The sequence below is a fragment of the Anaerococcus sp. NML200574 genome (assembly GCF_026131665.1).
GTDB classification, from domain to species: domain Bacteria; phylum Bacillota; class Clostridia; order Tissierellales; family Peptoniphilaceae; genus Anaerococcus; species Anaerococcus kampingae.
On record NZ_JAMXSM010000013.1, the window covers coordinates 1 to 43,527 of the forward strand.

The window sequence follows — 43,527 nt, forward strand, 5'->3', positions numbered from 1 at the left end:
AGGTAGATGACAGTTTTTATGACGGATATTTTAACCCTAAAACCACCTCGTCATACTACTTCTTCATTATACAAAAATAGTGCAAGATAGAAATCACTTTCTTTCTTACACTATTTATGGTACTAAAAACCTTCCAATTTAATGGAAGGTTTTTTGAAGTGAGTACCCGGGTATTTTATTTTTGAGATACGGTCTAAGAGTGCACTCTTTATTGACCGCCTCTTAAGATTCTAATTGGTGATTAGTCTCTTTTGCTTGCTGCGTAAGCAACTGATGCTGCTGCAAGGATTCCAGCTACGCCAGCTACTCCAGCGATACCTGTTTTAGCGTTTGAGCCAGCTTTTTTAGATGGCATGTTAGATTTTTTGTCTTCTTTTTTGTCTTCTTTTTTGTCTTCTTTAACTTCTGGTTGAGCTTTTTCGTTTTCTTTGATTGTGTTTTCGATGTCTTCAGCGTTCTTGTTTAGTTCTTTTGTAAGAGCTTCAAGATCAGCGTCAGAAGCTTCATCAGCGTAAGCTGTAGCTATGAAAGCTGATTTAACACCAAGTGCTTTGTTAGCTTTTTCGATTGTAGCTTTAGCGTCTTTGATTTGTTTTTCAAGAACGTCTTTAACCTTAGCAACTGATTTTGGAGCTTGTTTTAGTAGGAATTCTGCAGATGAGATAGCTACTTCTGCTCTTGTTTTAGCTGCTTCAAGAGCTTTAACTAATTCAGCTCTATCTTTTTTAGCATCTTCTTTAACAGATGGTTTAACAACTATTTTGTCGTTTTCAACTACTACGATATCTTTAGCAGCATTAGCAGCACCCTTTAGCTTATCGAATTTCTTTTCATAGTTATCATTAGCTACTTTTTCATTATTTAGTGCAACACCATAAGCTGCGTAAGAGTTTGTTAGTTCTTCGTTAGCTTTGATTAGGTTAACAAGAGCTTGAGCTTTTGCAGAAAGTTTTGTTGTATCTTTCTTATCAAGTTTTCCTTCAGCTGCTTTCTTTACAGCTACACCAAGGTCTGCATTTGCTTTTTCTAATTCAGCATTTTTGTCTAAGAATGCTTTTAGAGCTGCTTCATAAGCATTATTTTTTTCAACTTTTTTAGCTTCTCCAGCTTTTAAATTTTTGTTTGCTTTATCTTCTTCATCTTTTGCTTTTTTAGCTTCTACAAGTGTTGCTGCTAGTTTATCAGCATCTTTCTTTAATCCTTCAGCTTTTGTTCTTAGAGATTCTACGTCGCCAGCTTCAGCTTCATTTTCTTCTTCTGGAGCATTTTTGTAAGCTTCTTCAGCTTTTTTAGCTGCTACTTTAGCTGCTTCATATCTAGCTTCTGCTGCTTTTGAAGCTGCTTGAGCTTCTTTTCTTAATAGGTAGAATTTGTTAGCATCTGCTAATTTTTCGTTGTAATCTTCAGCTATAAGTTGTGTACCTGATTTAGCTGTGTCAGCTACTGCTGGTGCTACTGCACCAAGACCTAGAGCTAGTGCAAGAGCACCTGCTGCTAATTTATTTAATTTCATAATTAATTTCTCCTTAAATTTCGTTTAAACTTTTGTACAATTTTTTAGTACTCACTTTACAATTATTATCTTACAACACATTCTCCATATTGTCAACACATTTGATTAATTTATCAATATATCTAAAATTTTTCTAAATATAACGACAAATTATCTTCACAATTGGTGGTGATTTCTACAATAGGAATTTCATATATTGGCTTTATTACTCGCTTTTGCAAGCTTAATGCTAAATTATGGAATTTTGTAGGACCACACAATTGATGTTGAATTTCTACAATAGGATTTTGGGGAATTTCTACAATAGGAATTCCTTATATTTTGTTGTTTGATAATATCTATTAATATACTAATTTTATTTGGAATTGCAAGATGGTTTCCTTAATTTACAATAATTTAAGATGATTTTTTTATTTAAAACATAATGAAATATTTTTATTTACTTTTGCTCTTCGTAACTAAATAATTTGGTATTTTTCTTTCTTATTTTTTCTTAGTGATACAATATCATTTGCTATTTTTCTTCGTAACTTAATCATTTAGTAATTAATTTCTATTTACTATTGAATCTTCGTAATAAGGGGGAGGTCCAAGGACCCTTTCGCATGGGTCCTCATCGCCCTCCCCCTTACACCCCCTCTACGTTACACCCCACAAGCGACTCTTGCAGAGGGCAAACTGAAGATTGCCTATGGCAATCTTCTTTATTAGACCTGACTGCTATTCATCCTGGTCCAAAATCTATTATTTCAAATCTCGTCAGCTAAAAATTTAGATTCGCTACGCTCAACAAAATTTTCTTAACGCTTCCTTGATTTAAAATAATTAACGATTTTATTTATATAGGTCTTAAGACTATCTTACCAAGACCTACTTATCGCAATGTTTGCGAGAGCAAACGAGCCTAAGACCTACTTTGACGTCAATATTCTCTCAGAATACAGAATAATTCTCCAAAGGTCGGGAGATTTTGTAAATGGAGATGCCGTTAAGAAAATCTCCTGACGCACGAGTACAAATTAAATTTCTGTAACTACTGAGATGTAGAGTACATATAAAAGAAATATTTGGGCTAGATTGAGATTTTTAGGCATCGGAATGTCAAAATCAGTTAGGATAGGTATAGCTTTTACGAAGGGCTCCGTCTACAAAGAGTGGCTTGCCGAAGGCAAGCTTCTGTTCATGCTCCCCGCTTTAGGGGCCGCCTGGGGGTGTAACGGAGAGGGGTTTAAGGGGAGGCCGATAAGGGACCATGCGGAAGGTCCCTTGGGCCTCCCCTTATTACGAAGATTCAATAGTAAATAATAATAATTTAATAAAAGATAAAATTACGAAGAATTAAAGTAAATAAAAATATCACACTTATATAATAGTAATAAAAAAGGGGAATTTTAGGGGGTGATACCCCCTAAAACTCATTTATGGTAGGGTTCCCCACTTATTATCCTATGGGCCCTATATATCTGTTCCATTAATATCACCCTCATTAGTTGGTGTGGGTAGGTCATTTTGCCGAAGGAGATTCTGTTGTTGGATCTTTTTAGGATGTTTTCTCCTAGGCCGTTTGATCCTCCTATTACTAGGACTAGGTCTCTGCCGGCTCCTTGGATTTTTTCTTTTTGTATTAGTTTGGCGAAGGCTATGCTGTCTAGGGCTTTGCCTTGTATTTCTAGGGTGATGACGTAGGAGTCTTCTTTGATTTTGGCTAGAATTTTTTCGCCTTCTTTGTTTTTGATTTGGTTTATTTCCTTTTCTGATAGGTTGTCTGGGGCTTTTTCGTCTGGGACTTCTACTATTTCTACTTTGTTGTAGGCTTTCATTCTTTTGAGGTATTCGGCTAGGGCGTCCTGGTAGAATTTCTCTTTTATTTTGCCTACTGCTATGATTTTGATGAGCATTAGTTTTGGTTTTGGGTGTAGGTGTCGAAGGAGTCTCTGATTTTGCTGAAGCCTTCTTCTGCTAGGACTTGTAGGACTATGTCTTTGATGTCGCTTGTCCTGTGGACTCTTTGGTTGTCTAGGTGTTCATTGCCTGCTAGGAGCTTTTTGCCTATGTCTTTTAGGATCATTGCTAGGTCTGATGTGTTTAGTTGCATGCCTGACTGGTCTGCGGCGTTTTTGATGGATCTGGCGATTTTGTCTGGGTTGTATTTTTCTAGATTGCCTGATCTTTTGACTACGTATTCGTCCTTACCATTTATCATGTCCATGATTTGGTCTAGGGGTAGGTTTTTTGCGATTTGACCTAGATCTAGGTCTATTATGTTGTTGTCTTTTAAAAAGTCGCCTAGGAGGCTTAATATTTTTTCTGTCATGATTACCTTCCTTTATATATTTATTGTTAGTTTATTTATACCCAATATTTCTTTTGACTATGTTTTTGTATTGTTTTGAGCAAATTTTATAGTATTCCTATGGTTTTTGCAATAATTTATGAATTATTCCTATAGTTTTTGCAGAGACCTTTTAAAAAAGAGACCCTTGGGTCTCTTAGTTTTATAATTGGCTTGGGTCAAGGTTGAAGGTGTCCCATTCTGATAGGTCGCCTGCTTGGAAGCCTTTTTGGTACCATCTTACTCTTTGCTCGCTTGTGCCGTGGGTGTAGGATTCTGGGACTACGTAGCCCTGGCCTTTTTTCTGGATGGCGTCATCTCCTATGACCCAGGCTGTGGATATGGCCTCGTCTATGTCGCCTTCATCTAGGTAGCCTTTGTCGTGTTGGTATCTGGCTACTACTCCTGCCAGGTAGTCTGCCTGGAGCTCTAGGCGTACTGTGAGGGCGTTTCTTTCTTTTTCTGGTAACTTTTGCATGAGCTTTTGGTATTGGTCCATGATGCCTGTGACATTTTGGACATGGTGGCCGATTTCATGGCTTATGACGTAGGAAACTATGAAATCTCCGTTTTTGGCTCCAAAATCATTGACCAGATTATTGAAGAAGGACAAGTCCATGTAGACTTTATTGTCTACTGAGCAATAAAAGGGGCCGGTGCCTGCTTGGGCAAAGCCACAACCGGTGTTGATGGCATCTTTGAATATATCCATCTTGGCTGGTGTGTAGTTGATTCCTTCCTTACCGAGGATTTCGCTCCAGGCATCTTCTGTATCGGCTAGGACTACGGCTGAGTATTCGTAGAGGTCTTTTTCCGCCTGGGTCATGACGTATTCTTCTTGCTGGGTCTGTGGGGCTGTCTTTGTTGTGGATTCTAGGGCTGTGAATGGGTCGCCTGTGATTAAAAATATGACAAGGGCAAGGATTATTCCTCCCCCACCTAGGGCCAGGCCACCACGCCCACCGCCTCGGCCGGCATTATTTATATTTCCACTTTGTCGTCTACCTTTCCATTTCATAAATTTCTCCTTTTTGTGTATATAATATAGATACCCAAATTTGGGGTGAATTATTGGAGGAGTTGATATGAATAGGTTGCGATTTGGATTTAATCAGACTTCGGATATAGGGAATTGTCGTACTTGGGTTGTTTTCCTAGCCTTCGAATATAGCGGCATATCGTGATTGGGTTATCCTTAATTTATTAATTTAGTGCCTAGATGGACCGGTGTAGTTACTAATCCCTATATAGAAAGAACCATGAGAGTCCTCAATGAGCCACGTAAATATGCCTTGATTTGGCATATTTACGCCGAATGATAGCGTGATAGCGCGGAGAGCTTCGAAGAAGCGGCATTCGTACGGGCTGGCTTGTCGCAAGCTCTGTCGGGGTGGGTATATTGTGAGTCCGTAGTTTTTCGTTAGTTACTTATAATTATTTAAAGGAAATACAATAATAAAGAGTGTTAATAAAACCAGAAACCGACTCCCCTTCCATTTCGAGCCAGAGCGAGAAATCTCATGGTTCTCTTTATTGAGGGTTCTGTGTGTACATCGGTGATTGGTTTCTGCTTAATTCAGTACTTACATGGCCCGATGTAGTTACTAATCCCTATATAGAAAGAACCATGAGGCCTCTCGTCGCTTACGCTCTGTCGAGGTGGGAATGTTTTTTCCTACAGTATGTATAAATTCATAAATGATTTCTTATATAGATATAAATCACATATCCTCGAATAAAAAGTAAATGACAAGCACCCCTCCCATTTCGAACTTTGTGAGAAATCTCATGATTCTTTATGTCGAGGGTTTTGTGGGTACATCGATGATCGGTTTGTATAGCCTTTGAATATAGAGGCATATCGTTCTTAGAATATTGCTTTTTTGGCTAATTCATCTGCTAGGTCGTTGTATTTGTCGTTTGAGTGGCCTTTTACTTTTACAAAGCCTATTTGTATTTTTTCTCTGGCTTCTCTTATGAATGCTTGGTAGGACTGGGTTAGGGTGTTGTTTGCTTTCCATTCTCCTTCTGCCCAGCTGGCTATGCCTTGGTAGTCGTGGTGGATTATGATTTTTTTGTAGGATTTTTCTAGGGCTTTTTCTATGGCTAGTTCTGCCGCTTTTACTTCTCCTGCTACGTTTCTGTGGATGTAGTAATTGTCTTGGTAGGCTTTGTTGAAAGTTTCTTCTTTATCGTCTTTGATTAGGACTACTCCTGCTCCGTAGGTTTTTTCTTTGAGGTTGAATGACCCGTCTACGTAGGCTATGACTGTGTCTTGGTCTATTTTTATTTCTTTTTTCTCATTTGCTAAATAGTCTAGGGCTTCTTCTTTTGTTTTAAAGGATTTGTAGGAGGCGTTTGGGTAGCCTTTTACTTCTTTTAAACAAGAATCCCAGGATGTGTAGATCCCAGGATTTCTGCCTTTTTTTACTGCGTAATATTTCATATTGTGTCTTTGTTGACCCAGTAGGTTACTGTTCCTGGCCCAACTGTAAATACTCCGTTTCCGTTTTCATCTATGGTTATGTCTTCGTTTTTGCCTGATAGGTCGGTGTAGGTGGCGCCAGCTTCCTCTTCACCTACGAACATTTGCTTTTCTGCCATGTCTTTGATTGAGACTAGGACTGCTAGTGGCTTATGGCTTTCATCTCCTCTTCTTACCCATCCAATTACTGATGGATGGTCGAAGTAGTCGTCTTGTTCGCCGTAGTTGTAGTTTTTCCTTACTTGCATCATATTATCGAGCATGTCTTTTAATGGTTCTGTTTTATGCTCTCCTATTAGGCCGTAGTAGTCTCCTGCAAAGAGGCATGGGTAGCCGTCTTTTCTGAATAGGATTAGGGCGTAGGCTATTTCTTTGAACCACTCTTCTACCCATGAGTCTAGGGATTGGCCTGGTTGGCTGTCGTGGTTGTCGACGAAGGTTACTGCCTGGGCTGGGAAGTCTTTGACTATTGTGTTGTCGAAGATTTTTCTCATGTCGTAGTTGCCCATGGATTTGCTGGCTTCGTTCATATGGAAGTGAAGGGGTACGTCAAAGAGGTCGATCCTGTAGTCTGAATTGTCTAGGTAGGATTCGATGGCTCCTGTGTCATATTGCCAAAATTCTCCAAATAGGTAGAACTTGTCTGCGCCCTTTTTTTGCATTACATATTTGGATAGATCGTAGATGAAGTCACCTGAGATGTGTTTGAGGGCATCGTATCTGAAGCCATCAACCTTGGTTTCTTCTGTGAACCAGTCTACCCATTTAAATATTTCTTCTCTTACTTCTGGGTGGGTGTGGTCTATGTCGCAGTTCATGAGGTAGTCGAAGTTGCCTTTTTCTTTGGATACATCTTCGTCCCAATATTTGCCATCGCCTAGGATTCTGTAGATGGCTGATGTTTCGGTTTTGGCATCGTAGTCGACTCCTGTGAAGTGGTAGTAGTGCCAGACCATGTCTGAGTATTTGCCCTTTCTGCCTTTGAAGTCAAAGCCTGTCCAGCCTTCGATTTCCATTTCTCCTGATACGTCTTCTTCTCTATTGTTTTGATCTACCATGACCGCCTTGAAGTTTTCCTTGAAGTCTGCATTGCCTTTGTGGTTTAGGACTACGTCTGCGTAGGATTTGATGCCTGCTGCGTGAAGGTCTTCGATGGCCTTGATTAGTTCGTCTTTGGTGCCATATTTGGTTCTGATGCTGCCTTTTTGGTCAAATTCACCTAGGTCCCAGAGGTCGTAGATTCCGTAGCCTACGTCCATGTCTCCCCCACCCTTGCACATTGGTGGGAGCCAAAGGGCGTCTATGCCTGCCTTTTTGAGGTCTTTGGCTGATTTGCTTAAGTTTTTATAAAAGGAACCGTCTCCATTTGTATCCCATTCAAAGGATTGCATCATTATTTCGTTAGCCATTTTTACTCCTTGCAGATGTCTATGGACTTGCTGGCGCCTATCCTGTCTGCTCCTGCTTCGATTAGGGCTAGAGCTTCTTCTCTGGTGTGGATGCCGCCGCTTGCCTTTACTTTGATCTTGCCTTCTACTGCTTCTCTCATTAGCTTGATTTCAGCTACAGTCGCTCCTCCTGTTGAAAATCCTGTGGAGGTTTTGACGAAGTCTGCTCCTGCATTTAGGGCTAGCTTGCAAGCTTTGATTTTTTCATCTTCTGTTAGTAGACAGGTTTCTATGATTACCTTGAGAATATTTTCTCCTATAGCTTCTTTGATGGCTCTGATTTCATCTTCTACATAGAAATAATCTTCTGATTTTAGCCTGCCAATATTGATTACCATGTCTATCTCACTTGCCCCATCTCTGATGGCTTCTTTTGCCTCAAAGACTTTTGCATCTTTGGTCATGGCTCCTAGTGGAAAGCCTACTACTGCTGCAATTTTGATGTCTTTGTTATAATCTCTTATAAATTTGACATAGGATGAGTTGACGCAAACTGAGTAGAAGTCATTCTCTACTGCTTCGTCTACTAGTTTTTTAATTTGGTCAAAGGTCGCATCTGCCTTTAGGTTGGTGTGGTCTATATATTGGTTAATTTTCATCATTTCCTCCATATTCTATGAGGGCAAGGGTTAGGTCATCTGCCATTTGCTGCCAATTGAAGTCTCTTATATTTTGATAGAGGGCTTGTATGTCGCCCTTTTTGGAAAATTCTTCTCTGAGCCTTTCTAGGCCATATTCCTTGCCATTTTCATTTTTCGCTTCTATTGTTCCATCTGTGAAGAATAATATCTTGTCATTTTCTTCTAGTTTTAGGGTTTTTTCTTTGTATTTATCAGCCTCTATTATATTTGATATCATCCTGCCACTTACAAGGAGATAATCAGCTATTTTCTCGCTTTGCCTATAGATAAGGGGTGGACAATTGTGGCCAGCATTGGCAAAGACTAGGCTATTGTCCCTAAAATCAAAGATGCCAAGCCAGGCTGTGAAATATTGGCTGGAGTCTATCTCTAATTTGGTAAATTTCTTCCTGAGGTTGAGAAAGACTTGGCTAGGGCTATAGTCTGGGTGCTTGTCAAAGATGGCGGACATAGACACTTTTAAAAACATTGTCATTATCGATGCCTTGACCCCATGGCCCATGACATCTGCTATATAAAATGCTGACCTATTTTCGTCAATCTTGATTAAGTCGTATATATCGCCTGAGACCTTTTCAGAAGGATTGTAGATGCCTGATATTTTAAGCTTGCCATAGGTTTTATTTTTAGGGAGAATAGATGCTTGGATTCTTCTTACAAATCTCAAGTCATCTATCATGTCCTTGTTGGCATTGTAGAGGTCTATTTTAAGGATGGATTCACTTGTGATATCCCTGTAGACTTCGATTGTGCCAGCAAAGTCCCCATCATAGAAGATTGGGGATGTCTTTATGGAATAATACTTGCCATCGATTAACTTTTCTTCAATCATGGTTGTGGTTTTGACCACTTCGTTGCTATTGCTAAGTAATAGGTCGATATTATCATCTAGGTAGGTCTTTAAGGTCTCGCTCTTATCTAGAGCATCAATAAGGGCGTCATTAACAAAGGCTACCTCGCCCCTGTCATCTATTATCCTGACCCAATCATCCATTGCGTTTAGGATAAAAAAGTTGAAATTTTCTCTTAAGTAATGTGTTTTTTCTAAAGACCCTGTCATAATTTGCCCCTTTAACTTTCTTAGTATGACTATATCATTTTTAGCATAGTAATTCAATCTAGTTTTATAGGTGGAAATGTATTTAAAATATTATTTGGCCCACAAGAAAAAGCCAGCTAGGCTGACTTTTCTTTATAAAGGAGTTTAGGCTTTCGCTTGCTTATAAAGCTCTGCCCTTAGGGTTTGGATATATTTTTCTACCTTTTTGTTGATTTCTTTTTGTTTGGCTATTAATTTTATGAGTTTATCTCTTTTAAATGAGTCAGTAAGCCATCTATTGCATAGATACGGGCTTAGATTTATAGATTTGCTTCTAATTTTATGATTACTTTTTCAATTTTGGCGAGTATTACTTTTTGTCTGGAGATTAATTTGGTGAGCTTATCTTTTCTGGCTTTTGGCATGTAATTATGGGCCATGTAGTTTTCTGCGTAGGCTACTATTCTTTTGTTATTTTCAAAAGCTTGTCTTAGGGCTCTGACGGAGTTGGCGTATTTTGTATTTTTCCTTTTATTATAGGCTTCTAAGTCTGTTTCTAGCTCTTTTACACGAGCATCTACATAGTCTTGATCATAATTATCATTGTTTCTAATTTCTTTTAAGTGATTTATCTGACCGAATATGCTATTGGCTAAAAAATCGCTTGATTCTTCTGCTTTTCTTTTGAAGGTCTTAGCTTTTTCTAGGAGCCTATCTAGGTTTTCGTAGTTTACTGGGTCACTTGCTTTTATAAAGTTGACTGTGTATTCTATCGGGTAGGCTAAGCCTGCATCACTTATGCCACTTACGCTTATCCTATAGGATGCGTTAGTTTGTTTTTTAAGCTCGTGACCAAAGATTAGGGCACTACCATAGCCGTAGTTTTGTTTTGATATATAAAGGCCATTAGCTGGTGTGTAGGTTTTGACCTCTCCAGTTTTTAGATTTTCTACTTTCACACTTGTGTTTAGCTCGTCTATATCTAGTAGCTTTCCTATTTGGATTGAAAATGGTGAGCTTGGCTTTACTAGTTCAACTAGGGTATTTGCTGCAGGGTAGGCTATTACGTCTTTATTTCTAAATCTAGTATTAGCTTCATCTATCACAGTTGTTGCGTTGAATTTGCCTAGGTGACCTATGCCCATTTGTACTGCATAAGGATTTAAGAGCCATCTTCTATGGCCTACACTTTTATAATTATTTGGACTTCCATCATCCATATATGCCATGATGGCACTATATGGGGAGTTATAACCTGTTCCTAAGTTTGAGGTCTTGGCCCCTTCCTTGCCTGCTAAAATGATATCTTCATTTCCGCTATAGCCTGCTGGTGTTGGTGGGTAGTGGTTCATAGCTGAGTTGAGGTTGAAAACTAGGGTTGCTGATTGGGCAAGGGTAGACATTTGCTTATTTTCAAATACCTCCGGAAGACCTACCATGAATCTGTAGGTATTTATAAAGTGTAGGGTGTCTTCTATCACCTCATCTGTCAAGCTTCCCAATTGGTTTGCTCTTGGATTTGGTATCTGGCTATAAATTTGCCTAGCATTTAGGTCATAGCTAGGCTGGGTTAGGTTTATGCCTGCAAATTTTACCTTTGAAGTAGATCTTGTCTCATAGTTTCTCCAATAGGCCTTTACTTTTTCTGCGCTTGGCATGTTGGTCGTAATGCCAAGACTTTGGCCAGCGGATAGGCTTGTACTTGTTGTGTCTATTTCATTTGCTGAGATTAGGTCTGGGCTTGTTTGCTTCGCTTCGTCACTTAGTGCTGGATCTAAGGTGCCTATTTCGCTTGCCTTACTTATAGCAAGTGGTGAGATTAGGCTTGCTGCTAGGGCAAGTCCCAATATTTTCTTAGTCTGCATTATTGCTCCTTTGTAGAATTATGGTAACTTAAAGTTTAACTTAGGATTTAATTTTGGATTTTCGCTTCTAATTTTACTAGGATTACTTCTATCCTTTCGAGGATATTTTTCTGTTTTCCTACTAGCTTTGTAACTTTTTCTTTTGTTTCTTTTGGCATGTAGTTATTTGCCATATAATTTTCTGCATAGGCTACTATTTTTTTATTGTTTTCTACTGCTTTTCTGAGGTTTATTACTGAATTTTTGTATTTTTCATCAGTTACGCCAAGGTCTTTTTTCATTCTTTGGTAGTAGTTATCAAATAGGTTCCTATATTCATTTATTGTATAATACTTTCCTACTACTCCTGAGCTTAGAACTAGGGAGTGAGCATAATAATGATTTTCTCCCTTTCTTACTCCATATCCTGCAGTTTTATCTTGATTTACGCTATCTACCATGTTGGTGTAATGACCTACCGTACTTGGTGTGTAGCCTCCTACACTTCTAAATTTCTTGCTTAGGGCATCAATGTTTTCTTTTTTGGATAAGTAGGCGGACATTTCACTTTCTGTTTGGTAACCTTGGCTCCTTAGATAATCATATACTTGCTTTTCCTCATCCCACCATTGTTCTATGGATCTTGCTGCTTGCTTTTGATTATTCCACGCTAGGTTTTCGCTTGTATTAAAGACTGTGGCATGGTCTGGTGTGCCTGCAGAGTAGTTGGCATTGCCTTGGCCTACTGCCATCATAAAGCTTGTGATTCCTAGGGTGTCTAGGTGAGCTCCATCGATTCCACGGTCATTTTGTCTTTTTGCTTCTACCATGGCTATATTTTCTATGGCTTGTTTCATATTATCCATGCTTGCTGCATCATCTGAACTATTTCTTTGTCTAGCGCTTAGATAGGTACCTTCTTTATCATCTGCTCTTGTTAGGGCGTAAACTGCTTCTTTATCATCGTTTTCTAGATAAAATCCTAGGACTCCATTTTTCCACTTGTCCTTGTTTGAGAGGGCTTCGTATTTGGATTTTTCTTCTTCAAATACTTGATTTAGCTCTTCTTGGCTTATCTGTTTACGGTCACTAAATATATAAGACCAGTTTACGGATGTCATTATATTTGTATTTGGGGCAGCAAAGCAAGTTTCATCCATAAATAGTCCTGTACTTGTTGCTAGGGCAAGGCCTAATAAGATTTTCTTTATTTTCATTTTTACTCCTTTAACAAAATATTCTATTATAATAATTATAACATATTTTTTATATTTTCAAAATTGCTAAAAGAAAAACCACCCTCTTTTGAGGATGGTCTTTATTTAAATTATAATCTAAATAAATTATCTGATGCCCACAGCCGCGAGTTTTGGGCATTTATTTATTAAACTAATTCAAGGATAGCAAGTTCAGCTCCGTCGCCTCTTCTTGGTCCTAGTTTTAGTACTCTTGTGTATCCACCATTTCTGTTTTCATATTCTGGTGCTATTTCTGAAAATAGTTTTTGAACTACTTCTGGCTTATATAGGTAGCTTGCTGCTTGTCTTCTTGTGTGAAGTGTATTTTTCTTACCTAGTGTGATCATTTTTTCAGCCATTTTTTGTGTTTCTTTGGCTCTTGTTACTGTAGTTTCGATTCTACCGTTTTCAAGTAATGATCCTACAAGGTTTCTTAGCATAGCATTTCTGTGGTCGGTTCTTCTACCTAGCTTTCTTTTTCCTGCCATGTTTTCCTCCTATTCATCTTTTAGAACAAATCCAAGTTCGTGGATTTTGTCTATTACTTCTGTTAGTGATTTTTTACCGAAGTTTTTGATTGTTTTTAGTTCTGATTCTGGAACTGCTATTATGTCTGCCACTGTATCAAAGCCTGCTCTTTTTAGGCAATTGAATGATCTTAGAGATAGGTCTAATTCTTCGATTGTCTTATCTAGGCCTTCGTCTAAGCTTTCTTCTTCTGGTTCATCTATGATTTCTTCTTCTTCTGGTGGGAACTGTTTGTCTGGAAGTTCATTGAAGAAGGAGAAGTTTTCCATTAGGATTGATGAGCCTTCTGCTAAGGCTTCTTGTGGGCTTACTGTTCCATTTGTCCATACTTCTATGATTAGTTTATCATAGTCTGTTGATTCCCCTACTCTAGTATTTTCTACTGTGTAGTTTACTTTTTCTACTGGAGTGAAGGATGAATCGATAGCGATTGTTCCTATAGGATCTGCTTCGTCTTTATTGTCTTCACTTATCCTATAGCCCTTTCCATTTGTGACATCCATTGCTATTAATAGCTTAGATTTGTCATTTACTGTTGCTATATAATGGTCAGGATTAGCTATTTCAACTAAGGCATCTTCTTTTATATCTTTGGCTGTGACTATTTTTGGTCCTTCTATGTCTAAAAATAGGGTCACATCTTCTTCTGAGTGCTTTTTGACTCTAAGACCTTTGATATTTAATATTATTTCAGGAACGTCTTCAACTACTCCATCTATTACTGAAAATTCGTGGAGTACACCATCTATTAGTATTTTTGAGACGCTAGAACCAGGTAAGGATGATAGAAGCACCCTTCTCATGCTGTTTCCAATGGTTGTACCATATCCTCTTTCTAATGGATATAGGGCGAATTTGCCATAATGGTTTTCTTCGTTTATATCCAGTATTTCTATATCTGTGTTTAATTTTTCGATCATGGTAGCTCCTTAGTTCTAACTTAATTAATCCTACTTAGAGTAAAACTCTACTATCATACGTTCTTCAACTGGAATATCTATCTCTTCTCTTGTTGGGAATTTTTCTACTTTTACTTTTAGGTTTTCTATATCAGAATCTAACCATTCTACTACGCCAAATGATGCATTTACTTCTTTGATGTTTTTGAATAGTTCTTTGCTTCTTGATTTTTCTCTAACTTCGATTACATCGCCTTCTTCTACTAGGTATGATGGGATGTCTACTTGTTTGCCATTTACTAATAAGTGGCCGTGTGTTACTATTTGTCTAGCTTCTCTTCTAGTTCTAGCAAGACCTGATCTGAAGGCTATGTTATCTAGTCTTCTTTCGCAAAGGATTATAAGTTGCTCACCTGTTTGTCCCTTCATTCTGCTTGCTTTGTCGTAGTAACCTCTAAATTGTTTTTCACTTACTCCGTAGATGAATTTAGCTTTTTGTTTTTCTCTTTGTTGCATACCATATTCAGATAGTTTGCTTCTTCTTTGTGGAAGAGCTCTGTTTGAACTACCTGTATATCCTAGGTAGGCTGGAGAAATGCCTAAAGCTCTCGCTCTTTTGTATACTGGATCTTTGCTTACTGCCATAATATCTCCTTATTAAACTCTTCTTCTCTTTGGTGGTCTACATCCGTTGTGTGGGATTGGTGTTACATCTTTGATCATTGTAACTTCTAGTCCTGCTGCTTGTAAGCTTCTGATTGCAGATTCTCTTCCTGAACCTGGGCCTTTTACGTAAACTTCTACAGTCTTTAGACCATGTTCGATAGCTTTCTTTGCTGCTACATCTGCTGCTTCACCTGCTGCAAATGGAGTAGATTTTCTGCTGCCTCTAAAGCCTAATTGTCCTGCGCTTGCCCAAGAGAGTGCATTACCTTGCATATCAGTAAGTGTTACCATTGTATTATTGAATGTTGATGAAATGTGTGCTTGGCCACGTTCAACATTCTTTTTAACTCTTCTTCTACCTTTAGTAGATCTTTTTCCTTTTGGAGCCATTTATTAACCCTTTCTGCTTTTTCTTGTTCTTGCGTTGTTTTTAGTATTTTGACCTCTTACTGGAAGTCCCATTTTGTGTCTTAGTCCTCTGTATGAACCATTTTCTCTTAGGGCCTTGATGTTGAGATTTCTTTCTCTTCTTAGATCACCTTCGATTGTGTATTTGTTTAGTTCATCACGGATTTGACCAAGTTCTTCTTCTGTAAGGTCTTTCATCTTTGTATCAGGATTGATTCCTGTGTTTTTTAGTATTTCGTTTGCAGTTGAACGACCTATACCATATATATATGTTAGTCCGATTTCTGCTCTTTTTTCTCTAGGTAAATCTATACCAGCTATTCTTGGCATTGTACCCTCCTAACCTTGTCTTTGTTTGTGTTTTGGATTGTCGCAGATTACCATTACTTTACCATTTCTTTTGATAACCTTGCATTTATCACACATTTTTTTAACTGATGCTCTAACTTTCATTTTTGCTCCTAACTTAAGTTTATATCTTGCCTTGGGACTACCCGATATATCGCCGGGCTACTTCTTTCTCCAGGTTATTCTACCTTGGCTAAGATCGTAAGGAGATAATTCTACTGTTACCTTATCTCCTTCTAATATTCTAATGCTGTTCATACGAAGCTTTCCTGATATATGAGCTTGTATTTCATGTCCGTTATCTAGTCTTACTACAAATATTGCATTTGGTTTGGCTTCGATAACTTCCCCTGTTACTTCTATAGCATCTTTTTTTGACATTGATAGAACCTCCTTTTTATTATCTCTAAAATGTCTATTGAACGCTTTATTTCTTATCAACGACTTTGTTCTAGAAATCTATGAAAGATTCTATCACATCTATTTTTCCTAACATAAATTAAGTTTATTCCCCTAATTTATTATTAAACTCGTTAAAAACTTCTTCTGGAGTTTTAGCGCCATCTATTGTTATTAGCTTACCAGCTTCTTTGTAGTAGTCTATAAGTGGACTGGTTTGCTCGTTGTAGATATTGATACGGTTTTTGACTGTATCATAATTGTCATCATTTCTTTGGATTAATTTTCCACCACATCTATCACAGATACCTTCTTTTTCTGGCTTGTGATTTTTAATGTGGTAGGTTTCTCCGCAGTCTGGGCATACTCTTCTGCCTGTGATCCTATCTATTAGGATTTGACTATCTACGTTGAAGTATACTACCTTGCTTATTTCGGTGTTTCTTTCTTCCATTCCGTAATCTAAGGCCTTGGCCTGTTTCATGTTTCTTGGAAATCCATCAAATAAGACTATGGTATTTTCTTCTTTGTCTAGTTTATCAAAGGTATCCCATACCAGGTCTATTGTTAGCTCATCTGGTACTAGGTCTCCTTTGTCCATAAAAGATTTTGCTTTCATTCCCAGTTCAGTTTTATTTGAGATATTATATCTGAATATATCACCTGTTGCTATCTGAACTGCATTTTTTTCATTTATTATTTTACTTGATAGCGTACCCTTTCCAGCTCCTGGTGGGCCTAACAAAATTATATTCATGTCTTACCTGTTTAAAAATCCTTTATATTGCTTCATTGTCATCATAGCTTCGATTTGTTTAACAGTTTCTATTATTACTCCAACTACGATTATGACACTTGAACCACCGAATGATATGTCTAGTCCTAATACTCTACTTGCTACAGCTGGTACTATAGTTAGTAGGGCTAGGGCTACTGATCCTACAAATGTTATTTTTGTTGATACATTGGCTAGGAAGTCACTGGTTGGTTTTCCAGGTCTGATGCCTGGGATGAATCCACCGTTTTGTTGAAGTTGCTTTGCATACTCAACAGTATTAAATTGAATTTGATTGTAGAAGTAAGCAAATATTAATATTAGCACACTTTGTACTAGTAAATATACTCCAAATCCAAATGTAGAATTATTGAAAAATGCTGTTAATCCACTTTGTCTTCCGTTTCCAAAAAATAGGGAAACTGTTGATGGGATTGCAAGAACTGCTGATGCAAAGATTATTGGCATTACATTACCCATGTTTACCTTTACTGGTATGTGGGTTGATTGACCGCCATACATTTTACGTCCGACAACTCTTTTTGCATACTGGATTGGAATTTTTCTTTCACCTTCTGAGATCATTACTACTGCCATTACTATTAGTACTATGATTACGCACATTATGGCGATTGCTAGTACGCTTGTGGTGTTGTAGTGTAGACCTTCTTGCCATCTAGCTAAGGTTCTTGGGAAGGAGGCGATGATTCCCATGAAGATTAGTAAGCTTGTACCATTGCCAAGTCCCTTTTCTGTCATGGTTTCGCCCATCCATGTTACAAACATTGTGCCACCGATTAATACTACGTTCATTACGATTTTTTGGAAGCCTGTCGCATTTGATAGGGCTGCTCCATATAGACCGTTTGTTATAGCTATCGCTTGGAATATTGCGAGTGCTATGGTTACGTATCTGGTGTATTTCTGGATGGTTTTTCTTCCTTGCTCACCTTCTCTAGTTAGCTCTTCTAGCCTTGGTATTACAACTGTTAAAAGCTGCATTACTATTGATGCTGTGATGTATGGTTGTACACCTAGGGCAAATATTGATAGGGTTGATAGGCCACCACCTGTTAACATGTTTAGGTAGTCTACTAAGGTTCCCTCAACATTGCTGTAAGCATTGGCTAGGGCTTGTGAATCTATAAATGGTATTGGAATGTTATTTCCTAATCTATAGATTACAAGCATCATTAGAGTAAAGTAAAATTTTTGTCTAATTTCCTTTTCTCCAGCTGCCTTTCTTATTATATCTAGCATGAATCACTCTTTTCTATTAAGCTTTTTTAGATGGTTTTACCCATTTTTTAACTTCGATAGTTTCTACTGATCCACCTGCTGCTTTGATTTTTTCTTCAGCAGATTTAGTAAATTTATGAGCTTTTATTGTTAGTTTCTTTTCTAGATTTCCGTCTCCTAAGATTTTAACGCCGTCTTTTGCTTTGTTTTTTCTTAGGATTTTGTTTTCAAATAATAATTCTGGTGTTACTTCTGTTCCGTCTTCGAAGATGTTTAAGCTTTCAACATTGATTGTTTCATAAATCTTTCTGTTGATGTTTTTGAATCCTCTTTTTGGAAGACGTCTGTATAGAGGCATTTGGCCACCTTCAAAGCCTGGTCTTGTACCGCCACCGCTTCTTGAGTTTTGACCGTCTTGTCCACGTCCAGATCTTTTACCAAGTCCTGAACCTGGGCCTCTACCTTTTCTTTTCTTATCTTTTAATCTTTCATTTGGGGCTAAATCATGTAATTTCATTTCCCACCTCAGTTTATTTCTTTGACACATACCATGTGGTCGATTTTGTGAATCATACCTTTGATTGCGTCGTTATTTTCTTTTACCACTGTTTGACCAATTTTTCTTAGGCCTAGGGCTTTTGCTGTTCTTATTTGATCATCTTTTTTACCGATAAAAGATCTTTTAAGTGTGATTTCAATTTTTGCCATTGTTTTCTCCTTAATAGTCAAATTCTTCTACCGATTTACCACGAAGTCTTGCGATTTCTTCGACTGTTTTCATGTTTGAGAATGCTTCTACACATGCGTTGATGATGTTTCTTGGGTTTGATGTACCTAGGTTTTTAGCCTTGATATCTTTGTAACCTGCAAGTTCGCATATAGCACGTACTGGACCACCTGCGATGATTCCGGTACCTTCTGCAGCTGGCATTAGTAGTACTCTTCCTGCTGCAGAGTGTCCCTCAATTCTGTGTGGTATTGTTGTACCTACTAATGGTACTTCGATCATGTGTTTTTTAGCATTTTCAGTTGCTTTTCTTATAGCTTCTGGTACTTCTGTAGCTTTTCCTGTTCCTACACCAACTACTCCATTTGAGTTTCCAACTACTACTAGTGCTGAAAATCTCATGTTACGTCCACCTTTTACGGTTTTAGCAACTCTGTTGATTGCAACTACTCTATCTTCGAGGTTTAGTTTTTCCACTTCACTTTTTAATAAATATTTCACTTTCAAAACCTCCTAAAACTTAAGACCAGCTTCTCTTGCTGCATCTGCGACTGCTTTAACTTTTCCGTGATATAAATATCCGTTTCTGTCAAATACTACTTCTTCTATGCCTGCTTCGAGTGCTCTTTTTGCTATTGCGCTTCCTACTTTTTTAGCAGCTTCGATGTTTGCTGATGAAGCATTGATTACTTCTTTTTGTAGGGTGTTGGCACTTGCAAGTGTTACTCCGTTTACATCGTCGATTAGTTGTGCATAGATGTTTGTATTTGATTTATATACTGAAAGTCTTGGTCTTTGAGGAGTGCCTGAAATTTTAGCTCTAACTCTTTTTTTACGAGTTATTAGTCTATCGTTTTTGTGTTTTCTTGCCATTATTTTCTCCTACTTACCTGTTTTACCGACTTTACGTCTTACATGCTCATCAGTATATCTGATTCCCTTGCCCTTGTATGGTTCTGGTTTTCTTTTTGCTCTGATGTTTGCAGCATGTTGACCTACTAATTGTTTGTTATATCCTTTTACAATTATGGTTCTATCGTTTGGTACTTCTACTTCGATTCCTTCAGGATCTTCCATTGTTACTTGGTGTGAGTAGCCTAGGTTCATTACTAGGTTTTTACCTTGTTTATTAGCTCTATATCCTGTACCTTCGATTTGAAGTGTTTTTGAATAACCTTCTGATACACCTACAACTATGTTGTTTAGTAGTGATCTATATAGACCGTGATCGATATTTTCTTCTTTTGTGTAGTTTTCTGGAATTTGTACTAGTATTTCATCGCCTTCTTGGACTAGACTTACTCTTTCAGATACTGTTAGAGCATCTTCGCCTTTAGGGCCTTTTACTTTTACATTTCTTCCGTTTATTTCTACTGTTACTCCAGAAGGTATGTGTATTGGTTGTTTACCTATTCTTGACATATATTACTCCTTACCATACGTAACAAATAACTTCGCCGCCTACGTTTTCGCTTCTTGCAGCGCGGTCTGTTAAAAGTCCTTTTGATGTCGAAATAATTGCTGTTCCTAGTCCGTCAAGTACTTTTGGAACTTCATTTGCTTTTACGTAAACTCTTAGGCCTGGTTTAGAAATTCTTCTTAAGCCTGAGATTACTCTTTCGCCATTTTCTGTATATTTTAAATCTATTGTAAGAATACCTTGTTTGCCGTCTTCTTCTACGTTAAACCCTGTTATAAAGCCTTCATCAAGAAGTATTTGGGCAATAGCTTTTTTCTCATTAGAAGATGGTAGTGAAACCTGTTTATGGTTTGCTTTATTACCATTTCTGATTCTTGTTAGCATATCCGCTATTGGATCTGTCATCATAATTATCTTTCCCCCTTAATTACCAGCTTGCTTTTCTTACTCCTGGAATTTGTCCATTATTTGCAAGTTCTCTAAAGCAAATACGGCAGATTCCATATTTTCTTAAGTAGCCGTGTGGTCTTCCACAAAGTTTACATCTTGTGTATTCTCTTGTTGAGAATTTTTGTTTTCTTTGTTGTTTAGCTCTTAGTGACTTCTTAGCCATTTTTGCTCCTTCTATTTCTTAAAAGGCATTCCCATTAATTCTAAGAATGCTTTTGCTTCTTCATCAGTCTTAGCTGTTGTTACGATTGAGATGTCCATTCCGTGTAGGAAGTCTACATCATCGTATTTGATTTCTGGGAAGATTAGTTGCTCTTTGATACCTAGTGAATAGTTTCCTCTTCCGTCAAATGAGTTTGGATTTATTCCTCTAAAGTCTCTTACCCTTGGTAGTGAAATTGAGATTAACTTGTCTAGGAAGTCATACATTTTTTCTCTTCTTAGGGTTACTTTTGTACCAATTGCTTGACCTTCTCTTAGTTTGAAGTTTGCTACTGATTTTTTAGCTTTTAATTCTATTGGTTGTTGACCAGTTATTAGGCTTAGCTCACGTTTTGCTGAGTTTAATAAGTTTTGGTTATCTTTTGCTTCTCCAAGTCCGCAGTTTATAACTATTTTTGTTAACTTTGGAACTTCCATTACGTTTTGGTAACCAAATTTTTCTATTAACTTACCAACAACTTCATTTTGATATTTTTCTTTAAGTCTGCTTGTCATAATTTCTCCTATCAACTAGTCGAATTTTTCGTCAGTTTTCTTTGATTTACGAACTTTTTTACCATCTTCGTAAACTATTTCTGTACGAACACCTTTTTTTAGTTCTTCTGAATATAGAAGTACATTTGATGCATCAATAGGACCATTTTTTTCAAGTCTTCCGCTTTCGCCACCCATTTGGGTTGGTTTTTGGTGTTTTACTTGTACGTTTACACCTTCAACTATTACTCTATTTTCTTTTGGGAAAGCTTGTAATACTTCTCCAACATGTCCTTTATATTCACCTGATATTATTTGGACTTTATCGCCTTTTTTTATATGCATTTTATCCCCCTATAATACTTCCGGTGCTAGTGAGATAATTCTCATAAAGCCTTCAGATCTTAGCTCTCTGGTTACTGGTCCAAAGATTCTTGTTCCTACTGGTGTTAGGTCATCTTTTATGATTACTGCAGCATTATCATCGAAGTTGATTGTTGAACCATCGACTCTTTTTAGTCCTATTTTTGTTCTAACTATTACTGCTTTTACTACTTGACCTTTTTTTACCGCTCCGCCGGGTGTTGCACTTTTAACTGAACAAGTTACTACATCACCAATATTAGCATATCTTCTTCTGGTTCCTCCAAGAACTTTGATTACTAAAAGTTCTCTTGCGCCGGAGTTATCTGCAACTCTCATACGAGTTTCTTGTTGTATCATAATAATCTCCTTATCAATTAAACAATTTCTGCCGCTTGGCTAATGCGTACTAGTCTCCATCTTTTTGTTTTAGATAGGGCTCTTGTTTCCATTATTACTACTTTATCGCCAACTTTAGCTTCGTTATTTTCATCATGAGCTTTGTATTTTTTGCTTCTGTTTATTCTCTTCTTGTATACTGGGTGTGGTATTTTTTCTTCTACAAGGACTGTTATTGTTTTGTCCATTGCATCTGAAACTACCACGCCTTGGCGTACGTTTCTTCTATTTCTTTCCATTTAAGATTAAGCCTCCTTGCCCTGTTGTAGCTTTCTTTCTGTTTGGATAGTCTTTACTCTAGCTATATCTTTCTTAACAGTTCCAATAGCTGCTGGGTTTTCTAATTGACCTGTGGCAAGCCTAAAACGAAGATTGAAAAGCTCATTTTGTAAATCAAATAGTTGTTTATCTAAATCTCTATCTGATAAATTTCTGATTTCTTTTACTTTCATCCTTATTCCTCCGTACCTGTTACTTCAAGTCTTTGGATGAATTTTGTCTTTACTGGAAGTTTTTGTGCAGCAAGTCTCATAGCTTCTCTTGCAACTTCTTCACTAACACCACTCATCTCAAATAGTACTTTTCCTGGTTTGATAACGGCTACCCAATACTCTGGTGCACCTTTACCAGAACCCATTCTTACCTCTGCAGGCTTTTTAGATACTGGTTTGTCTGGAAATACTTTAATCCAAATATTTCCGCCTCTTTTTATATATCTTGTCATCGCACGACGAGCAGCCTCGATTTGGTTTGCTGTCATCCAGCAAGCTTCTAGAGCTTGTAAACCATACTCACCGTAAGCTAGTTGGTTACCTCTATTAGCGTTACCTTTCATTCTGCCTCTATGTTGTCTACGATATTTAACTCTTTTAGGCATTAACATAAAAATTTCTCCTAATCTTTAAGACTAATTTTGTCCCTTTGCGTTAGCTTTGTTTGGACGTCTATTATTTCTTTTTCTTCTTCTGTTGTTTTGTGGTGCAGCTAGTTTTGGTTCTCTTTCAGCTTTTTCTCCTGGAAGTACTTCGCCTTTATAGATCCAAACCTTGCAACCAATCTTACCATATTCTGTATCTGCTTCAGCAAATCCGTAGTCTATGTTTGCTCTTAAGGTTTGAAGTGGAATTGTACCTTCTGAGTATCCTTCACTTCTTGCCATATCAGCACCGCCAACTCTTCCTGAAACCATTGTCTTGATTCCTTTAGCGCCGGCTCTCATTGTTCTACCGATTACTTGTTTCATTGCACGTCTAAATGCAACTCTGTTTTCTAGTTGGCTTGCTATATTTTCAGCAACTAATTGAGCAGATAGGTCTTGGTATTTGATTTCTTCAACATTGATGATGATTCTTTTACCAGGAGCTATTTTTTCTAATTTTGTTTTTAACTCTTCTACTCCAGCTCCACCTCTACCGATTACCATTCCTGGTTTTCCTGTAAAGATTGTAACCTTAAGATTGTTTACTGCTCTTTCGATTTCGATATCTGCGATTCCTGCATCGTATGCTGTCTTTTTGATGAATTCTCTTATTTTGTAGTCTTCTACTAGAAGGTCTGAGAAATCTTTTTTGTCAGCAAACCATTTTGAATCCCAATCTTTGATTACGCCTACTCTATATCCTTTAGGGTTTACTTTTTGTCCCATATTAATCCTACCTTTCCTCTATATCCGCTAACTCTACGCCGATATGACTTGATCTTTTTAATATAGGGTATGCAGCACCCTTAGCTTTAGGTCTGTATCTTTTCATAGTTGGTGCATCATTTGCGTATGCTTTTTCAACTATTAGATTTTCCCTGTCAAGTCCGTTGTTGTTTTCAGCGTTGGCAATTGCACTTTTTAGTACATCTTCAAGTAGTCTAGCACCTTTTTTGTTTGTAAATCTAAGGATATTTAGTGCTTCATCAACTTGTTTGCCTCTGATTTCTCTTGCTATATAGTTAACTTTAAGAGGAGATATCCTTTGATATTTAGCTATTGCTCTTACTTTCATTAGTTTCTCCTACCTCATTTTGCTTTTCATTTCAGTTGCCTTTTTAGCGTGGCCTCTGAATGTTCTTGTTGGTACAAATTCGCCTAGTTTATGACCTACCATATCTTCTGTGATATAGATTGGAACGTGTTTTCTTCCGTCATGTACTGCGATTGTATGTTCTACAAATTCAGGGAATATTGTAGAACGTCTTGACCATGTTCTTACAACTTTCTTTTCATTTTTTTCATTTAAAGCTTCGATTTTTTTCATTAAATGATCATCGACAAATGGTCCTTTTTTAAGTGATCTAGCCATTATATCCCCCTATTTTTCGTTTCTTCTTCTTACGATGTATGCAGAAGATTGTTTTTTAGCATTTCTTGTTTTAACACCGATTGCTTTTTTGCCCCATGGTGTCATTGGTGCTGGTCTACCGATTGGTGTTCTACCTTCACCACCACCGTGTGGATGGTCAACTGGGTTCATTGCTGATCCTCTTACGTGAGGTCTTCTGCCTAGGTATCTGCTCTTACCAGCCTTACCTACTCTGATTAGCTCGTGTTCTGTATTTCCTACAGTTCCTACTGTTGCTTTACAGTTTAGGTGTACCATTCTTACTTCGCCTGAAGGTAATCTTAGTGTTGCAAAGTTTCCTTCTTTTGCCATAAGTTGAGCGCCAGTTCCTGCACTTCTTACAAGTGTTGCACCTGTACCTGCTCTAAGTTCTACAGCGTGTACTGTTGTACCTACTGGGATGTCTTTTAGCTCTAGTGCGTTACCTGGTTTGATATCAGCTTCAGATCCTGATTCGATTACATCGCCTACTTTTAGTCCCTTTGGAGCTAGGATATATCTTTTTTCACCATCAGCATAAGCTACTAGTGCGATATATGCGCTTCTGTTTGGATCGTATTCGATGGTTTGTACTTTTGCTGGGATATTGTCCTTATCTCTTTTGAAGTCGATAATTCTATATCTTCTCTTAACTCCGCCACCACGGAATCTTAATGTTGTTCTACCTGTATTGTTTCTTCCGCCCTTGCTCTTAAGGTCGGTTGTAAGTTTCTTGTATGGTTTTGATGTAGTAACTTCTTCAAAGGTACTTACTGACATATTTCTATGTCCGTTTGAAGTTGGTTTTAATTTTCTAATAGCCATTTAACCCCTCCTTATAGTCCGTCGAAGTATTCAATTGCTTGGCTATCTTCTGTTAGTTCAACGATAGCTTTTTTCCAGTCACTTCTTTTACCATAACCATATCTTGTTCTTACTTTTTTGCCTGTATAGTTCATGGTTCTAACTGATTTTACTTTTACGCCTTCAAAGATTGCTTCTACTGCTTCTTTGATTTGTGGCTTATTTGCATTTTTGTCTACTTCAAATGTGTATTTGTTTTCATCAAGCATTTCCATGCTTTTTTCTGTAATAATTGGTCTTTTGATTATTTGGTAAGGTGCTTTCATTAGATAAATACCTCCTCAAGTTTAGCAATTGCATCTTTTGTAATTACTAACTTGTTGTGTCTTACTAAATCATAAACATTTACTAGTCTTGCCTCAGCTACGTCTACGCCAGCAAGGTTTCTAAATGATCTATATACTAGGTCATCTCTTTCTGCTGTTACTACGTATGCTTTCTTTTCAGCGTTTAGGGCACTTAGTGCAGCCTTTGCTTCTTTTGTCTTAGAATTTTCTAGGGCAAGGCTATCAACTACTACTAGTTCATTGTTTTCAAGTTTAGATGTAAGTACTGAGTAAAGTGCTTTTCTTCTTAATTTCTTTGCTAATTTGTAGCTGTAGTCTCTTGGCTTTGGTGCAAATACTACACCACCGCCTGTGAAGTGTGGTGCTCTTATAGAACCTTGACGAGCACGTCCAGTTCCCTTTTGTCTGAATGGTTTTCTACCACCACCACGTACTTCAGCACGTGTCTTTGCTGATTGAGTACCTTGTCTTTTATTTGCAAGTTGGTTTTTAACTACTTCATATACAGCGTGTTCGCTTATTTCTGTAGCAAATAGAGTTTCGTTTAGCTCTAGAGAACCAACATTTTCTCCTTTTATATTTAAAATATCTACTTTAGGCATTTTCTCCTCCTTAGTCTAGGCTTTTTATAGCGCTTTTTACTTCTACAAGGCCGCCTTTAGGTCCTGGAACGCCACCTTTTACTAAGATGTAGCTATCTTCTGCGTTTACTTTTACAAGTTTAACATTTTGGATAGTAACACGGTCATGTCCCATTTTTCCTGAACCTTTTCTACCTTTGAATACTCTAGCTGGGTCAGAACCTGCTGCTCTAGCACCTGCTACTCTGTGAGATTTTGAACCGTGGCTTGCAGGTCCTCTTCCGTAGTTCCATCTTTTGATAGCACCTTGAGTTCCCTTACCTTTTGATATAGCAACTATATCAACTAGTTCGCCTTCTTCAAAGATATCAACTGTGATCTTATCACCAGCTTTTAGTTCTGTAGCTTCATCGCCTAGTCTAATTTCTTTAAGGTATCTTTTGTAAGATACACCAGCTTTGTCATAGTGACCTCTGATAGGTTTTTTGACATTTTTTTCTTTTTTGTCAACTGTTCCTACTTGGATAGCATTGTAACCGTCATTTTCGATTGTCTTAACTTGGACAACGGCATTTTCCTCTGCTTTTAGAACAGTAACAGGAGTGATAACTCCGTCAGCATCGATTACTTGAGTCATGCCTACTTTTGTTGTAAATATACTCTTCATGAGTACCTCCTTAATTACAGCGGATTGATCAATCTAGTTAATTCTTATTAACCCCTATTCTCAATCATCCTAATTACAGTTATAGTTTAATTTCGATATCTACACCAGCTGGAAGATTTAACTTCTTTAGTGCGTCTAATGTCTTTGCATTAGGTCCTATGATGTCGATTAATCTCTTGTGTGTTCTTTGTTCAAACTGTTCTCTGGAATCTTTGTACTTGTGGACAGCTCTAAGAATTGTAATTCTTTCGATTTCTGTTGGTAATGGAATTGGTCCACTTACTTCTGCTCCGCTTCTTTTAACTGCTTCTACGATTTTCTCTGCAGAGCTGTCAATCACTTCGTGATCATAAGCTCTAAGTCTGATTCTTATCTTTTGTTGATTAGCCATTTTCCTCTCTCTTTCTTTCACGCTCACCCGGGCGTTTGATAATAATTTGGAAATCACTCGGGATTCTTCCCAAGCTTGCTCGATTAGAGTTCCCTTATGTCTTTGGCCTTAAAACATAAGCAACATCTAACTTCTAAGCACTTATATATAATACGACAATTAAGCGTATTTCGCAAGTTTTTTTCTAGATTTTACAATTCTTTTTGTTTATATATAAAACTTTTAAAACGCTAGTAAAAAACCCTGCTAGTAAATATACCAGCTAGGTTTTACTTTTCAAGTCTATATACAAATATTTTTGATTTTTCATTTCCTTCTTTATATAATTGACTAATATGCTTATAATATAATTGACTAATATGCTTATATTTTATATATGTCAATATTGCCAATATATTAATTCTATGTTAAGATTTAATTAACATACATAAGGAGGGAATTATGAAAAACAAATTATTGTTATTGCTTTTGAGTGCTTCAATTTTAACAGCTTGTCAGAATGACGATGTTAACAAAAAAGAAGAAGTTAAAAGCGAAGAGAAGAGCGAAGATAAGTCTCAAGATACTTCCGAACAAAAAGAAAAAACATCCGATATTGCCTACAAAGAAGGCGAATATAAGGCTGTTGCCACAGGTGTTGACGGTGATGTTGAAGTCATTGTTAAACTTGGCAAGGATAAGATAGAATCAGTTGAAATTGGCGAGGAAAATGAAACAAGTGGTATTTGCGAAGCTGTCTACGATACCATTCCTCAAGCTATTGTCGATAACCAATCTCTAGCAATCGACAATGTTTCTGGTGCTACAATCACATCCGCAGCTGTAAAAACTGCCGCAGCTAAGGCTATTGAAGAAGGTTCATCAAAGGAAGTTGTTGATGCCCTTAAAAAAGTCGAAGTACCTGTCGATGTAAAAGATGAAGAACTTGACTACGACGTAGTTGTAGCGGGTGGCGGTTTTAGTGGTATTGTATCTGCTTACAGGGCTGCTAGCGATGGTGCAAAAGTAGCACTTATCGAAAAAAACGGTCTTCTAGGCGGTACATCAATCACAGCTAGTGGTAATATGCTTGCCGCTCCAACAGAAGCTGACAAGGAAACAATGAAAACAGGCTGGCTAAACAGGTCTTGGTCCCAAAATCTAAACCCAATCGACATGGAAATGCTCGATGCCCTTATCGATGTTTCTCCAAAACTAATGCAAGTTTATGATGAAATCGGAGTTGATTACAGAACTGAACCTAGTGAAAAAGATGGGTCCATCACTGTAAAAATCAACCCAAATGAGAAATCAAAGAAAAACGCAGAAGCAATCACCATTCCGTCTAAAAAAGCAAATGCTAAGGGTGCACCAAACCTAATCGCAACCTTTGTTAAAAAACTAAATGATTTGGGAGTTGATATTTACCTAAATACTCCAGCTACAGAATTAATAAATGATGACGGAGTTATAAAGGGAGTAATTTCTGATTCTAAGACTGGCAAGAAAACCTTCAACGCTGGCGCAGTAGTCCTTGCAACAGGTGACTACGCAAGAAACCCTGAAATGGATAAGGAATACAACAAGAGAGGTGCTGGAGAATACTCTGCCTCTGCTATAGGAAACACTGGTGACGGCCACAAACTTGCCCTAGAAGCAGGAGCTGTTATGAATCCATTCCAAGAATCTATGTCAGGCGTATTTAATGCCAACCCACACGACTACCCAATGGTAGGCGATCCTACAAATGGTTATCCATTTGAAGCCATCCTTCTTAATATGGAAGGCAAGAGAGTATTCAAGGAAGACGGCGGATCCCACCCACAAAAATTTGAATTCGTAAGAGAAGACGGACCAAATACAGCTTGGGCAATCATGGATAGCGAAATCGCTCCAAACCTTCCACACTTGGAAGAATACCTAGAAAAAACTGCCAACAATGACAAAATTATCAGAGTTTACAAGGCAGATACTATCGAAGAATTAGCTAAGCTAATGGAACTTGACCCAGAAGTAGTCAAGGGTGAAGTAGACAGATATAACGAACTAGCCAAGGCTGGCGAAGATACAGACTTCGGCAAAGACCCTAAATTCCTTAAAGAATTTAAGGCAGAAGGTCCTTACTACGCAGCTTTGATGTATGATGGAACCCGTGGTGTATACGGCGGAATTAAAACTTCTCCAAGGGCTGAAGTTGTTGACAAAGACGGGAATCCAATACCTGGCCTTTATGCATCAGGTGTAATCTCATCAGGCCAATTCTTTGGCGACTTCTACCCAGGTAGACAAGCCATAGGTGTAGCTGGCTATATGGGTTATATAGCAGGCGAAAACGCAAGTGCCTTTGCAGATGAAAGTGTGACAAATGATTTTGCAGGTAAAAGCGATAAAAAATAAATAAATCTCAATAAAAAATTACCCTCCGGCTTATAAAGCTCGGAGGGTTTTTAATGTTTTGAAAAATATTAAATTGCGCTAAAAAAATTCTATCTTCATATATATTTTTTCATCAAAATTACTTAGCCTTTCGAATCTTAAGCCAAAAGCTTGCCGCAAGAGGCACTAAAATAGAACTAACAATTACGACAGTTCCCAATTGGGCTGCTGCAAGGCTCTCATAAGCCTGCCATGATGGATCAAGTTCTGCTACAAGAGCAGGCACTATTACAGAATTACCCGCAGCTGTATATATTGCAATCGCTGCCCAGCCTGGTCTTTTGTTTATAAATATATCAAGAGGCAGACTAATCACAAAGGCTGCTCCAATTGTAAGAAGACTTAAGATAAAACCACCAGCCCCTCCCCTTAGGATTGTAGATAGATTTATCCCACAACCTATGGCAAAGCCCAAAAAGGGCATGATATATTTTTGGGTCCCTGCGAGGAATTCACAAAAGCCTTGGTCAATATTTCCCAAAAAGATTCCTAAAAGAATAGGCATAGCCAAGTCTAAAATTGATGTAGGGGTAATATCTGCTATTCCAAGCATTGAAAGGGTAAAATAGGTAAATATTGGCACAGAAATAATGGCAGTTATGGCTGCGCTTGCTATATCGTATTCATCACCATAATCACCGCTTATGCCTATAAAAATAGAATTATTTTGATTTGAAATTGCAGCAATAAAGGCAAGAGCCGATATACCGAAAATCCCATTTCTGCCAAAGGCTTTAAAAAATATATAGCCCAGGGCAATTGATGTAAGCCACTTAGATAAAAGTAATACTAGGCCCCTGTGAAGGGCTTTTTTAAGCCTTGCTAGGGTAAGTTGGCTGCCTACAGCAAGGAGGGTTATATCAATGATTGCATTTAGGCCATCAGGGCTTGCTATAGCCTTAGTCATCGGTCCAAGGTCAAATACACTTGGAGCTAGACTATTTATAAGAGCTCCCACAAATAAAGGGACAATTATAGTAGCCGCTGGAATTTTTTTGAAAAATTTACTTAACATATTTTATCCTTACTAATCTCTTAGTCCCCAAGATACTTTATATAGATCTGGCAAGGGTTCCACTCATCCCAAAGGCTAGGAAATACCTCAAGCTCCTTATAGCCGATAGCCTTATAAAAATTATTGGTGATATCATATTCTTCATAATGACCTAACTCTACAGTCTTAACTTGCGAATACGAATAACCTAGCGATTTGGCAAGCCTTTCATACTCTTTATTTAAGGCTTTTCCTACTCCTTGGCGGTGAAAGGCCTTCTTTATCCCCATTACAAAAATATCCGCACAGTCAGGGCTGGTCGCATTTAAGACAATGAAGCCAATCGGATTATTTTTACAAAAAGCTGCCAAAAAGTGCTTATCTTGAGAATCTCTTATATAGGCTTCAGTACTTTCAGCAAGTCCAAACCATTCTGGCAAATCATTTAAAATATCTCTAGCTATCTCTTCTTTTTCTTTCTTATCTTTTATTTCCTTAACATTAAATTCCATCTTGTCTCCTACTTATTTTTAAATCTCTTAGCCCAAAAATCTGTAATTATGGGTGTGAGAATAATTGTAACTACAACAGAAGCTGCTACTTGGGCTGTGGCAAGGCCTACAAAGGCCTTCCAGGTCGGATCAATTTCTGCAATCATAGCAGGCACAGCTACCGCATTGGCTCCAGTTGTGGCAAGGGCCCATCCAGTATGGCCTGGCCTTTTGTTAAACTTCATATCAGCAAAGACCGTAAAAGATCCCACTATAGCTATTACAACAAAGGCAAGGATAAGACCAGAAAAGCCAGCCCTATAGACATTTCTAAGGTCAATTGCTGACCCCATGGAAAAACCTAAGAAGGGAATAATCATCTTTTGACTTGTAGAAAAAATCTCCCTAGATCCCTTTATGAAATGTCCAATAAAAATCCCCAAAATCACAGGCATGGCAGAATCTAAGATTGCCAAAAATGGAATATTAGCAAGGCCTCCCATGCCAAGAACTAGCATAGCGAGCATAGGACCTGTTATAAGGGATCCAAAGCCTGCCAAGGCCTGGTCAATCCTATCCCCATAATTTATATTTAGGCTGATAAAGACGGAGTTATTGTGGTTTAAAACCCCGCAGGCAAGGGCCAAAAGTGATAGACCAAAAACCCCTTCCCTGCCAAAAAGCTTTGAAATACCAAAGACAAGGATAAGTCCCATAGAAATCCTTGCTAGGGAAATAACACCAGCCCTCTTTATAACTTCGCCAATATTTGAAAAATCTATCTGAGAACCAGCCGCCATAAGGTTAAGGGCCATGAGGACCTTGACAGACCCATTTGAAAATAGGGCCTGGCTAAATTCTCCAAATCCAATCCCATCAGGAAAAGACGTATGAATAAGGGCCGCAAACAAAAGGGGCACCATCATATTTCCCGCAGGAATTTTTTTAATAAAATCCATAAAATCTCCTTTATAAGACTTTACCATTCTTAAAAGCCTAAGTAGAAATCCCCCGATTTTTTTATAAATCAGGGGATAAATCTCATTTGATCACATATTTTTTAAGTCTATCAAAGGCTTCCTTAACTTTTGCGAAAGGCAAGGCTAGATTCATCCTTATAGAATATTTTCCGTGGAAAGGCCTGCCATCTTGCCAAGCTACTCCCACATCCCAGCCAGCTTTTAAGATATGACCGATATCCACTGCCTTATCCTTGCAATATTTTTCAAAGTCAACAAAGAGCATATAGGTGCCTTCTGGCTTAAAGACTTCTACGCCAGCAAAATTATCCCTAATAAAATCACAAGCATAATTCACATTCTCACCTATAGTTTTATTAAGTTCGTCAGTCCATTCATGACCTGTCTTAGAATAGGCCCCAATTAGGGCGTGCATGGATAAGACATTCATGGAATTGTAGTGGGAAAGAGAGGCTTCCTTATTGATCCTATTTCTTATATATTCATTGTAGATAATATGGTAAGATCCTACAAGACCTGCAAGGTTGAAGGTCTTACTTGGAGCATAGAGAGCTACGGTATTTTCGTGGGCATAGGCGCTTACTGACTGGGTTGGGATTTGCTTGTGGCCAAAAAGAATAATATCTGACCATATTTCATCAGAAATAATCTTTACCTGGTGGCGTTGAAAAATATCGACAGCCTTCTTTAATTCCTCCCTTGTCCAAACCCTGCCTGTTGGGTTATGAGGATTGCAGATTATGGCTGTAGTAATTTTTTGGTCAATTATTTTTCTTTCCATATCCTCATAATCCATGACCCATCTTCCAGACTCATCCTTTATTAGGTCTGAATGGATGATGTGGTAGCCATTATTAGCCAGAGAATTTGTAAAACCAATATAGGTAGGAGAATGAGCTAGGACCTTATCTCCTCTTGAGCAAAAGACATTTAGGGCTGATATAAGGCCACCCAAGACCCCATTTTCATAGCCGATGTCTTCTTTTTTGATGTCGAAAATCCCCTTTCTATCCTTGTGCCAAGAGATAATCGCCTGGTAATATTCATCTGTCGCCATAAAATAGCCAAAGGCTGGATGATTTACCCTATTTATTATGGCTTCTTGGATGGAAGGCGCTGTCGGGAAATTCATATCAGCAACCCACATAGGAATGACTTCAAAGCCTTCCCTTGGCCTATCAGGACTCATACCAGGCATAAGACCAAGCCCATCGACAGCTATAGCATCCATCCCATGCCTTTCAAGCATCTGGTCAAAGTTAAATTTCATAATCTCCTCCTCGTTTAATTCTTTTATATGTCTTATTTTCATTATACTCATTTTGCTTTAGGAAAATAAGACATAAAAAATCAACCCCCTGAGGAGTTGATTTTTAAGCTTTAATATTCTTTTTTCTTCTTGCTTGCCTTTAGGCCTGCCATAGAAGCTGCTGCTAGGATTGCATAGATTGATAGGCCTGGTACACCTGTTTTTGGTGCTGATGATGGGTTATTTTTAGCTTTTCTTCCAGCTACTACATCACCCATAGCTACTCCACCTTTTGCCTTTTCATCCTTCTTGGCTTCTTTTTCTGCTTGCTCTTTATCTTTGCTAGCTTCTTTGTCAGCTTCTTTTTCTTTTGCTTGATCTTTTTTAGATTCTTCAGCCTTGTTTTCTTTGTTTTCTTTGTTTTCTTTGTTTTCCTTCTTGTCTTCCTTTTCAACTGTAGATGCATAAGAGTTAGAAGAGAAGAAATACCATGGATAGGTCATTCTTTCTTGGGCTAGGAAAGATTCATAGAGAGCCTTGGCCTCTAGATAAGCCTTGTAAGCTAAGTCATAGGCTTCTTTGGCCTTATTGTAATCAGCTTTTATAGGCTCAAGTTTGTCACTCGCTTCTTTTAGCTTCTCCTTTAGGCCTGGCATCTTTTCATCTAAAGTCTTGTACTGGCCTAAAAGTGATACAAACTGAGCATTGCCTATTAGGCTATCAAGATTATTTGCATCTAGCTTTAAGGCTTCTTTATTAGCAGCTTCTGCCTTGGCTAGTTTTTCTTTAAAGTCTGCTAACTTTTTATTTAGTTTTTCCTTAGCTTCTTGAGCTTGCTTTAAGTCTTCTTGAGAATTTGCTAGGTTTTCTTTAGCTTGGTCAAGGGCTTTAAGGGCTGCCACATAGGCCTTATTTTTATCTGTCAAGGCATCAAGGGCTTTTTGGGCTTCATCCTTTGCCTTTTGACTTGCTGCAAGCTTATCCTTGCTTGCCTTAAGGTTTTCTTCTGTGCTTGCTAGGATATTATTCTTTGCATCAAGTTCTGCTTTAGCATCTTCGATTTGCTTATTCAAATCATCTAGTTTTGCCTTATCCTTTTCGCATTGGTTAGTTTTAGCTGCTAAGTCATTTTTCTTTTGGCCTAGACTTTGGTTAAGGTCAGATAGGGTAGATTTTTGCTTATTAAATTCAGCTTGGGCCTTATCTTTAGCTGCTTGCTTCTTATCTAAATCTGCCTTAGCTTCATCTAGGTCTTTATTTGCAGTTTCTAGTTGAGCTTCAATGCCTGCTATATCTTGTTTTAAAGCTTGAATTGCTTTGTAGTTTTTATCATTTTGGGTTAAGTCATCAATTTTCTTATTGATTTCATCTAAGGCTGATTTTTTAGAATTTAAAGAATTAATTAAAGCTGAATTTGCTTTGTCTAAATCCAGAATTTGTTTTTTATTAGCTTCTTGGGTCGCCTTATCTTTCTTTAGAGATTCATTTCTAGTATTTATGGAACTATTTAGCTTTGTAATAGACTCATCAAGCTTAGCTATTTCAGCTTCTTTATCGTTCACCTTCTTCTTGATATCTGCTAGTTGAGCTCTAAGATCAGCAAGTTTTTCCTTATCTTTCTTGCTTATAGATTTATTGCCAGCCATAACATCTTTTAGGCCATTATAGTAGTCTAAAAATCTTTCCTTGTATTCTTCTACTGAGTATAGACCCTTATCTCTTACAGTAGGATTTAGAACGACTGACTTAACAAATCCATGTTTGCCTGGTCTTACTGCATAACCTGCAGATTGAGAATCTCTAGGTGTTCCCCCTTCTTTCCACATCAAGTCATCTACTAGATTTGTATAGTGGCCTACTGCTGTCGACCCAAATTCTGTTTCGATATCATTTTCATTTTCTTTTATAAACGCATCCATTTCTTTTCTTGATTTAAGCTTCTCATTATTTCTTAAATGATCAAATAGCTTCTTTTCTTCATCCCACCAGCCTTCTAGGGAAGATTCAAAAAATTTTGATGGGGTATCAAGTCCTTCTTCTGGATGCCAAGACAAGTTTTCATAAGGAGGATTATAAACTGTTGCATGGACTCTCTGATAAGCCGAGAAATTTGCATTTGCTTGGGCTACTGCCATATCAAAGTCGCTAATCTTAAGGATGCTTAACTTTCTACCATCAATTCCTCCATCTTTTTGCCTTTTGTCATTTATAATACCGATGGCATCTATGGACTTTTTCATATTTTCTAGTTGTCTAGAATCATCTGCAGTCATGGTCTTATTTTTTTCTAAATATTCTTTACCATTTTTTTCTACTCCACCAAAATAATTTTCTTTTGGTAATTTACTAAATACATTTGCAGCATCAGCTGAGCCCATTTCTTCAAAGAATCCCACAGAACCCTTGTTCCATTGTTCTTGGGCTTTTGCCTTATCTTCAGGGCTTGGTGCTTTTTTAGCATCTGCTTCTGCTTCATCAAGGGCTTTTTGTGCATTTGCTAGGTCATCTTTTAGCTTAGAAAGCTCAGTTTGGGCTGCATTTTTCTTTTCTGCTAGTTCATTCTTTTCTTGCTCTGCAGCCTTGTTTGCATTTTTGTTATTATTAATTTTTTCCTCGAGGGCTTGATTATTTTTCTTTAACTCTTCTATGATAGTTGTGTTGTCAGCTATTTTCTTATTTGTTTCTTCTATCTCTTTTTCAAGCCTAGTTTTTTCTTTTCGGGCTTCTTCTAGGGCCTTGTTATTGGCAGCACTTTCTGCTAAGCGTTTATTTAATCTGTCATTTAGATTTTTTAGGGTAGTTTCTAAATCCTCTTTAGCCTTTTGTTTTTTATTTTGATTAGATTTAGCAACTTCTAGGTCATTTTCCTTATTTGTTAGGTCTTGTGAAAGACTTTCTAGGTCGATTGCATTTATTTTTTCTTCTGTTTCTGCTATTTCCTTTTTTAAATTTTCTATATTGGCTAAGTTTTCTTGATTGGCTTTATTTAAATCATTATAAGACTTTTCTACTTGATTTTTCTTTGCTTGAGCTTTTTGGACTTCTTCCTTATCTTTTCCAAGCTTATCTTCTATCTCTTGTGTAGCTTTCTTATCTTCTTCTAATTTAGCCTTGGCTGCATCTAGGTTTTTTGTGGCTTCTGTAATTTGATTTCCTAGTTCAGGATTGGCCTTGTTTAGTTCTTCGACTTTTTTCTCTGCTTCTTCGACCTTGGTTTCATTATTTGCTAAATCGTTCTTAGCTTTTGTTTCTTTTTCTTCAGCTTCTTTTATCTCAGCCTCAGTTTTCCCTATATTTTCTTTGCTTTTATCGACTTGGGCTTGATTTTCCTTTTTTTCCTCAGCTACCTTGTCTGATATTTGTTTTTGAGTATCATCTATTTGTTTTTGATTATCATCCACTGCCTTTTGGGCTTGGTCTAGTTCTGATTTTGCCTTGTCATAAGGTTCTTTCTTTTCGTTTAGATTTTTCTCTTCCTTGGCAAGGTCTGCTTCTTTGGCATCTAAATTTGCTTTTGCTTTTTCTTTAGTATCAATTACTTCTTCTTTAGTCTTTTCGTTTGCTTGCTTATCGTTAGCTTGATTGCTTTCTTCTGCGTAGGCTGTATTTGGTAGTATTGCACCAATTGAAAGGGCCATTAATAAAACAATATTTTTAAAATTTTTATTCTTCATAATGTGCGCAGGCATCCTCCTTGTCTATTTTATATTATTATATCATATATTTATTTATTTTTAAGCATTTTATCTATATTGTCTATCTTTTTAATATAATGAAATAAAATAATTTATTCTTAACAATACTTTTTATAATCTTAAAATATACTTTTAACTATTGCTTATAAATAGCCCTTGGAGTATAATATTTGCAGATAGTTAGTTATTTAATTAACAAAATATAGAATCGGAGGAATTTATGACTTATACAACTTTTTCAGTACCTAACAATATTGTACATGGAGAAAACGCTCTTACATATCTTGCTAGTCTAAAGGGCAAGAAGGCTTGCCTTGTTACTGGCGGCTCTTCTATGAAGAGATTTGGATTCTTAGACGAGGCCAAAGAACAGCTTGAAAAGGCTGGTATGGAAGTTTTAATCATCGATGGTGTTGAACCAGATCCATCTGTTAAGACTTGTCTAGCTGGTGGGGCTAAGATGGCTGAATTTGAACCTGAGTGGATTATTGCTATCGGCGGCGGTTCTGCTATGGATGCTGCTAAGGCTATGTGGGTTTTCTATGAATATCCTGATTGGGATTTCGAAAGACTTGCTGCTTTTGATAACCCACCACTTAAGAACAAGGCTAAGATGATTTGTATACCTTCTACATCTGGTACAGCTAGTGAAATTACAGCATTCTCTGTTATCACTGATACAGAAAAGGAAATCAAATACCCACTTGTTCACCCAGATTTCGTGCCAGAAGTTGCCCTTCTTGATATGAGAATCCCTGCTACCATGCCTCCTAAGATTACAGCAGCTACAGGTATGGATGTTATGACCCATGCTGTTGAGGCTTTTGTTTCTACAGCAGCTGATGACTTTACAGATCCTTATGCTATTAGAGCTATAGAGCTTGTCTTTGGATATCTAAAGAAAGCCTATGACAATGGAGATGACATGGAAGCTCGTGAAAAAATGCACATTGCTTCTTGTATAGCTGGTATGGCCTTTACCAATGCTTCACTTGGTATAGTTCACTCTATGGCCCACAAAATCGGCGGCATCTTCCACCTAACCCACGGCGAAGCCAATGCTATTATGCTTCCTTACATCATCGATTACAATAGAAAATCAACAGATAAATATGATAAAATCGAAAAAATCCTTGGAGTTGATGATATAGCTGAAGAAATTAGAAAGTTAAATGCAGCTGTTGGTATAAGTGCTAATATTAAAGATGGTAAGAACACTGTTATTCCAGAAGATAAATTCGAAGAAGTTTTAGATACAATGAGCGAAAATGCCTTCAAGGATGCTTGTACACTTACAAACCCAAGACAAACAAGCCCAGAAGACATCAAAAAAATCTACCACGCCGCTTATTACGGAGAAAAGGTAGACTTCTAATAAGATACAAGTGGCTGTTGGAAAAGTCCTAATATAGAAAAAAGACGAGGAAACTAAAGATCCTCGTCTTTTTCTGATACAATGTATTTATAAAAAAAATAGTAATACATCATCATTAACTAATCCTACACTGGTTGGCGATACAATTGAATTAAAATTAAATTTTAACACAGACGTATACATCCAAGATGATATAAAACTAAGGCTTGTAAAAAATATAATTGAAAGGACAGGATAGATAAAACTATAGCTTCAATTCCTCCATTAAATATCGCCTTTAAATCTATACCAGATCCTATGGCGAAGCCTAAGCCTCTTTATGGTAGGCTGGCTAACTACAACAGCTAGGGTTATATAAATTAAGCATTAAGACCTCCCTTGATAGTCATTGCCCAAGCTTAAGGAGACTTGGGGCAAGGGTATTTAATATAGAAGCCAAAATCATAGGCACAACTATGGTTGTTGCCGGCACTTTTTGTAAGTATAATTTTCAATCTTATCCCCCCTAAAAGCAAATCAAAAAAACGCCAAGGAATTCCCCCCCTAGCGTTTTTGTTGTTAAAGCTTCCTTGCTTATATTCTATTATTTATCCAGCTAATTATATCGCCAATTACTTCGTCTTTGGCATATTCATTCATGATTTCATGGCAAAGACCCTTATAGATTTTAATTTGGCAGTCTTTAGATGAATTATTTTCAAAAAAGTCAAAAGAATCTTTAAAGTTAACTAGGGCATCGTCCCTGCCGTGGAGGATTAAAACTGGGTAAGAAAAGTCTTTTTCATTTTCCTTAAACCAAGCTATTCCGTCTTTTACTGCATATAAAAGACCCAGTTGGTATTTTTTAAGGTTTAATGGGTCAGCAACATAGGCTTCTACAACTTCTTTTACAGAGCAAACCCCGTCGCCAAGCTCGTTTGGAAGTTCTGTGTGTGGGTCAAGTCCAGGACCTACCATTTCAGTCATCTTATTATTATCATGAGTAAGACCTCCAGAAGTGATGACTCCAGCAAGGTTCTTATCTTTATACTTAGCCCCGTATAGGCTTACGGCAAAACCACCCATAGAATGGCCTAACAAAAATACTGGCTTATCAGGATTTTCTTCTATGGCCCTATCTACCACAACATTTACATCTTCTAACATATCATTGTAGTCTTTGTAAAAGCCTCTCTCGCCTTCAGATTGGCCGTGACCCCTATGGTCAAACCTATAGGTCGAAAAACCTGCATTGTGAAATTTCTCAGCCACATAATCGTACCTACCAGAATGTTCGGCCAGACCATGGACAATAACAACTGCAGCCTTGGCATTTTTTGCTTCTTCCTTGTTGTAAAATAAAGCTGTGCCATCAAAAGATTCAATAAAATTTGTCATGATCATTCCTCCAATTTTTCTATATCGAATATTTGCTTTCCTAAACAAAAGCTTCTTATAAATTAATACCCATAAAAGCGATTTCCTTTTCAATTAATTTTGCTTCTAAAACAATATTTGTTTCTGCCTTTTCATCATTTAAAATCTTTAGAAGCTTATCTATAGCAAAATCAACATGGTTTGAAATCCTCTGGACGATTGATGCAATGGCTTGGTTGATGTATTCAGTAGTATGGATATTGTCAAAACCTATAATGCCAAGGTCTTCAGGGATTTTTATTCCTTCATTTTCCATAAGTTTATAGGCATTTAAAGCAAGCCTAGCTAACTCAAATTGGATTGAGTCATAATTCTGGTTTTTCCTTAGAAAATCGAATAATTTCAAGAAATCTTCCTCTGGGTCTTTTACTTTAAATTCAACAAAATTCACATCGTCATAATACTTATAAAGAGCCTCAACAAAACCTGATTTCTTGGCAGTATAGGACCTAGACATATAAGCAGTATCCAAAGACACATAGAGGGGTTTCTTGTAAGAATTATCCTTAAAAAGCTTGACAATCTGGTCTATAGCCTCAATTTCATCTATATAGACGTTTACAATTTTCTTGTCAGTTGTTTTAACATCCTTTTAGGATAAGAAAAAGGGGCTGTTGCAGAATGAATAAATCGTCCCCAATTCATTAGAGGAACCTTGTGAAAAGTCTCACACGCCGACGGGCTAATTGCCTCCATGAGCCGGCAGGCAAACCGAAGCCGACGGTCGGCCCAAAAATTTTCCACATGAGTCTCAAGGAGCCGACGGGCTTTTCTCGCTTCGCTCGAGTGCTCCGCACGGGTCCTCCATGAGCCGGACAGGCTATCTTCTAATAATGGGACGATAGTTATTCATAGTTTTGCAACAGCCCCTTAATTCTTTGTTATTTATAATATTTAGCCAAATAAATGTCCCAAGAAGTAAGGCAATTGATTGCGCCAAGATGGCCAATCGTGAGGCACATCATAGCCCCACTCATCAAACCAGGCAGGGATTTGCTTAGCTTCAAAGGCTTGCTTTAAGGTATAGAATGATGGCAGGCCATCATCTTCCCAAGCTCCGTGGCCTGTGCAAACAATAATATCTCCAGCCCTGTACTTATCCAAAAACCAAGGGTCGTTTTGATTCCATAAATAATCTGCCGGACTATTTTCATAAACTACCATATCTGACCCATAGTCGCCCCCAAAGAACCTAACATCATAAACTCCAGATAGGGCCAGAGTCTTAGCAAATACATCAGGATGCCTTAGGTAGAAATTGACAGCGTGAAAGGCTCCCATCGAACAACCTGTTGTCATCATTGGGTCAAACCAAACGGTCTTATGCTTTATAAAGGGAATAGCCTCTTCAATTATATATTTATCGTACTGGTTATGGGCAAGGGCCCTATCGTGCATAGATTTATTAGCTAGCCAAGATTCTCCATCAATAGAAGATAGGGTGAAAAATTGAACCCTACCTGCTTCTATAAAGTCTTTGGCAGCATCAATCATGCCAAAGTCGGCAAATTCGTTGTGACTTCCCCCAGATGATGGGAAAACTAGGACAGGCATTCCCGAATAGCCATACCTATTCATATACATTTCCCTGCCCAAAATCCCCGAATAATGGCTTAAAAATTCAACGTGCATTAGTCCTCCTTGTGCTTGTGGACAAAATCAATGATTTGGTCAATCTCATTTATATCATCAGTCGTGATTATATATTTAAAATCACCCTGGATTGAAGCAAAGGCCTTTTCAGCGCGACTTGCTTCCTTGACCCTATCGCCAAATTTTGCCCTGATATCATCTTCGTAATGGCAATAAGTATAAATATCTCTTTGGCTTAGACCAAGGGCATTGTGAGGAGCCTTAGCAATTTTAGGAATCTTCTCACCCTTAACCATCCTTGCATAAATATCATAAAGATCTATGGAAAAGGCGTGATTATAGACATCTATGGCATAGCCACCTGTAACCCTATTATTGTATTCTATAGCTATATAAGACCCATCAGCCCTTTTGAAAAACTCAATATGGAAGAATCTCCCCTTCATGCCAAAGGCCTTGACTGCAGCCCTACCATATTCGACGATTTTTGGATCGAGGTCACTTTTTACAATAAAAGCTAGATCAAGCTGGTCACGGACAAGCTCAAGGGTAGGAATGGTGTGATAAAGACCTGTTTCAAAAATTATATCCCCATCCATATCAACAATCCCATCATAAGTACAAAGAAGACCATCTTCGACATAAGGCTCTATGAAATATTCTATAGACCTATCCCACTTGGCTAAAAAATCATTAGCATCGGCCTCATTTTCAATCTTAAAAGTCCCACCAGCCCCAACACCATTATCAGGCTTAGCCACAAAAGGATAGGAAATTTCTTCAACAACTTTTTTAAAATCAGCATCATTTTTAATCACATAACCATCAAGGACAGGAACACCAGCCTCCTTGAAATACTTTTTCATTCTAGACTTATACTTAAATTTAAGAAGGTCATCCGGCTTAAGGCCTGGTATATTAAATTGTTCACGAAGCTTAGCATCAAGCATCAACCAATATTCATTGTGGCTTTCAAGCCCACCAATAGGCCCATGCTTATAAAACAAAAAGGCCACAGCCCTCTTAACTTCATCAAGATTTTCTAGAGAATCAACCCTAAAATATTCTCCAAGAGAGCCCTTAAGCTCATCAGATAAGTTCTCATAAGGCTCATCTCCTATACCCAATACATTAACCCCATTAGCCCTAAGACGGTGGGAAAAGTTTTGAAAGTTTGGTGGAAAATGAGGAGAGATTATTATAAAATTCATTTTTCTTATTATTCCTTTCTATGTTTATCCAAGATAAATTATCTTTAGGGGGCTTCCCCCTTAAGGACCCCCTAGTTGGGGTTTTTTTTGTCCAAGATAATAGTATTATATGCTTTTTTTATTGGGATTTTTACATTATAATGAATTATTTTTATTTAGTATTTTTCTTCGTAATGTCATCTCATAATAAATTATTGTCATCAAGCTGATGACTTCGCCAAAGGGGAGGCCCAAGGACCCTTTCGCATGGGTCCTCATCGGACGGAAACCCGTTTGCTACGCAAACTCCTCCGTGCTACCGCACTATGTTTCCGGCATAAACGCCCCAAATCAAGGGGCGTTTATGTCCCCCTTAAACCCCTCTCCGTTACACCCCACAAGCGACTCCTTAGCGGAGGGCAAAATATGTAGATTTTTTTCAAAAATCTTCTTTAGTATAGCAGTTTGCTTCGTATGTAGGTGGCCTTGTTCTTACTGATTTAAAATCAAAAATCCCCTAAAAATCACAATCTAGTCCAAATAAGAATTTTATAGTTACTTGTCATCTTAGTAGTTACAATATTTTTATTTAAGTATGGTTGTCAGTGTGATTTTCTTAACGGTGACTTTTTATTTTAAATCTCCCCATAGATTAGTATTTTAGACCCTATTATCGCAATGTTTGCCAAAGGCAAACGAGCCTTAGCCCTACTTTGACGTCGATATTCTCTCAGAATACAGAATAATTCTCCCATGGTCGTGAGATTTTGTAAATGGAGATGCCGTTAAGAAAATCTCCTGACGCACGAGTACAAATTATAATTCTGTAACTACTGAGATGTAGAGTATATACAAAACATAAATTTGGACTAGATTGAGATTTTTAGGCATCGGAATGTCAAAATCAGTAGGAATAAAGATGGCTAGTACAAAGAGTTTTGCCTACTTATAGAGGATTGCCGTTAGGCAATCTTCACTGTTCGCACTCCGCCTAAGGAGCAGAGGGGGTGAGGGAAAAGGGGGTCTAAGGGGGAAAGCTGGAGGGGTGTAGGACTCCCCAAAAGTTGTAGCTAGAAAAGAGGCTGCAATGAAAAAATATAGTTTAGAATTAAAGAAAAAAGTAATAAAAGAATACGAAGAAGGCGAAATAAGTTTAAATAAATTAGCAAGAAA

52 protein-coding genes are annotated in these 43,527 nt (G+C 37.6%); 2 read left to right on the forward strand and 50 right to left on the reverse strand.

Annotated elements, in window-relative coordinates; translation table 11 throughout:
* Positions 1 to 241: 241 nt before the first annotated feature.
* The 40 genes from NH286_RS06530 to rpsJ all read right to left on the reverse strand — a co-directional run bounded on the left by NH286_RS06530 (position 242) and on the right by rpsJ (position 26,956).
* Positions 242 to 1,513: a hypothetical protein gene (locus tag NH286_RS06530; RefSeq protein ID WP_265237728.1), complete on the reverse strand. Its 1,272-nt coding sequence runs from the start codon at positions 1,511 to 1,513 to the stop codon at positions 242 to 244.
* Positions 1,514 to 2,928: 1,415 nt separating this feature from the next.
* Complete coding sequence (gene rlmH / locus NH286_RS06535) at positions 2,929 to 3,411, reverse strand: 23S rRNA (pseudouridine(1915)-N(3))-methyltransferase RlmH (protein ID WP_265237730.1); 483 nt, start codon at positions 3,409 to 3,411, stop codon at positions 2,929 to 2,931.
* Positions 3,411 to 3,827, reverse strand: a complete 417-nt coding sequence (locus NH286_RS06540; RefSeq protein WP_265237732.1) for an ATP cone domain-containing protein — start codon at positions 3,825 to 3,827, stop codon at positions 3,411 to 3,413. Before NH286_RS06540 ends, rlmH begins: the two co-directional genes overlap by 1 nt.
* 181 nt (positions 3,828 to 4,008) lie before the next feature.
* Positions 4,009 to 4,863, reverse strand: a complete 855-nt coding sequence (locus NH286_RS06545; protein WP_265237734.1) for a neutral zinc metallopeptidase — start codon at positions 4,861 to 4,863, stop codon at positions 4,009 to 4,011.
* 849 nt (positions 4,864 to 5,712) lie between these two features.
* Positions 5,713 to 6,291 carry a ribonuclease H family protein gene (locus NH286_RS06550; protein ID WP_265237736.1) on the reverse strand — a complete coding sequence of 193 codons (579 nt, stop codon included), beginning with the start codon at positions 6,289 to 6,291 and terminating at the stop codon, positions 5,713 to 5,715.
* A complete protein-coding gene (locus NH286_RS06555) occupies positions 6,288 to 7,739 on the reverse strand; it encodes an alpha-amylase (protein ID WP_265237738.1) in 1,452 nt (483 codons plus the stop codon). The genes NH286_RS06550 and NH286_RS06555 overlap by 4 nt, the downstream gene beginning before the upstream one ends.
* A 2-nt stretch (positions 7,740 to 7,741) precedes the next feature.
* A complete protein-coding gene (deoC, locus tag NH286_RS06560; protein ID WP_106461000.1) occupies positions 7,742 to 8,377 on the reverse strand; it encodes a deoxyribose-phosphate aldolase in 636 nt (211 codons plus the stop codon).
* Positions 8,367 to 9,479 (reverse strand): PP2C family protein-serine/threonine phosphatase, encoded by a 1,113-nt coding sequence (locus tag NH286_RS06565; protein WP_106461001.1) that lies wholly within the window; start codon positions 9,477 to 9,479, stop codon positions 8,367 to 8,369. The genes deoC and NH286_RS06565 overlap by 11 nt, the downstream gene beginning before the upstream one ends.
* A gap of 299 nt (positions 9,480 to 9,778) precedes the next feature.
* Positions 9,779 to 11,323, reverse strand: a complete 1,545-nt coding sequence (locus NH286_RS06570) for a CAP domain-containing protein (RefSeq protein ID WP_265237741.1) — start codon at positions 11,321 to 11,323, stop codon at positions 9,779 to 9,781.
* Between the two features lie 47 nt (positions 11,324 to 11,370).
* Entirely contained in the window at positions 11,371 to 12,519 is a 1,149-nt protein-coding gene (locus NH286_RS06575; RefSeq protein ID WP_265237743.1) for a hypothetical protein, read from the reverse strand.
* Between the two features lie 167 nt (positions 12,520 to 12,686).
* Positions 12,687 to 13,028: a 50S ribosomal protein L17 gene (gene rplQ / locus NH286_RS06580; RefSeq protein WP_106461004.1), complete on the reverse strand. Its 342-nt coding sequence runs from the start codon at positions 13,026 to 13,028 to the stop codon at positions 12,687 to 12,689.
* Between the two features lie 9 nt (positions 13,029 to 13,037).
* The gene (locus tag NH286_RS06585) at positions 13,038 to 13,988 is read right to left on the reverse strand and encodes a DNA-directed RNA polymerase subunit alpha (RefSeq protein WP_265237745.1); all 951 of its coding nucleotides are present in this window, start codon (positions 13,986 to 13,988) and stop codon (positions 13,038 to 13,040) included.
* A gap of 30 nt (positions 13,989 to 14,018) precedes the next feature.
* Positions 14,019 to 14,612, reverse strand: coding sequence for a 30S ribosomal protein S4 (gene rpsD / locus NH286_RS06590; RefSeq protein WP_106461006.1), 594 nt, complete (start codon positions 14,610 to 14,612; stop codon positions 14,019 to 14,021).
* Positions 14,613 to 14,624: 12 nt separating this feature from the next.
* Entirely contained in the window at positions 14,625 to 15,023 is a 399-nt protein-coding gene (gene rpsK / locus NH286_RS06595; RefSeq protein ID WP_106461007.1) for a 30S ribosomal protein S11, read from the reverse strand.
* Positions 15,024 to 15,026: 3 nt separating this feature from the next.
* Positions 15,027 to 15,371, reverse strand: a complete 345-nt coding sequence (gene rpsM, locus NH286_RS06600) for a 30S ribosomal protein S13 (protein WP_106461008.1) — start codon at positions 15,369 to 15,371, stop codon at positions 15,027 to 15,029.
* 9 nt (positions 15,372 to 15,380) lie between these two features.
* Positions 15,381 to 15,494: a 50S ribosomal protein L36 gene (gene rpmJ / locus NH286_RS06605; RefSeq protein WP_019191178.1), complete on the reverse strand. Its 114-nt coding sequence runs from the start codon at positions 15,492 to 15,494 to the stop codon at positions 15,381 to 15,383.
* Between the two features lie 57 nt (positions 15,495 to 15,551).
* Positions 15,552 to 15,770, reverse strand: coding sequence for a translation initiation factor IF-1 (gene infA / locus NH286_RS06610; protein WP_265214196.1), 219 nt, complete (start codon positions 15,768 to 15,770; stop codon positions 15,552 to 15,554).
* A gap of 124 nt (positions 15,771 to 15,894) precedes the next feature.
* Complete coding sequence (locus NH286_RS06615) at positions 15,895 to 16,545, reverse strand: adenylate kinase (RefSeq protein WP_265237748.1); 651 nt, start codon at positions 16,543 to 16,545, stop codon at positions 15,895 to 15,897.
* A gap of 3 nt (positions 16,546 to 16,548) precedes the next feature.
* Positions 16,549 to 17,823, reverse strand: a complete 1,275-nt coding sequence (gene secY / locus NH286_RS06620; RefSeq protein WP_106461011.1) for a preprotein translocase subunit SecY — start codon at positions 17,821 to 17,823, stop codon at positions 16,549 to 16,551.
* Between the two features lie 16 nt (positions 17,824 to 17,839).
* Positions 17,840 to 18,319, reverse strand: coding sequence for a 50S ribosomal protein L15 (rplO, locus tag NH286_RS06625; RefSeq protein WP_106461012.1), 480 nt, complete (start codon positions 18,317 to 18,319; stop codon positions 17,840 to 17,842).
* 8 nt (positions 18,320 to 18,327) lie between these two features.
* Positions 18,328 to 18,510: a 50S ribosomal protein L30 gene (gene rpmD, locus NH286_RS06630; protein WP_234025846.1), complete on the reverse strand. Its 183-nt coding sequence runs from the start codon at positions 18,508 to 18,510 to the stop codon at positions 18,328 to 18,330.
* 10 nt (positions 18,511 to 18,520) lie between these two features.
* On the reverse strand, positions 18,521 to 19,030 hold the full coding sequence (gene rpsE / locus NH286_RS06635) for a 30S ribosomal protein S5 (protein WP_106461014.1): 510 nt from the start codon (positions 19,028 to 19,030) through the stop codon (positions 18,521 to 18,523).
* A gap of 12 nt (positions 19,031 to 19,042) precedes the next feature.
* On the reverse strand, positions 19,043 to 19,405 hold the full coding sequence (gene rplR, locus NH286_RS06640) for a 50S ribosomal protein L18 (protein ID WP_414826864.1): 363 nt from the start codon (positions 19,403 to 19,405) through the stop codon (positions 19,043 to 19,045).
* Between the two features lie 6 nt (positions 19,406 to 19,411).
* Complete coding sequence (gene rplF / locus NH286_RS06645) at positions 19,412 to 19,951, reverse strand: 50S ribosomal protein L6 (protein WP_106461016.1); 540 nt, start codon at positions 19,949 to 19,951, stop codon at positions 19,412 to 19,414.
* Between the two features lie 10 nt (positions 19,952 to 19,961).
* Positions 19,962 to 20,357 carry a 30S ribosomal protein S8 gene (gene rpsH / locus NH286_RS06650; protein WP_265237750.1) on the reverse strand — a complete coding sequence of 132 codons (396 nt, stop codon included), beginning with the start codon at positions 20,355 to 20,357 and terminating at the stop codon, positions 19,962 to 19,964.
* A 19-nt stretch (positions 20,358 to 20,376) separates the two neighbouring features.
* Positions 20,377 to 20,562: a type Z 30S ribosomal protein S14 gene (locus NH286_RS06655; RefSeq protein WP_004836723.1), complete on the reverse strand. Its 186-nt coding sequence runs from the start codon at positions 20,560 to 20,562 to the stop codon at positions 20,377 to 20,379.
* An 11-nt stretch (positions 20,563 to 20,573) separates the two neighbouring features.
* Positions 20,574 to 21,116 carry a 50S ribosomal protein L5 gene (gene rplE / locus NH286_RS06660; RefSeq protein ID WP_106461018.1) on the reverse strand — a complete coding sequence of 181 codons (543 nt, stop codon included), beginning with the start codon at positions 21,114 to 21,116 and terminating at the stop codon, positions 20,574 to 20,576.
* A 15-nt stretch (positions 21,117 to 21,131) separates the two neighbouring features.
* Complete coding sequence (rplX, locus tag NH286_RS06665; protein ID WP_106461019.1) at positions 21,132 to 21,440, reverse strand: 50S ribosomal protein L24; 309 nt, start codon at positions 21,438 to 21,440, stop codon at positions 21,132 to 21,134.
* A gap of 9 nt (positions 21,441 to 21,449) precedes the next feature.
* The gene (rplN, locus tag NH286_RS06670; protein WP_265237752.1) at positions 21,450 to 21,818 is read right to left on the reverse strand and encodes a 50S ribosomal protein L14; all 369 of its coding nucleotides are present in this window, start codon (positions 21,816 to 21,818) and stop codon (positions 21,450 to 21,452) included.
* A gap of 17 nt (positions 21,819 to 21,835) precedes the next feature.
* Positions 21,836 to 22,096, reverse strand: coding sequence for a 30S ribosomal protein S17 (rpsQ, locus tag NH286_RS06675; protein WP_106461021.1), 261 nt, complete (start codon positions 22,094 to 22,096; stop codon positions 21,836 to 21,838).
* Positions 22,097 to 22,102: 6 nt separating this feature from the next.
* Positions 22,103 to 22,309, reverse strand: coding sequence for a 50S ribosomal protein L29 (gene rpmC / locus NH286_RS06680; RefSeq protein ID WP_106461022.1), 207 nt, complete (start codon positions 22,307 to 22,309; stop codon positions 22,103 to 22,105).
* Between the two features lie 2 nt (positions 22,310 to 22,311).
* Positions 22,312 to 22,740: a 50S ribosomal protein L16 gene (gene rplP / locus NH286_RS06685; protein ID WP_106461023.1), complete on the reverse strand. Its 429-nt coding sequence runs from the start codon at positions 22,738 to 22,740 to the stop codon at positions 22,312 to 22,314.
* Positions 22,741 to 22,764: 24 nt separating this feature from the next.
* The gene (gene rpsC, locus NH286_RS06690; RefSeq protein ID WP_265214204.1) at positions 22,765 to 23,502 is read right to left on the reverse strand and encodes a 30S ribosomal protein S3; all 738 of its coding nucleotides are present in this window, start codon (positions 23,500 to 23,502) and stop codon (positions 22,765 to 22,767) included.
* Positions 23,503 to 23,509: 7 nt separating this feature from the next.
* Positions 23,510 to 23,851 carry a 50S ribosomal protein L22 gene (rplV, locus tag NH286_RS06695; protein WP_106461025.1) on the reverse strand — a complete coding sequence of 114 codons (342 nt, stop codon included), beginning with the start codon at positions 23,849 to 23,851 and terminating at the stop codon, positions 23,510 to 23,512.
* Between the two features lie 9 nt (positions 23,852 to 23,860).
* The gene (gene rpsS, locus NH286_RS06700) at positions 23,861 to 24,148 is read right to left on the reverse strand and encodes a 30S ribosomal protein S19 (RefSeq protein ID WP_106461026.1); all 288 of its coding nucleotides are present in this window, start codon (positions 24,146 to 24,148) and stop codon (positions 23,861 to 23,863) included.
* A gap of 9 nt (positions 24,149 to 24,157) precedes the next feature.
* A complete protein-coding gene (rplB, locus tag NH286_RS06705; protein ID WP_106461027.1) occupies positions 24,158 to 24,991 on the reverse strand; it encodes a 50S ribosomal protein L2 in 834 nt (277 codons plus the stop codon).
* An 11-nt stretch (positions 24,992 to 25,002) separates the two neighbouring features.
* On the reverse strand, positions 25,003 to 25,296 hold the full coding sequence (gene rplW, locus NH286_RS06710) for a 50S ribosomal protein L23 (protein WP_106461028.1): 294 nt from the start codon (positions 25,294 to 25,296) through the stop codon (positions 25,003 to 25,005).
* Positions 25,296 to 25,919 carry a 50S ribosomal protein L4 gene (gene rplD / locus NH286_RS06715; protein WP_265237755.1) on the reverse strand — a complete coding sequence of 208 codons (624 nt, stop codon included), beginning with the start codon at positions 25,917 to 25,919 and terminating at the stop codon, positions 25,296 to 25,298. Before rplD ends, rplW begins: the two co-directional genes overlap by 1 nt.
* A 10-nt stretch (positions 25,920 to 25,929) precedes the next feature.
* Positions 25,930 to 26,565, reverse strand: coding sequence for a 50S ribosomal protein L3 (gene rplC / locus NH286_RS06720; RefSeq protein ID WP_106461030.1), 636 nt, complete (start codon positions 26,563 to 26,565; stop codon positions 25,930 to 25,932).
* A gap of 79 nt (positions 26,566 to 26,644) precedes the next feature.
* Positions 26,645 to 26,956 carry a 30S ribosomal protein S10 gene (rpsJ, locus tag NH286_RS06725; protein ID WP_004826901.1) on the reverse strand — a complete coding sequence of 104 codons (312 nt, stop codon included), beginning with the start codon at positions 26,954 to 26,956 and terminating at the stop codon, positions 26,645 to 26,647.
* 441 nt (positions 26,957 to 27,397) lie between these two features.
* Between rpsJ and NH286_RS06730 the strand changes: the two genes are divergently transcribed.
* Complete coding sequence (locus NH286_RS06730; RefSeq protein WP_265237757.1) at positions 27,398 to 29,332, forward strand: FAD-dependent oxidoreductase; 1,935 nt, start codon at positions 27,398 to 27,400, stop codon at positions 29,330 to 29,332.
* Positions 29,333 to 29,450: 118 nt separating this feature from the next.
* Here NH286_RS06730 and NH286_RS06735 read toward each other — a convergent pair whose 3' ends face one another.
* From NH286_RS06735 to NH286_RS06755, 5 genes are all read right to left on the reverse strand, one after another.
* Positions 29,451 to 30,386 carry a 2-keto-3-deoxygluconate permease gene (locus tag NH286_RS06735; RefSeq protein WP_106461032.1) on the reverse strand — a complete coding sequence of 312 codons (936 nt, stop codon included), beginning with the start codon at positions 30,384 to 30,386 and terminating at the stop codon, positions 29,451 to 29,453.
* Positions 30,387 to 30,406: 20 nt separating this feature from the next.
* Positions 30,407 to 30,877, reverse strand: coding sequence for a GNAT family N-acetyltransferase (locus NH286_RS06740; protein WP_265237760.1), 471 nt, complete (start codon positions 30,875 to 30,877; stop codon positions 30,407 to 30,409).
* 8 nt (positions 30,878 to 30,885) lie between these two features.
* Entirely contained in the window at positions 30,886 to 31,815 is a 930-nt protein-coding gene (locus NH286_RS06745) for a 2-keto-3-deoxygluconate permease (RefSeq protein WP_265237762.1), read from the reverse strand.
* Positions 31,816 to 31,897: 82 nt separating this feature from the next.
* On the reverse strand, positions 31,898 to 33,106 hold the full coding sequence (locus NH286_RS06750) for a MalY/PatB family protein (RefSeq protein WP_265237764.1): 1,209 nt from the start codon (positions 33,104 to 33,106) through the stop codon (positions 31,898 to 31,900).
* Between the two features lie 110 nt (positions 33,107 to 33,216).
* Complete coding sequence (locus tag NH286_RS06755; RefSeq protein WP_265237766.1) at positions 33,217 to 36,759, reverse strand: hypothetical protein; 3,543 nt, start codon at positions 36,757 to 36,759, stop codon at positions 33,217 to 33,219.
* Between the two features lie 241 nt (positions 36,760 to 37,000).
* Between NH286_RS06755 and NH286_RS06760 the strand changes: the two genes are divergently transcribed.
* Positions 37,001 to 38,155: an iron-containing alcohol dehydrogenase gene (locus tag NH286_RS06760; RefSeq protein ID WP_265237768.1), complete on the forward strand. Its 1,155-nt coding sequence runs from the start codon at positions 37,001 to 37,003 to the stop codon at positions 38,153 to 38,155.
* A gap of 385 nt (positions 38,156 to 38,540) precedes the next feature.
* Here NH286_RS06760 and NH286_RS06765 read toward each other — a convergent pair whose 3' ends face one another.
* From NH286_RS06765 to NH286_RS06785, 5 genes are all read right to left on the reverse strand, one after another.
* Positions 38,541 to 38,627, reverse strand: coding sequence for a hypothetical protein (locus NH286_RS06765; protein WP_265237776.1), 87 nt, complete (start codon positions 38,625 to 38,627; stop codon positions 38,541 to 38,543).
* A gap of 101 nt (positions 38,628 to 38,728) precedes the next feature.
* Positions 38,729 to 39,532 (reverse strand): alpha/beta hydrolase, encoded by an 804-nt coding sequence (locus tag NH286_RS06770; protein WP_265237770.1) that lies wholly within the window; start codon positions 39,530 to 39,532, stop codon positions 38,729 to 38,731.
* Between the two features lie 55 nt (positions 39,533 to 39,587).
* Entirely contained in the window at positions 39,588 to 40,028 is a 441-nt protein-coding gene (locus NH286_RS06775; RefSeq protein WP_265237772.1) for a substrate-binding domain-containing protein, read from the reverse strand.
* A gap of 437 nt (positions 40,029 to 40,465) precedes the next feature.
* Positions 40,466 to 41,203 carry an esterase family protein gene (locus tag NH286_RS06780; protein ID WP_106461039.1) on the reverse strand — a complete coding sequence of 246 codons (738 nt, stop codon included), beginning with the start codon at positions 41,201 to 41,203 and terminating at the stop codon, positions 40,466 to 40,468.
* Positions 41,203 to 42,375, reverse strand: coding sequence for an ATP-grasp domain-containing protein (locus NH286_RS06785; RefSeq protein ID WP_265237774.1), 1,173 nt, complete (start codon positions 42,373 to 42,375; stop codon positions 41,203 to 41,205). The genes NH286_RS06780 and NH286_RS06785 overlap by 1 nt, the downstream gene beginning before the upstream one ends.
* Positions 42,376 to 43,527: the final 1,152 nt, after the last annotated feature.

Bases quoted from the DNA above. Each gene is read 5' to 3' on its own strand.
- rpmC (WP_106461022.1), bottom strand. From the start codon at position 22,309: ATGAAAGTAAAAGAAATCAGAAATTTATCAGATAGAGATTTAGATAAA.
- NH286_RS06770 (WP_265237770.1), bottom strand. From the start codon at position 39,532: ATGACAAATTTTATTGAATCTTTTGATGGCACAGCTTTATTTTACAAC.
- deoC (WP_106461000.1), bottom strand. From the start codon at position 8,377: ATGAAAATTAACCAATATATAGACCACACCAACCTAAAGGCAGATGCG.
- NH286_RS06585 (WP_265237745.1), bottom strand. From the start codon at position 13,988: ATGATCGAAAAATTAAACACAGATATAGAAATACTGGATATAAACGAA.
- NH286_RS06785 (WP_265237774.1), bottom strand. From the start codon at position 42,375: ATGAATTTTATAATAATCTCTCCTCATTTTCCACCAAACTTTCAAAAC.
- rplE (WP_106461018.1), bottom strand. From the start codon at position 21,116: ATGACAAGCAGACTTAAAGAAAAATATCAAAATGAAGTTGTTGGTAAG.
- NH286_RS06565 (WP_106461001.1), bottom strand. From the start codon at position 9,479: ATGACAGGGTCTTTAGAAAAAACACATTACTTAAGAGAAAATTTCAAC.
- rplP (WP_106461023.1), bottom strand. From the start codon at position 22,740: ATGTTAATGCCTAAAAGAGTTAAATATCGTAGACAACATAGAGGCAGA.
- rpsC (WP_265214204.1), bottom strand. From the start codon at position 23,502: ATGGGACAAAAAGTAAACCCTAAAGGATATAGAGTAGGCGTAATCAAA.
- rplX (WP_106461019.1), bottom strand. From the start codon at position 21,440: ATGCATATAAAAAAAGGCGATAAAGTCCAAATAATATCAGGTGAATAT.
- rplF (WP_106461016.1), bottom strand. From the start codon at position 19,951: ATGTCAAGAATAGGTAAACAACCAATACACATACCTTCTGGAGTAACA.
- NH286_RS06555 (WP_265237738.1), bottom strand. From the start codon at position 7,739: ATGGCTAACGAAATAATGATGCAATCCTTTGAATGGGATACAAATGGA.
- rpsK (WP_106461007.1), bottom strand. From the start codon at position 15,023: ATGGCTCCAAAAGGAAAAAGATCTACTAAAGGTAGAAGAAGAGTTAAA.
- NH286_RS06755 (WP_265237766.1), bottom strand. From the start codon at position 36,759: ATGAAGAATAAAAATTTTAAAAATATTGTTTTATTAATGGCCCTTTCA.
- rpsQ (WP_106461021.1), bottom strand. From the start codon at position 22,096: ATGGAAAGAAATAGAAGAAACGTACGCCAAGGCGTGGTAGTTTCAGAT.
- rpsJ (WP_004826901.1), bottom strand. From the start codon at position 26,956: ATGGCTAATCAACAAAAGATAAGAATCAGACTTAGAGCTTATGATCAC.
- rplB (WP_106461027.1), bottom strand. From the start codon at position 24,991: ATGGCTATTAGAAAATTAAAACCAACTTCAAACGGACATAGAAATATG.
- NH286_RS06530 (WP_265237728.1), bottom strand. From the start codon at position 1,513: ATGAAATTAAATAAATTAGCAGCAGGTGCTCTTGCACTAGCTCTAGGT.
- NH286_RS06775 (WP_265237772.1), bottom strand. From the start codon at position 40,028: ATGTCTAGGTCCTATACTGCCAAGAAATCAGGTTTTGTTGAGGCTCTT.
- NH286_RS06540 (WP_265237732.1), bottom strand. From the start codon at position 3,827: ATGACAGAAAAAATATTAAGCCTCCTAGGCGACTTTTTAAAAGACAAC.
- rplV (WP_106461025.1), bottom strand. From the start codon at position 23,851: ATGAAAGTAAGAGCAATAGCTAAATATCAAAGGATATCTCCTCTTAAA.
- NH286_RS06745 (WP_265237762.1), bottom strand. From the start codon at position 31,815: ATGGATTTTATTAAAAAAATTCCTGCGGGAAATATGATGGTGCCCCTT.
- rplC (WP_106461030.1), bottom strand. From the start codon at position 26,565: ATGAAGAGTATATTTACAACAAAAGTAGGCATGACTCAAGTAATCGAT.
- NH286_RS06545 (WP_265237734.1), bottom strand. From the start codon at position 4,863: ATGAAATGGAAAGGTAGACGACAAAGTGGAAATATAAATAATGCCGGC.
- NH286_RS06655 (WP_004836723.1), bottom strand. From the start codon at position 20,562: ATGGCTAAGAAGTCACTAAGAGCTAAACAACAAAGAAAACAAAAATTC.
- NH286_RS06570 (WP_265237741.1), bottom strand. From the start codon at position 11,323: ATGCAGACTAAGAAAATATTGGGACTTGCCCTAGCAGCAAGCCTAATC.
- NH286_RS06750 (WP_265237764.1), bottom strand. From the start codon at position 33,106: ATGAAATTTAACTTTGACCAGATGCTTGAAAGGCATGGGATGGATGCT.
- NH286_RS06740 (WP_265237760.1), bottom strand. From the start codon at position 30,877: ATGGAATTTAATGTTAAGGAAATAAAAGATAAGAAAGAAAAAGAAGAG.
- NH286_RS06575 (WP_265237743.1), bottom strand. From the start codon at position 12,519: ATGAAAATAAAGAAAATCTTATTAGGCCTTGCCCTAGCAACAAGTACA.
- rplD (WP_265237755.1), bottom strand. From the start codon at position 25,919: ATGCCTAAAGTAGATATTTTAAATATAAAAGGAGAAAATGTTGGTTCT.
- rpsD (WP_106461006.1), bottom strand. From the start codon at position 14,612: ATGGCAGTAAGCAAAGATCCAGTATACAAAAGAGCGAGAGCTTTAGGC.
- rplO (WP_106461012.1), bottom strand. From the start codon at position 18,319: ATGAAATTACATGATTTAGCCCCAAATGAAAGATTAAAAGATAAGAAA.
- rpsH (WP_265237750.1), bottom strand. From the start codon at position 20,357: ATGATGACAGATCCAATAGCGGATATGCTAACAAGAATCAGAAATGGT.
- NH286_RS06550 (WP_265237736.1), bottom strand. From the start codon at position 6,291: ATGAAATATTACGCAGTAAAAAAAGGCAGAAATCCTGGGATCTACACA.
- rpsM (WP_106461008.1), bottom strand. From the start codon at position 15,371: ATGCCAAGAATAGCTGGTATAGATTTACCTAGAGAAAAAAGAGCAGAA.
- NH286_RS06730 (WP_265237757.1), top strand. From the start codon at position 27,398: ATGAAAAACAAATTATTGTTATTGCTTTTGAGTGCTTCAATTTTAACA.
- rpsS (WP_106461026.1), bottom strand. From the start codon at position 24,148: ATGGCTAGATCACTTAAAAAAGGACCATTTGTCGATGATCATTTAATG.
- secY (WP_106461011.1), bottom strand. From the start codon at position 17,823: ATGCTAGATATAATAAGAAAGGCAGCTGGAGAAAAGGAAATTAGACAA.
- rpmD (WP_234025846.1), bottom strand. From the start codon at position 18,510: ATGGCAAAAATTGAAATCACACTTAAAAGATCTTTTATCGGTAAAAAA.
- infA (WP_265214196.1), bottom strand. From the start codon at position 15,770: ATGTCAAAAAAAGATGCTATAGAAGTAACAGGGGAAGTTATCGAAGCC.
- rplQ (WP_106461004.1), bottom strand. From the start codon at position 13,028: ATGGCAGGAAAAAGAAAGCTAGGTAGAAGAACCGACCACAGAAATGCT.
- NH286_RS06735 (WP_106461032.1), bottom strand. From the start codon at position 30,386: ATGTTAAGTAAATTTTTCAAAAAAATTCCAGCGGCTACTATAATTGTC.
- NH286_RS06615 (WP_265237748.1), bottom strand. From the start codon at position 16,545: ATGAATATAATTTTGTTAGGCCCACCAGGAGCTGGAAAGGGTACGCTA.
- rlmH (WP_265237730.1), bottom strand. From the start codon at position 3,411: ATGCTCATCAAAATCATAGCAGTAGGCAAAATAAAAGAGAAATTCTAC.
- rplN (WP_265237752.1), bottom strand. From the start codon at position 21,818: ATGATACAACAAGAAACTCGTATGAGAGTTGCAGATAACTCCGGCGCA.
- rpmJ (WP_019191178.1), bottom strand. From the start codon at position 15,494: ATGAAAGTTAGAGCATCAGTTAAAAAAATGTGTGATAAATGCAAGGTT.
- NH286_RS06780 (WP_106461039.1), bottom strand. From the start codon at position 41,203: ATGCACGTTGAATTTTTAAGCCATTATTCGGGGATTTTGGGCAGGGAA.
- NH286_RS06760 (WP_265237768.1), top strand. From the start codon at position 37,001: ATGACTTATACAACTTTTTCAGTACCTAACAATATTGTACATGGAGAA.
- rplW (WP_106461028.1), bottom strand. From the start codon at position 25,296: ATGAAAGCACCTTACCAAATAATCAAAAGACCAATTATTACAGAAAAA.